The 55,773-nt window shown below is 64.3% G+C and carries 58 protein-coding genes, 2 tRNA genes and 1 other RNA gene (2 of these 61 only partly in view); 26 read left to right on the top strand and 35 right to left on the bottom strand.

Annotation, left to right across the window (positions count from 1 at the left end; all coding sequences use genetic code 11):
• The 3 genes from panB to pip all read left to right on the top strand — a co-directional run.
• Positions 1-614, top strand: the 3' portion of a protein-coding gene (gene panB / locus ACSYG9_RS25615) for a 3-methyl-2-oxobutanoate hydroxymethyltransferase (protein WP_440125092.1). 238 nt of this gene lie to the left of the window's left edge; the window shows 614 of its 852 coding nt (coding positions 239-852); its start codon lies beyond the left edge, outside the window; its stop codon occupies positions 612-614.
• 227 nt (positions 615-841) lie between these two features.
• The gene (locus tag ACSYG9_RS25620; RefSeq protein ID WP_440125093.1) at positions 842-1,261 is read left to right on the top strand and encodes a hypothetical protein; all 420 of its coding nucleotides are present in this window, start codon (positions 842-844) and stop codon (positions 1,259-1,261) included.
• A 3-nt stretch (positions 1,262-1,264) separates the two neighbouring features.
• Complete coding sequence (gene pip / locus ACSYG9_RS25625) at positions 1,265-2,227, top strand: prolyl aminopeptidase (RefSeq protein ID WP_440125094.1); 963 nt, start codon at positions 1,265-1,267, stop codon at positions 2,225-2,227.
• 7 nt (positions 2,228-2,234) lie between these two features.
• Here pip and ACSYG9_RS25630 read toward each other — a convergent pair whose 3' ends face one another.
• The 4 genes from ACSYG9_RS25630 to rnpB all read right to left on the bottom strand — a co-directional run bounded on the left by ACSYG9_RS25630 (position 2,235) and on the right by rnpB (position 5,130).
• A complete protein-coding gene (locus ACSYG9_RS25630; RefSeq protein ID WP_440125095.1) occupies positions 2,235-2,840 on the bottom strand; it encodes a CHAP domain-containing protein in 606 nt (201 codons plus the stop codon).
• Complete coding sequence (locus ACSYG9_RS25635) at positions 2,837-4,255, bottom strand: RNB domain-containing ribonuclease (protein WP_440125096.1); 1,419 nt, start codon at positions 4,253-4,255, stop codon at positions 2,837-2,839. The genes ACSYG9_RS25630 and ACSYG9_RS25635 overlap by 4 nt, the downstream gene beginning before the upstream one ends.
• Before the next feature lie 46 nt (positions 4,256-4,301).
• Entirely contained in the window at positions 4,302-4,481 is a 180-nt protein-coding gene (locus ACSYG9_RS25640; RefSeq protein ID WP_054807486.1) for a hypothetical protein, read from the bottom strand.
• 228 nt (positions 4,482-4,709) lie between these two features.
• Positions 4,710-5,130, bottom strand: an RNA gene (rnpB, locus tag ACSYG9_RS25645) — RNase P RNA component class A.
• A 57-nt stretch (positions 5,131-5,187) separates the two neighbouring features.
• Between rnpB and ACSYG9_RS25650 the strand changes: the two genes are divergently transcribed.
• On the top strand, positions 5,188-5,709 hold the full coding sequence (locus ACSYG9_RS25650) for a DUF1697 domain-containing protein (protein ID WP_440125097.1): 522 nt from the start codon (positions 5,188-5,190) through the stop codon (positions 5,707-5,709).
• A 7-nt stretch (positions 5,710-5,716) separates the two neighbouring features.
• Here the strand turns inward: ACSYG9_RS25650 and ACSYG9_RS25655 are convergent, their stop codons facing one another.
• The 4 genes from ACSYG9_RS25655 to ACSYG9_RS25670 all read right to left on the bottom strand — a co-directional run bounded on the left by ACSYG9_RS25655 (position 5,717) and on the right by ACSYG9_RS25670 (position 9,535).
• A complete protein-coding gene (locus ACSYG9_RS25655; protein ID WP_440125098.1) occupies positions 5,717-6,232 on the bottom strand; it encodes a hypothetical protein in 516 nt (171 codons plus the stop codon).
• Between the two features lie 257 nt (positions 6,233-6,489).
• A complete protein-coding gene (locus ACSYG9_RS25660; RefSeq protein ID WP_454840422.1) occupies positions 6,490-7,608 on the bottom strand; it encodes a bifunctional RNase H/acid phosphatase in 1,119 nt (372 codons plus the stop codon).
• Positions 7,566-8,303 (bottom strand): zinc ribbon domain-containing protein, encoded by a 738-nt coding sequence (locus ACSYG9_RS25665; protein WP_440125100.1) that lies wholly within the window; start codon positions 8,301-8,303, stop codon positions 7,566-7,568. Before ACSYG9_RS25665 ends, ACSYG9_RS25660 begins: the two co-directional genes overlap by 43 nt.
• Before the next feature lie 92 nt (positions 8,304-8,395).
• Positions 8,396-9,535, bottom strand: a complete 1,140-nt coding sequence (locus ACSYG9_RS25670) for a Nif3-like dinuclear metal center hexameric protein (RefSeq protein ID WP_440125101.1) — start codon at positions 9,533-9,535, stop codon at positions 8,396-8,398.
• A gap of 93 nt (positions 9,536-9,628) precedes the next feature.
• Here ACSYG9_RS25670 and ACSYG9_RS25675 point away from each other — a divergent pair, with 93 nt between their 5' ends.
• The 3 genes from ACSYG9_RS25675 (at position 9,629) to ACSYG9_RS25685 (ending at position 11,808) form a co-directional block, all read left to right on the top strand.
• Positions 9,629-10,327: an HAD hydrolase-like protein gene (locus tag ACSYG9_RS25675; protein WP_440125102.1), complete on the top strand. Its 699-nt coding sequence runs from the start codon at positions 9,629-9,631 to the stop codon at positions 10,325-10,327.
• Positions 10,328-10,495: 168 nt separating this feature from the next.
• The gene (locus tag ACSYG9_RS25680) at positions 10,496-11,380 is read left to right on the top strand and encodes an SURF1 family cytochrome oxidase biogenesis protein (protein ID WP_454840424.1); all 885 of its coding nucleotides are present in this window, start codon (positions 10,496-10,498) and stop codon (positions 11,378-11,380) included.
• Positions 11,381-11,433: 53 nt separating this feature from the next.
• Positions 11,434-11,808 (top strand): DUF5655 domain-containing protein, encoded by a 375-nt coding sequence (locus tag ACSYG9_RS25685; protein ID WP_440127813.1) that lies wholly within the window; start codon positions 11,434-11,436, stop codon positions 11,806-11,808.
• A 37-nt stretch (positions 11,809-11,845) separates the two neighbouring features.
• On the opposite strand, the gene ACSYG9_RS25690 is transcribed toward ACSYG9_RS25685, so the two are convergent.
• Positions 11,846-12,580: a TetR/AcrR family transcriptional regulator C-terminal domain-containing protein gene (locus ACSYG9_RS25690; RefSeq protein WP_440125104.1), complete on the bottom strand. Its 735-nt coding sequence runs from the start codon at positions 12,578-12,580 to the stop codon at positions 11,846-11,848.
• Positions 12,581-12,687: 107 nt separating this feature from the next.
• Between ACSYG9_RS25690 and ACSYG9_RS25695 the strand changes: the two genes are divergently transcribed.
• Positions 12,688-13,653: an ATP-binding cassette domain-containing protein gene (locus ACSYG9_RS25695; protein ID WP_454840426.1), complete on the top strand. Its 966-nt coding sequence runs from the start codon at positions 12,688-12,690 to the stop codon at positions 13,651-13,653.
• Positions 13,650-14,510: an ABC transporter permease gene (locus tag ACSYG9_RS25700; protein WP_440125106.1), complete on the top strand. Its 861-nt coding sequence runs from the start codon at positions 13,650-13,652 to the stop codon at positions 14,508-14,510. The genes ACSYG9_RS25695 and ACSYG9_RS25700 overlap by 4 nt, the downstream gene beginning before the upstream one ends.
• A gap of 544 nt (positions 14,511-15,054) precedes the next feature.
• Here ACSYG9_RS25700 and ACSYG9_RS25705 read toward each other — a convergent pair.
• From ACSYG9_RS25705 to ACSYG9_RS25755, 11 genes are all read right to left on the bottom strand, one after another.
• Positions 15,055-15,462, bottom strand: a complete 408-nt coding sequence (locus tag ACSYG9_RS25705) for a hypothetical protein (protein WP_454840428.1) — start codon at positions 15,460-15,462, stop codon at positions 15,055-15,057.
• A 10-nt stretch (positions 15,463-15,472) separates the two neighbouring features.
• Positions 15,473-16,321: a phage major capsid protein gene (locus ACSYG9_RS25710; RefSeq protein ID WP_454840429.1), complete on the bottom strand. Its 849-nt coding sequence runs from the start codon at positions 16,319-16,321 to the stop codon at positions 15,473-15,475.
• A 153-nt stretch (positions 16,322-16,474) separates the two neighbouring features.
• The gene (locus tag ACSYG9_RS25715) at positions 16,475-16,924 is read right to left on the bottom strand and encodes a hypothetical protein (protein WP_454840430.1); all 450 of its coding nucleotides are present in this window, start codon (positions 16,922-16,924) and stop codon (positions 16,475-16,477) included.
• Complete coding sequence (locus tag ACSYG9_RS25720; RefSeq protein WP_454840432.1) at positions 16,921-17,259, bottom strand: hypothetical protein; 339 nt, start codon at positions 17,257-17,259, stop codon at positions 16,921-16,923. The genes ACSYG9_RS25715 and ACSYG9_RS25720 overlap by 4 nt, the downstream gene beginning before the upstream one ends.
• The gene (locus tag ACSYG9_RS25725) at positions 17,252-17,431 is read right to left on the bottom strand and encodes a hypothetical protein (protein WP_454840434.1); all 180 of its coding nucleotides are present in this window, start codon (positions 17,429-17,431) and stop codon (positions 17,252-17,254) included. Before ACSYG9_RS25725 ends, ACSYG9_RS25720 begins: the two co-directional genes overlap by 8 nt.
• Positions 17,428-17,715, bottom strand: coding sequence for a WhiB family transcriptional regulator (locus tag ACSYG9_RS25730; RefSeq protein ID WP_454840436.1), 288 nt, complete (start codon positions 17,713-17,715; stop codon positions 17,428-17,430). The genes ACSYG9_RS25725 and ACSYG9_RS25730 overlap by 4 nt, the downstream gene beginning before the upstream one ends.
• A complete protein-coding gene (locus ACSYG9_RS25735) occupies positions 17,712-19,787 on the bottom strand; it encodes an AAA family ATPase (protein WP_454840437.1) in 2,076 nt (691 codons plus the stop codon). Before ACSYG9_RS25735 ends, ACSYG9_RS25730 begins: the two co-directional genes overlap by 4 nt.
• On the bottom strand, positions 19,784-20,107 hold the full coding sequence (locus tag ACSYG9_RS25740; protein ID WP_454840439.1) for a hypothetical protein: 324 nt from the start codon (positions 20,105-20,107) through the stop codon (positions 19,784-19,786). Before ACSYG9_RS25740 ends, ACSYG9_RS25735 begins: the two co-directional genes overlap by 4 nt.
• Positions 20,108-20,228: 121 nt before the next feature.
• The gene (locus tag ACSYG9_RS25745; protein ID WP_454840440.1) at positions 20,229-20,369 is read right to left on the bottom strand and encodes a hypothetical protein; all 141 of its coding nucleotides are present in this window, start codon (positions 20,367-20,369) and stop codon (positions 20,229-20,231) included.
• Positions 20,366-21,220, bottom strand: a complete 855-nt coding sequence (locus ACSYG9_RS25750) for a hypothetical protein (RefSeq protein ID WP_454840442.1) — start codon at positions 21,218-21,220, stop codon at positions 20,366-20,368. Before ACSYG9_RS25750 ends, ACSYG9_RS25745 begins: the two co-directional genes overlap by 4 nt.
• Positions 21,217-21,426 (bottom strand): helix-turn-helix transcriptional regulator, encoded by a 210-nt coding sequence (locus ACSYG9_RS25755; RefSeq protein ID WP_454840443.1) that lies wholly within the window; start codon positions 21,424-21,426, stop codon positions 21,217-21,219. Before ACSYG9_RS25755 ends, ACSYG9_RS25750 begins: the two co-directional genes overlap by 4 nt.
• A 125-nt stretch (positions 21,427-21,551) precedes the next feature.
• Here ACSYG9_RS25755 and ACSYG9_RS25760 point away from each other — a divergent pair, with 125 nt between their 5' ends.
• Positions 21,552-22,079 (top strand): helix-turn-helix domain-containing protein, encoded by a 528-nt coding sequence (locus tag ACSYG9_RS25760; protein WP_454840445.1) that lies wholly within the window; start codon positions 21,552-21,554, stop codon positions 22,077-22,079.
• Positions 22,063-23,142: a tyrosine-type recombinase/integrase gene (locus ACSYG9_RS25765; RefSeq protein WP_454840447.1), complete on the top strand. Its 1,080-nt coding sequence runs from the start codon at positions 22,063-22,065 to the stop codon at positions 23,140-23,142. Before ACSYG9_RS25760 ends, ACSYG9_RS25765 begins: the two co-directional genes overlap by 17 nt.
• Positions 23,143-23,238: 96 nt before the next feature.
• On the opposite strand, the gene ACSYG9_RS25770 is transcribed toward ACSYG9_RS25765, so the two are convergent.
• The 3 genes from ACSYG9_RS25770 to ACSYG9_RS25780 form a co-directional block, all read right to left on the bottom strand.
• Positions 23,239-23,313: transfer RNA gene (locus ACSYG9_RS25770), tRNA-Val, on the bottom strand.
• Positions 23,314-23,346: 33 nt separating this feature from the next.
• Positions 23,347-23,811: a redoxin domain-containing protein gene (locus tag ACSYG9_RS25775; RefSeq protein WP_440127814.1), complete on the bottom strand. Its 465-nt coding sequence runs from the start codon at positions 23,809-23,811 to the stop codon at positions 23,347-23,349.
• Between the two features lie 35 nt (positions 23,812-23,846).
• A complete protein-coding gene (locus ACSYG9_RS25780; RefSeq protein ID WP_169686273.1) occupies positions 23,847-24,269 on the bottom strand; it encodes a DUF3052 family protein in 423 nt (140 codons plus the stop codon).
• 335 nt (positions 24,270-24,604) lie between these two features.
• On the opposite strand from ACSYG9_RS25780, the gene aceE reads away from it, so the two are divergent.
• From aceE to ACSYG9_RS25810, 6 genes are all read left to right on the top strand, one after another.
• Complete coding sequence (aceE, locus tag ACSYG9_RS25785; protein WP_454840449.1) at positions 24,605-27,457, top strand: pyruvate dehydrogenase (acetyl-transferring), homodimeric type; 2,853 nt, start codon at positions 24,605-24,607, stop codon at positions 27,455-27,457.
• Between the two features lie 103 nt (positions 27,458-27,560).
• Complete coding sequence (locus tag ACSYG9_RS25790; protein ID WP_440127815.1) at positions 27,561-28,844, top strand: helix-turn-helix domain-containing protein; 1,284 nt, start codon at positions 27,561-27,563, stop codon at positions 28,842-28,844.
• Between the two features lie 128 nt (positions 28,845-28,972).
• Positions 28,973-29,890 (top strand): acyltransferase domain-containing protein, encoded by a 918-nt coding sequence (locus ACSYG9_RS25795; protein ID WP_169686269.1) that lies wholly within the window; start codon positions 28,973-28,975, stop codon positions 29,888-29,890.
• A gap of 153 nt (positions 29,891-30,043) precedes the next feature.
• Positions 30,044-30,322: a meromycolate extension acyl carrier protein AcpM gene (gene acpM, locus ACSYG9_RS25800; RefSeq protein WP_169686267.1), complete on the top strand. Its 279-nt coding sequence runs from the start codon at positions 30,044-30,046 to the stop codon at positions 30,320-30,322.
• Positions 30,319-31,572 (top strand): KasA/KasB family beta-ketoacyl-ACP synthase, encoded by a 1,254-nt coding sequence (locus tag ACSYG9_RS25805; RefSeq protein WP_440125119.1) that lies wholly within the window; start codon positions 30,319-30,321, stop codon positions 31,570-31,572. Before acpM ends, ACSYG9_RS25805 begins: the two co-directional genes overlap by 4 nt.
• Positions 31,573-31,665: 93 nt before the next feature.
• Complete coding sequence (locus ACSYG9_RS25810) at positions 31,666-33,099, top strand: carboxyl transferase domain-containing protein (RefSeq protein ID WP_440125120.1); 1,434 nt, start codon at positions 31,666-31,668, stop codon at positions 33,097-33,099.
• A gap of 76 nt (positions 33,100-33,175) precedes the next feature.
• Here ACSYG9_RS25810 and ACSYG9_RS25815 read toward each other — a convergent pair whose 3' ends face one another.
• The 4 genes from ACSYG9_RS25815 to ACSYG9_RS25830 all read right to left on the bottom strand — a co-directional run bounded on the left by ACSYG9_RS25815 (position 33,176) and on the right by ACSYG9_RS25830 (position 36,406).
• On the bottom strand, positions 33,176-33,682 hold the full coding sequence (locus tag ACSYG9_RS25815) for a DUF3145 domain-containing protein (protein ID WP_440125121.1): 507 nt from the start codon (positions 33,680-33,682) through the stop codon (positions 33,176-33,178).
• A 101-nt stretch (positions 33,683-33,783) separates the two neighbouring features.
• Positions 33,784-34,614, bottom strand: coding sequence for a serine hydrolase (locus tag ACSYG9_RS25820; protein WP_440125122.1), 831 nt, complete (start codon positions 34,612-34,614; stop codon positions 33,784-33,786).
• 58 nt (positions 34,615-34,672) lie between these two features.
• The gene (locus tag ACSYG9_RS25825; RefSeq protein WP_440125123.1) at positions 34,673-35,800 is read right to left on the bottom strand and encodes an NDMA-dependent alcohol dehydrogenase; all 1,128 of its coding nucleotides are present in this window, start codon (positions 35,798-35,800) and stop codon (positions 34,673-34,675) included.
• A 90-nt stretch (positions 35,801-35,890) separates the two neighbouring features.
• Complete coding sequence (locus tag ACSYG9_RS25830; protein WP_454840452.1) at positions 35,891-36,406, bottom strand: DinB family protein; 516 nt, start codon at positions 36,404-36,406, stop codon at positions 35,891-35,893.
• Positions 36,407-36,536: 130 nt separating this feature from the next.
• Here ACSYG9_RS25830 and ACSYG9_RS25835 point away from each other — a divergent pair, with 130 nt between their 5' ends.
• Positions 36,537-36,956, top strand: a complete 420-nt coding sequence (locus ACSYG9_RS25835) for an OB-fold domain-containing protein (protein WP_440125124.1) — start codon at positions 36,537-36,539, stop codon at positions 36,954-36,956.
• A 34-nt stretch (positions 36,957-36,990) separates the two neighbouring features.
• Positions 36,991-38,139, top strand: a complete 1,149-nt coding sequence (locus tag ACSYG9_RS25840; RefSeq protein ID WP_440125125.1) for a thiolase C-terminal domain-containing protein — start codon at positions 36,991-36,993, stop codon at positions 38,137-38,139.
• 127 nt (positions 38,140-38,266) lie between these two features.
• On the opposite strand, the gene ACSYG9_RS25845 is transcribed toward ACSYG9_RS25840, so the two are convergent.
• From ACSYG9_RS25845 to ACSYG9_RS25855, 3 genes are all read right to left on the bottom strand, one after another.
• Positions 38,267-39,202, bottom strand: coding sequence for a cyclase family protein (locus tag ACSYG9_RS25845; protein WP_440125126.1), 936 nt, complete (start codon positions 39,200-39,202; stop codon positions 38,267-38,269).
• Between the two features lie 82 nt (positions 39,203-39,284).
• The gene (locus ACSYG9_RS25850; protein ID WP_440125127.1) at positions 39,285-40,100 is read right to left on the bottom strand and encodes an alpha/beta hydrolase fold domain-containing protein; all 816 of its coding nucleotides are present in this window, start codon (positions 40,098-40,100) and stop codon (positions 39,285-39,287) included.
• A gap of 22 nt (positions 40,101-40,122) precedes the next feature.
• The gene (locus tag ACSYG9_RS25855; protein WP_440125128.1) at positions 40,123-41,019 is read right to left on the bottom strand and encodes a helix-turn-helix domain-containing protein; all 897 of its coding nucleotides are present in this window, start codon (positions 41,017-41,019) and stop codon (positions 40,123-40,125) included.
• Positions 41,020-41,120: 101 nt separating this feature from the next.
• Here ACSYG9_RS25855 and ACSYG9_RS25860 point away from each other — a divergent pair, with 101 nt between their 5' ends.
• The 5 genes from ACSYG9_RS25860 to ACSYG9_RS25880 all read left to right on the top strand — a co-directional run bounded on the left by ACSYG9_RS25860 (position 41,121) and on the right by ACSYG9_RS25880 (position 47,232).
• Positions 41,121-43,091, top strand: a complete 1,971-nt coding sequence (locus tag ACSYG9_RS25860; RefSeq protein ID WP_440125129.1) for an NAD(P)-binding domain-containing protein — start codon at positions 41,121-41,123, stop codon at positions 43,089-43,091.
• A 40-nt stretch (positions 43,092-43,131) separates the two neighbouring features.
• A complete protein-coding gene (locus tag ACSYG9_RS25865) occupies positions 43,132-43,959 on the top strand; it encodes an SDR family oxidoreductase (RefSeq protein ID WP_440125130.1) in 828 nt (275 codons plus the stop codon).
• Positions 43,960-43,966: 7 nt separating this feature from the next.
• Positions 43,967-44,761 (top strand): SDR family NAD(P)-dependent oxidoreductase, encoded by a 795-nt coding sequence (locus tag ACSYG9_RS25870; RefSeq protein WP_454840457.1) that lies wholly within the window; start codon positions 43,967-43,969, stop codon positions 44,759-44,761.
• A 52-nt stretch (positions 44,762-44,813) separates the two neighbouring features.
• Positions 44,814-45,584 (top strand): SDR family NAD(P)-dependent oxidoreductase, encoded by a 771-nt coding sequence (locus ACSYG9_RS25875; RefSeq protein ID WP_454840458.1) that lies wholly within the window; start codon positions 44,814-44,816, stop codon positions 45,582-45,584.
• 67 nt (positions 45,585-45,651) lie between these two features.
• A complete protein-coding gene (locus tag ACSYG9_RS25880; RefSeq protein WP_454840460.1) occupies positions 45,652-47,232 on the top strand; it encodes an ABC transporter substrate-binding protein in 1,581 nt (526 codons plus the stop codon).
• Positions 47,233-47,242: 10 nt separating this feature from the next.
• On the opposite strand, the gene ACSYG9_RS25885 is transcribed toward ACSYG9_RS25880, so the two are convergent.
• From ACSYG9_RS25885 to ACSYG9_RS25900, 4 genes are all read right to left on the bottom strand, one after another.
• Entirely contained in the window at positions 47,243-48,199 is a 957-nt protein-coding gene (locus tag ACSYG9_RS25885) for an endonuclease/exonuclease/phosphatase family protein (protein ID WP_440125134.1), read from the bottom strand.
• A gap of 440 nt (positions 48,200-48,639) precedes the next feature.
• A complete protein-coding gene (locus ACSYG9_RS25890; protein WP_454840462.1) occupies positions 48,640-51,360 on the bottom strand; it encodes an HD domain-containing protein in 2,721 nt (906 codons plus the stop codon).
• 224 nt (positions 51,361-51,584) lie between these two features.
• Complete coding sequence (locus tag ACSYG9_RS25895; protein ID WP_454840463.1) at positions 51,585-53,186, bottom strand: AAA family ATPase; 1,602 nt, start codon at positions 53,184-53,186, stop codon at positions 51,585-51,587.
• Between the two features lie 436 nt (positions 53,187-53,622).
• Positions 53,623-53,793: a helix-turn-helix transcriptional regulator gene (locus ACSYG9_RS25900; RefSeq protein WP_454840465.1), complete on the bottom strand. Its 171-nt coding sequence runs from the start codon at positions 53,791-53,793 to the stop codon at positions 53,623-53,625.
• 138 nt (positions 53,794-53,931) lie between these two features.
• On the opposite strand from ACSYG9_RS25900, the gene ACSYG9_RS25905 reads away from it, so the two are divergent.
• Together ACSYG9_RS25905 and ACSYG9_RS25910 are read left to right on the top strand one after the other, a co-directional pair.
• Complete coding sequence (locus tag ACSYG9_RS25905) at positions 53,932-54,507, top strand: hypothetical protein (RefSeq protein ID WP_454840467.1); 576 nt, start codon at positions 53,932-53,934, stop codon at positions 54,505-54,507.
• Positions 54,494-55,669 (top strand): site-specific integrase, encoded by a 1,176-nt coding sequence (locus ACSYG9_RS25910; RefSeq protein WP_454840468.1) that lies wholly within the window; start codon positions 54,494-54,496, stop codon positions 55,667-55,669. Before ACSYG9_RS25905 ends, ACSYG9_RS25910 begins: the two co-directional genes overlap by 14 nt.
• Before the next feature lie 44 nt (positions 55,670-55,713).
• On the opposite strand, the gene ACSYG9_RS25915 is transcribed toward ACSYG9_RS25910, so the two are convergent.
• Positions 55,714-55,773: transfer RNA gene (locus ACSYG9_RS25915), tRNA-Ile, on the bottom strand; it runs 14 nt beyond the window's last position.

Raw genomic sequence — 55,773 nt, forward strand, 5'->3', positions numbered from 1 at the left:
CCGTCGACGAGTTGCTTCCGCTGGTCCGCGGCGTCGTTCGCGGGGCCCCGCACGCACTCGTGATCGCGGACCTCCCGTTCGGTACCTATGAAGCATCTCCCGAGCAGGCTCTCGCCACCGCCATCCGGTTCATGAAAGAGGGGGGCGCGCACGCAGTCAAACTCGAAGGCGGCGAACGCATCGCACCCCAGATCGCCGCGCTCACTGCGGCAGGCATTCCCGTGCAGGCCCACATCGGCTTCACCCCGCAATCCGTCAACACCCTCGGCGGATTCCGAGTGCAGGGACGCGGCGACGGCGCCGAGCAACTCATCGCCGATGCCATCGCCGTCCAGGAAGCCGGCGCATTCTCCGTCGTGATGGAGATGGTTCCCGCAGAACTCGCCGGCCAGGTCACCCGGAAGCTGACCATTCCCACCGTCGGCATCGGCGCCGGAAACGAATGCGATGCGCAAGTTCTCGTCTGGCAGGACATGGCCGGATACACGAGCGGCAAGACCGCGAAGTTCGTGAAGAAGTTCGGGGCTGTCGGCGACGAATTGCGCAATGCTGCAGCACAATACGCCTCCGAGGTAGCCGGCGGGAGCTTCCCCGGACCCGAGCATTCTTTCTGAGGTTCTTCGTTCTTCCGCTGCCGCCCAGGCATCGAAGGCTCTCCGAGCGAATGTAGTTGCTGAACAGGGCCGTGGCACACCCTCGAGTCGGGTGAGGTTTTCACCCGACTCGAGGCCTCCACCGCGCACACGTCGAGCCCAGGAAGTAGGGCGCCCATCGGCGTTTCAGGATTCGATGGCACACTCGACGGCGACCACGACCACCGAACCGCGAGGTGCGCTCCCCCATGACCCGATTCCGACGCATTCCCGTCGCTGCTACCGCAGCTGCAGCCATGATCGGCCTGCTCGGCGCGTGCGCCTCCGGAACCACCTCGGATCCGACGCCGTCGAATACCCCGGCGCCCTCCGCAGCGGAATCCACACAGGCACCGGGGGGCGTCACCGAAGCCCAGGCCGCCGACCTGTGCACCCGCATCGAGGGTCAGTTGCAGAGCTGGCGCACCTACACGCCCTCGGTCGGGAAGGGCGGCCTGAACATCCTCGTCGGCGAATGGGGCGCGGCAAACGGAATCGACTTGATTGCGCTTGCAGGCGATCGCGCACGCGTCGACATCATCACCACCGAGCAGTGCTCATCCGTGCGTGACGAGACGTTGACGGCCCTGCAGATTCCCGATCTCGCATCGGCCCTCGTCGGGTTCTAGGTGATGACCGACCGTCGCGAGCTCTACCCTCCGATCGCACCGTACGACCACGGCTTTCTCGCCGTCGGCGACGATCAGGAGGTGTACTGGGAGGTCAGCGGAAATCCGGACGGTAAACCCGTCGTGTTCCTGCACGGCGGGCCCGGTGGCGGCACATCACCACGGCAACGTCGATTCTTCGACCCCTCCGCCTACCGGATCGTGATGTTCGACCAGCGGGGCTGCGGCCGGTCGCGGCCGCACGTCGCCGACGGGGCCGACCTGTCTGTCAACACGATCGACCACCTGCTCGCCGACGTCGAACATCTACGCACATTCCTGAACATCGAACGATGGATGGTGTTCGGCGGATCGTGGGGGTCGACGCTCGCCCTGGCCTACGCGCAGCGCCACCGCGACCGCGTGACCGAATTGGTGTTGCGCGGGATCTTCCTACTGCGCCGCAGCGAGATCGACTGGTATTACAACGGTGGCGCCGGGGCACTGTTCCCCGACCTGTGGGAAGCCTTCCTCTCGCCTCTGGCAGGCACCGAACCCGGGGCGCACCCGGTCGACACCTACCACCGGTTGCTGCATTCCCCCGACCCGGACATCGCGTTGCGCGCAGCGGTCGCGTGGTCGACATGGGAGGGTGGAACGAGTTCACTGCTACCGCAGCCCGACCACGTCGCAGACACCGCGGAACCCCGCTTCGCGCTCGCCTTCGCACGGATCGAGAATCACTACTTCTACCATCGCGGATTCCTCACCGAAGGACAGCTGCTGCGGGACGCGCATCTCCTGCACGGCATCCCGGGCGTGATCGTGCAGGGTCGCTACGACGTGGTGTGCCCCGCGACGAGCGCATGGGACCTCCATCGTTCCTGGCCCGACTCGACGTTGCACATTGTCGACGACGCCGGACACTCCGCGCACGAACCCGGCATCACTCATCGCCTTGTGGAAGCGACCGATTTGTTCCGATGACATCCCGTCATTTCGGGAGCCGGCCGAATCCGACCACTGCCGAGTCGTCCGACCACTCGAGCGTGTGGACACGGATTCGGCCGAACTCGTTTCCGCCCACGGTGATCGCCTCGTCACCATCGACCGCTACGACGATGTTGGTGTGCTGCCCGAAACCGGCGGTGTTCTCATACAGGACGACGTCGCCCACCTCGGGTTGATAGCCCGACTCCACCGGTTCGAAGCGATCGTGCTGTTCGTAGTACTCCTGCAGCGTGTACACGCCGGGGATCCGCCAGTGTCCCGAGTGCGGATTCGACAGAGGCATACCGGCTTCCCGCATGATCCAGCTGACGAAGTCTGCACACCACTGCTCTTCGACCCCTTCCGAGTAGAAGGTGCCGGGCCGCTGTGTCCGGTGCTCGTCTTCGAGCAGGTCCACGACCGCCACCTGTTCCGTCGACAACGAGGCGGTGTCGGCTGCGGGGAACGACGCGGTGTCCCAGGGCAGATACCTGCTCGGTGCCCACCACCACACAACTGCCACGAACAACAGCACGACCGCGGCCACCGCGGCGGCGATCACCGTCGTCGCTCGCCTGCCCCGACCCGCACTCCGGGTCTCGGTACTCATATTCGGCCGGACTCGTAGGCGAACTTCACCTTGCGAGCGGCAGTGTCTGCCCGGATGAGGCGCACCGTGATGCGTTCCCCTTCGCGCGGCCGCCCCTCACACGGCGCAATGACGGTTTCGGAAGCCACGAATACCTCGGCGTCGCGCCGGTCGGTGGCGCCTTCGAGCACGGTCGCCTCGAAATGCTCGCCCACCCGGGGGGAGAGCACGACAGCCTCGGTCAGGTCGATGCAGGCGCGCCCGATCTTTCCCGCCAGCGAGTCCGACGCCGACATGATCTTCGGCAGTGCAGGCAGGGTGCCGCGGACGTGCGACGGCACCGCGGTGCCTGCCGACACCGCTAGGCACACCTCGGTCGTGTACCTGTCGGAGAGACGACGCAGCGGAGCGGTCACATGCGCATACGGCGCACCGATCGCACCGTGCAGACCCGACTCGGGAGGCGCACCGTCGAACGCGGCATACGACGCACCGCGCAACAGGGTCGGAGCCTCGCTCATGAGCACGAGCGTCGAGGGTTCGTTCGCGTCGAGGCCTGCGAGGAATGCGCCGACCGGCACATCGTCTGGCCACGGCACCCCCAACGCGGATGCTTTTCTTCGAAGCGCCTCGACAATCTCCGCGTCGGCAGGCGGCAGCGTACGGAGCAGGCCCACCTTCGCGTCGAGCATGAGATCGGCCGCGCACATTCCGGTCAGCAGCGACACCTGAGAGTTCCAGTCGTCGGCATCTGTCCGAGGTTGCACCGTCAGCGTCCACCCGTCGCCACGGGGAGCCACGTCCTGTTCGGGCAGGCGCAGTTCGATAGCCCCCCTGCCGAGTGCCGCCGCCGCACGCAGACGCCCGAACTCGGGTAGCGCTGCGATGGACGGATGCAGTGTCCCGGCATCGAAGTCGCGTTGCACGCCTGCGTAGTCGAGTCGCGCGACGGAACGGACCGATGCACGGCGCACCGTGACTGCCACGGGCTCAGCGCGTTCGTCCGTCTCGATCCGCCACAGCACGGCGGGACGAATGGTCTCGGGGAGGAGACTGGCCGTGCCCTCCGATAGCTCCCGCGGATGCAGCGGAACGGACCTGTCCGGTAGGTAGAACGTCTGGCCTCGGCGATGGGTTTCTGCTTCGAGCGCACCGCCGAGCTCGACGACGGCGTACACGTCGGCGATCGCATAGTGCAGGATGAAGCCCTCGGTCGTGCGTTCGAGGTGGAGCGCCTGATCCAAGTCCATCGACCCCGGAGGGTCGATGGTCACCAGAGGCAAATCGGTGCGGTCCTCACGATCGCCCCCGTACCGGTCCGTGCCGGCGCGGGCCTCCGCGAGCGCATCCGCCGGATATCCGTCGTCGAGTCCGAACTCGGAACGTACTGATGCGAAGTCGATCGCGGGTGCAACGACGAAGGGTGCTCTCACCACTGTTGTAGTTCTCCTGCGCGCCGTAGCCGTCGTGCGTGCCGCTGAGTCAGTTGTTCCACTCGTCGTCGGCCTTGTCGGCCGCTTTGGTCCGCTCGGCGGCAATCTGCAGGGCGCGCTCGGCAGTGTCCTTGTCCGGGTACGGACCCATTCGGTTGAGGGCGCCCGGATCCTTGCCCTGGCTGACCTTGCCTGTGCTCACGTCGTAGTACCAGCCCTCATCGCTCATGGTTCAAGTGTGCCCGAACAAGGTCGACTTTTTGCCGCTACACGCGGTCCGGCGTGGCTGGTACCGTCGGCCCGGCATCACAGACCGTCATCCATGAGGAGCCACATATGTCGTACATTCTCTTCGACGCCCTTCTTCCGTATATCGGGCCGGAAGCTGCCTCGTACTGGGCACATCTGCTGGTCGTCGGCCCCCTGTGAGCGACAAATCGCGATACTTCGGGCTGTGCGGACGAGTCGGCCTGTAAGCCGGATCCTGTCCCCCGTCGAAACAGGGTGACGACCATCCATCTGGACACACCGTTGCCGGGTGCCTCGAGCGGTCCACCCGCAGGCTCGGGCGAGCAGCCCTCGAACACCTACGCAGCCGCACCGGTTCCCCGAGGGGAGCGGTGCGGCCTTCGACCTTGCTCCGGGCGGGGTTTACCTAGCCACCCCGGTCACCCGGGGTGCTGGTGCGCTCTTACCGCACCGTTTCACCCTCACCTGCCCCGGAGGGCAGGCAGTCTGTTCTCTGTGGCACTGTCCCGCGAGTCACCTCGGGTTGCCGTTAGCAACCGCCCTGCTCTGTGGAGTCCGGACTTTCCTCGATTCAAGGCCTGGCACCGTTCGGTGCCGGTTCCCTGCTCCGCGGTCGCCCGGCCGACTCATCCGCTCGAACAGAGTAGCCCGCCGAACACCGCCGACGCGAACTACGGTCGGAAGACATGACTCGATTTGTGGCGCTGCTGCGCGGAATCAATGTCGGTGGGGTCAGGATCAAGATGGCCGACCTGGGCGCGCTGTTCACCGACCTCGGTTTCGGCAATGTCCGGACAGTCCTCGCTTCGGGAAATGTGCTGTTCGACGCGGACGGCACTGCTCCCGACCTGAAAGCGCGTCTCGAACGTGCGCTCTCCGACACCTTCGTGTACGACGCGTACGTGTTCGTCCATCCTCAGTCGTACCTGTCTGCTGTTGTCGATGCGTACCCGTTCGACGAGGAGGTCGATGGCCGACACGCGTATGCCGTGTTCGTCGCCGACAACTCGGTGCTCGACGAACTGGCGGGCATCGGCGCCACCTTGGATCCCGCGGTCGAGCAGATCGCCGTCGGTGACGGCGTCGTCTATTGGGAAGTCGTGAAGGGCGAGACGATCGGTAGCGCCTTCGGGAAGAAGATCGGCGCGTCACGATTCAAGACGGTGACCACCAACCGCAACCTTCGGACCGTGCGCAAACTACTGTGACGTCGAGTCACCGTGAGTTGTTGCTCCAGCGGTGGTATCGACGGTACTGCCCGTGATGTGCATGAGCGGGCCAGGGTTGCATACGCGGTGCGTACGGCTGCTGCTGAGGGTAGGGCACAGCCCAAGGCTGCTGTGCGGCAGGACGGTAATACGGAATCGGCTCTGGGAGAGGTGCCGGTTCGGCGGGGAATCCGTAGATGCCCCGAGGATCACCGCTGAGGTACGCCTGATGCTGCGCATCAGCGCGAGCGACAATGGCCGCTTCCTCCCTGCGACGCTCATCTCGGGAACGGCGACGGGCTCCCGCGCCGACCACGGCCAGTACGAGAACGAGCAGCACCGTAGCCACCGCGGGTTCCTCCTGCGCGAACCCGACGAGCCACAGCACCCCCAAAGTGGTGAGAATCGGGTGGCGCCTCCACCAGGGCCGCCGATCCACGACGAATTCCGGCGCGGGCGCGACAGCGAACGACGCCGCAGCAGCAGGATGCGGCGCATGTGCGTGAATCCGGTATCCGCTCATCGCTGTTCCTCCCGGGGCTCGCGTGATGAACACATTTTTGCAGAATTCGTCCGCTTCCTGCCACAACGACGTCGGCACACGCTGGGCCCGAGAACCGCCGACAAAGATTCTCGGAAAGTGTGTAACAAGTCGAGCAGGTTCCCGATAGACCTCATGAGTGGCCGCGCAGGCACACCCCCGACATGCCTGCGCGGCCACTTTTCGACTCTCGGGTGGGCTGGTGCTGAAGAACCCCGGCTTTCAGGGCCGGGACGACGTCACAGATACGACGTGTCGTTGACCAAGCGCACCGACGATCCACCGTCCGGATAGAACTCCGCGATGCTCAACGACGCCAGATCCAGATGCAGGCGGTACAGCAGGGACGGACCGGAATCCAGCGCGAACTGCAGCAGCGTCTTGATCGGTGTCACGTGCGAGACCACGAGCACGGTCGAGCCCGGATGCTCTGCCGTCAGGTCTGCCCGGACGCCCGCGATGCGGATGCGCACGTCATCGAAGCTCTCACCCCCTGGCGGCCGCACCGAGGTGTCGGTGAGCCACTTCTTGTGCACATCGACGTCGCGCTCGGCAGCTTCCGCGAAGGTAAGCCCCTCCCACTCGCCGAAGTCCGTCTCGATCAGACCGTCGTGCACGGTCACCGGGAGATTCAACGCGGCGGCGGCAGCAGCAGCGGTCTCACGTGCCCGCCCGAGCGGCGACGACACCACGGCGGAAATGTCACCGCGACCCGCGAGCATGTGCGCGGCCGCCGACGCCTGGCCGCGACCCAGTTCGGTGAGCTCAGGATTTCCGCGCCCCGAGTAGCGGCGTTCCACCGACAGCGGGGTCTGGCCGTGACGCAGGAGCAGCATTCGTGTCGGAGCGCCGGTCGCACCGGTCCATCCGGGCGCCTTCGGCGCCTCGACCATCTCCGTACCCGCGGCCGGGACCACGGCGGCGTCCATGGCTTCGTTCGCGAGCCGGTCGGCGTATCCGTTCTCCGCGCGCGGTATCCAGGTGTAGTTCACGCGCGAGAACTTCGACGCCAACGCCTGCACCTGCGCCGCGAGCGGGATCATGTCGGGATGCTTGACCTTCCAGCGACCCGACATCTGTTCGACGACCAGCTTCGAATCCATCCGCACATCGACTTCGTCGGCACCGAGCTCGGCCGCTGCGGTCAGCCCTGCGATCAATCCTCGGTACTCCGCGACGTTGTTGGTGGCACGGCCGATGCTCGCCTTGCGTTCGGCCAGCACTGCCCGGTGCCCGGCGTCGAAGACGACGGCACCGTAGCCCGCAGGTCCAGGATTTCCGCGCGAACCGCCGTCGGCCTCGACGACGACCCGACTCACAGACCCGATTCCTTGGTACGCACCATGATCGCGTTGCATTCCGGGCAGTGCACGACCGCGTCGGCAGGTGCGGCAGTGATGCGGGCGATCTCGCCGCGGTCCAGTTCGATTCGGCACGCGCCGCACCGGCGGGCCTGCAGCAGTGCCGCGCCGATTCCCGATCGCTCACGCTGCTTCTCGTAAACGGCCACCAGCTCCGCAGGCAACGAGCCGACCAGCGTTTCGCGATCATTTCGGCACCGGTCTTCGGCCACCTCGATGTCGGCGAGAGCCTCGTCCCGAGCGCGTGTCGCGTCGCCGAGCTGCTCGTCGATCTGCGACACTTGCGCGCCGGCGTGATCATGATCGGCCTTCGACGCCTCGCGCCGTTCCATGATCTCGAGCTGGTCGTCCTCTAGCGCGGCCTGGCGGCGTTCGAGGCTGCCGAGCTCGTGCTGCAGCTCGGTCAGCTGCTTCGAGCCGATGGTGCCGCCTTCGAGCAGGTTGCGGTCGCGCTGCGCGCGCTGGCGTACGGCCTCGATCTCGCCTTCGACCTTGCGGATGTCACGGTCGAGGTCGTCGATCACGATCTCGACGGCAACGGCCGCGTCCTTCCGGGACGCCCGCTCGGCCTGGAGCCGATCCACTTCCTGCTGTTCCGGCAGGGTGCGGCGACGGTGCGCGAGACGGTTGAGCTCGTTGTCCACTGAGGCGATGGAAAGGAGCCTTGCCTGCACTGCGGGTTCGACGTTCACTCGGGTGGTTCCTGCTTTCGGGTTCTCGACTCGGAAGTGGCCGTACGACGGCACTGGTCGCGGCCGGACCGCGACGACGGTCTCGTAGCTGATTACCGTACCGCGCGGGCTGCTGTCGTCCAGGGGTCGGTGCGCAGGTCGGTGACGCGGGAGCACCACCCGTCGTGATCACCGAATGCTTCGTCGAGGATCGCACTCGCTTGCGCGCACCACGGCTGCTCACTGGCCCAGTGTGCGACGTCGACAAGAGCGGGACCACCGGTTCGCAAGTGCTCGTCTACGGGGTGATGTCTCAGGTCGGCCGTCACATATGCATCGACACCAAGGGCAGAAACACGTGCGAGGAACGAGTCGCCGGATCCGCCGCACACTGCCACCGTCCGGATCGGACGTTCGGGATCGCCCGCGCCGCGTACACCCCACTCGGTGGGTGGAAGCACCGCAGCGACCGCCTCGGTGAACTCGCGCAGTGTCTGAGTCCGAGGCAACTCCCCCACCCGACCGAGACCCCGGTTGCTCGGCAGTTCGGCGAGCTCGAACACGTCGAACGCGGGCTCCTCATACGGGTGGGCGCTGCGCAGCGCCGCCAGCACCGCGGGGCGGGCTCGACGAGGGGCGATCACCTCGATGCGGTCCTCGGCGACCTGCTCGAGTTCACCGACCGCCCCGATCGCCGGATCGGCGCCGTCGACAGGACGGAACTGGCCGGTCCCCGACGTCGTCCAGCAGCACTGCCGGTAGTTGCCCAGGGCGCCGGCACCGGCCTCGAACAACGCGTCACGCACGGTGGCGGATGCCTCGGCGGGTACCATCACCACCCACTTGTCGGTGGCCGGTTCCGGCTTCGGCTCGATCGGCCTCAAATCGGTCAGTCCGAGCGCGTTCGCCAACGCGTCGGATACGCCCGGGTCGGCGCGGTCAGCGTTGGTGTGTGCGGTGAACAGTGCGCAGCCGCCCCGTATCAACCGGTGGATGAGCGCTCCTTTGGGTGTGTGCGCGCCGACGGTGTCGACGCCGCGGAGCAACAGCGGATGGTGCACGAGCAGAAGGTCGGCGCCCCATTCGAGAGCTTGATCGACGACGGCGGCGGTAGCGTCGACGGCGAGTAGCACCTTGCTTACCGGGTCGTCGGGATCGCCCGCGACCAGACCCACCGAGTCCCACGATTCCGCCAACGACGGCGGATACGCCGTGTCGAGCACCTTGATCACCTCACGAAGCGTGGCCGTCACGAATCCTCCTGCACTCGGTCGTGCTCCTCACAGTTCCGATCTCCGCCGACGACCCTACGCTGAGGTTCTCCGACGACCGGGGACAATGTCCGGGTGACTCTTCTCGTCGATCCGCACCCGCTGACACTGCCTGCCCCGGTCGTCCTGTTCGATCTCGACGGCACCCTGACCGATTCCGCGAGGGGCGTGATCAACGGTTTCCTCCATGCAGCCGCAGCCGTCGGTTTCGGCGTGCCCGACGGCAACCTCGAGTGGCTCCTCGGCCCTCCGATGCGCGACACGTTGCGCTCTTTCGGCCTCGGCGACGACGAGGTCGAGCGTGGGTTGACGGCATACCGTGAGTACTACATGGATACAGGTTGGTCCGAAAATGCCCTGTTCGACGGCGTCGGCACGATGCTCGCCGCCGTCCGCGATACCGGCAGTCGCCTCGCCGTGGCGACATCGAAGAACGAGTCCGCCGCTGTGCGGATTCTCGAGCATTTCGGGATCGCGGATCATTTCGAGTTCATCGGAGGAGCGAGCGAGGACGGCGTCCGGCGCGCGAAGGCCGACGTCGTCGCGCACAGCCTCGCCGCGCTCGGCATCGAGGTCGTCGACGCCGCGCACGGCGGTACGTCCGATGTCGTGATGGTCGGCGACCGCGAACACGACATCCACGGAGCCGGCCGGTTCGGTATTCCCACCCTCTTCGTCGAGTGGGGCTACGGCACCGGGGCCGAGGGTGCCGTCGCAGCGAGGACAGTCACCGCCGTGGTTGAACTCCAGCGTCTCCTGACCGGCGGGCGATGACCCAGCGGAAGCAAGCGACGGCTCCGACGGCGACTCGGCTCCCGACCCGTATTACGGGCGGACGGGACGCATTCGAGCAGGTACGGGATGGGATCGAAGTCTGCGCACCGGGCCTGCTCGACCGGGTGCGACAGCAGTGAGATACGCATCACGGTCTACCGTGGACGTGTGCGCCGACTGTCATTTCTCCTCCGCCCGAGCTGGCTGGTCCTCGCTCTGGTAGTGGTGGGCTTCGCCTACGCATGCTTCACCGTGCTGGCGCCGTGGCAGCTCGGCAAGAACACGAGCACCGAAGAGCGCAACGACCGCATCGCGGAGTCCGTGTCGCAGGACCCGCTCCCCGTGGACGACCTGTTCGGCGATGGTGGCGCGACGACCGACACAGAATGGCGGCGAGTGATCGCCGACGGCAGCTATCTTCCGGATTCGGATGTCCTGGTGCGGCTACGGAGCACCGAGTCGAAGCCCGCCTACGAGGTGCTCACTCCGTTCGTACTCGACAACGGAAACACCATCCTCGTCGACCGCGGCTATGTGCGTCCGGTCGAGGGCACTGCGGTGCCCGAGATTCTCGCTGCTCCGACCGGGCCGGTCACTCTCGAAGCCAGAATCCGCATGTCGGAGGGCACGGTCGAAGGTAAGGAGCCGTTCACCGACGCCGGGTATCTGCAGGTTTACTTCATCGACTCCGGCCAGATCGCCGAGGCTTCCGGACTCGATCTCGCGGACGGCTACCTTCAGCTCGATCCGGAGCAGCCCGGTGTCCTCGAGGCGAAGGCACTGCCTCAGCTCGATGCCGGCCCATACCTGTCCTACGGATTGCAGTGGCTCGCATTCGGCATCATGGCACCACTCGGGCTCGCATACTTCGTCTGGGCCGAGATTCGGGAACGCCGCAAAGCCAAGGCGCGCAACTCCGATGAGGTCATCCCGTCCGAGCCGAAGCCCACCTCGAACGAGGCTACGATCGTGCGTTCCGGTTCAGTACGTTCCACCTCGACATCTCGTACCACCAGCGACAAGCTGGCCGACCGCTATGGCGGACACAGGTGACCACGCACTACGACACGTCTCTGCCCGGTGTTTCACCGAACGAGGAGTTCCCGATGTATTCGACCGTCGACGACTACCTGGCCGACAAGGACCCCGCGGCCGTCGACGCGTTCCGGAAGTTCCGCGCCCTCGTCCTCGCACTCGGCGACGACGTCGAGGAGACGGTGCACACCTCGGAGATCTCGTGGGCTCGGGCGTCCTCGACGAAGCCGAGAGGATTCGCTGCGGCATTCCTGTACGCCACACGCCTCGAAGTGGCGCTGGATCTCTCGCGGCGCGTCCACCACCCGACGTTGCGCGAGGCGTACCCCACGACGGGCCCTGTCACCACCCATCGCTTGAGTCTCTCGTCGGCAGACGACTTGGACGACGGGTTCTGCGCACTGCTGGCAGAGGCGTACCACACTGCCTCGACAATCTCCGGGTAGGTCGGGAGATCTGCGTGCCTGGCGACATCCTCCGCTGTTACGGGTGCCCCAGCCGCCTCTCGAGTCCGTCCAGGATCAATGCGAGCCCGAATTCGAAGTTCTCCTCCCAGGTGGAATCGAACGCGTTCTCGGAGAGCTCTGCCATTGCCGGGAATCGTCCCGAACTCATCACTCGGTTCAAAGTGGGGAGCTGGTAGGTCCAGAACTCGTCGTCCGACATTCCCGACTCCGACGAGGCGTTGAGCCATAGGAGTTCCTGCCGCACGGTGCCAGTGACGTAGGAGTCGATCGCCGTCGCAAGATTCATCTTCTCCTGGTCACTCGAGGACAAGTCCTTCACTCCGGCCAAGAACAGGTTCAGGTCCGCGACACTGTTGGGTCCCAATACCGGCCGGCTCCAGTTCGCTTGGAGCGCCCACGGGTGAGTGATGTAGAGCTTTCGTGCCTCGCGGGCGGTTGTGGCCAAGAACTTCCGCCACCCCTGCTCAGCGGCAGCCCTCCTCGCTTGCGAAGGACCGACCACTGCATCGAGCATGAGGTCCAGCAGTTCCGCCTTCGCGGGCACGTAGCGATACAGCGACATGGTGCCCACGCCGAGCTTCTGTGCCAGGTTCCGCATCGACAGCGCGTCGATCCCGTCGGTATCCGCGAGTTCGATGCCTGCGGTGACGATCTGCCGCAGCGTGAGCTTGGACTTCGGACCCTTCGTCCGCTCAGGAAGGCCTTGCCACAACAGTTGGAGGCTCCTGGCCAGTGGATTCCTATCGGTCATGAACGCTCCTAGCGTTGAATACCTTGCCTACTGCGCACACCGTACGCTATCGTGCTGCGTGCATCGCACGGCGTACTCCGTACGCAACAACGAGGGGAGATGCGGAGATGAGTTCAGGACCGGCCGTCGAGGCCACCGGCCTGATCAAGCGATACAAAGACAAGGTCGCGCTCGATGGAGTCGACCTCCTCGTACCCCGTGGAACCGTCCACGGTCTACTCGGACCCAATGGCGCGGGCAAGACCACGGCGGTGCGAATCCTGGCCACTCTGACCGACCCCGACGGCGGTGCCGCCAGCGTGGCAGGGTTCGACGTAGCGAACCAGCCCCGTGAAGTCCGCCGCAGAATCGGGTTGACAGGCCAGCAGACCGCCGTGGACGACCTGATGACGGCGCGCCAGAACCTCACCATGTTCGGCAGACTTTTCCGGCTCGGCAAGACGGACGCTCAGCGCCGCGCCGACGAACTGCTGGAGATCTTCGGGCTCACAGACGCCGCCGGCCGATCCCCCAAGAAGTTCTCCGGTGGCATGCGCCGCCGACTCGACCTCGCAGCCTCGATGATCCTGGCACCCCAGGTCCTGTTCCTCGACGAACCGACCACCGGCCTCGACCCCGCGGGACGCCGGGAGGTGTGGGAGGCAGTGCGGAACCTGGCGGACGCGGGCACGACCGTGCTGCTGACCACCCACTATCTGGATGAGGCCGACAAGCTGTGCGACCGGATCAGCGTGATCGATCGGGGCCGGAACTTCATCGAGGACACACCCGCCGCGCTGAAACGGCGGATCGGGGACGAAAGGCTGGAGCTGGTCGCCCACGACCCGATCGAACTGGCCAGAGCCGCCACGGTCGTCGTCCGTGTCCTCGACGCCGAGCCGGACGTGGAGGAGGCCGAGGCGCGCCTGAGCATCCCCGTGCCGGACGGCGTAGCAGCGCTGACATCAGTGGCTGCCGCCATCCAGGTCGAAGACATCGACATCGCCGACATCGGACTGCGCCGCCCGACTCTCGACGAGGCATTTCTGTACCTGACCTCCGCTACGAACAGCACCCTCGAGGAGACGCGATGACCACTTCGACACCCGCGCTCACCGAAACCGCAGCTCCGGAAACCTCCGGTTCACGTCTGATCTGGGCCGCACGCGACTGCTGGACCATCGTGCTCCAAGAATTCACTCACCTGGTCCGCCAGCCCAGCACGTTCGCCTGGCAGATCGGCTTCCCCGTGGTGATGGTGCTGATGTTCGTCTACGTCTTCGGGTCGGCGATGGACGTCACCGGCCAAGGCGCCGGCGAAGGCTACGTGGATTTCGCCATGCCCGGAATGTTCGCCATGACGATGGCACTGGGGTTCATGGACACCGCCTATGCAGTCACCCACAACAAAGAGAAGGGATTCATGGATCGATTCCGATCGATGCCGATGTCCCCTTCCGCCCCGGTGACCGGGCGTGCACTATCCGATGTCATCCGAGCGGCGCTGGACCTGGTGGTCATCGCCGGAGTCGCTTTGCTGATCGGCTGGCGATCGGGCGGCGGTCTCGGCGCAACGTTGCTGGCCTTCGCTCTGCTCCTCTGGCTGAGGCTGGCTCTGATACTCGTGGGCATCTTCCTGGGGCTCTGCATCACCAATACCGAAACCGCCGGAATGCTCTTCGCAGTGGCATTCCCCCTGGGTTTCATCTCATCGGTCTTCACCCCGCCGGAAATGATGCCCGGCTGGCTGGGCGCGATCGCGGCGTGGAATCCGGTTTCGTCGACGGCGACGGCGATCCGCGAGCTGTTCCAGACCCCGGGTATCGACTACAGGGAGCCGGCCTATTGGATCGACGGCCACGCTCTGCCTGCGGCCATCATCTGGCCTGTGGTGATCATGTTGATCTTCGGGCCGTTGGCGGTCCGCCAGTTCAAGGCGCTGAGCAGGTAGGCCACCGACGAGCGTGGCCTTTGCGAAGAGTGCATCCGAAATGTGTCCACGAATGCAGGGAGGGCACCTCCCGGTTTCCCGGATGGTGCCCTTCCCCTGTATTGACACTGGTGGGCGCGGAGGGTTTCGAACCCCCGACCGCTGGTGTGTAAACGCGTTGCATGCTGCAGGTCAGAGGGTCGATATCGCCTTGACCTGCAGATACATACATCCGGACGTCACCCGAAATCACACCGTTTTTCGTCAAGGTGTGTCCAAACGGTGTCCACGGTAGAGAGGTCCAAGGTGAACCGCCCTACCCAACCACCCACCGACCCGACGAACGGCCGTCAGCGTCGATCCTGTGGCGCCCTCAGAACGATTCTCCGGCCCGACCCAGGGGCGGGTGAACCAAGACCACGACATTTGCTTCCTCCGGCCTACACGGCGATCTCTCTGCGGACCCCCCCACCCCCTCAGGGCGGTGGTGGAAAAACGGAAGGGGGAGCGGCTGCGAAGGCCGGAGGAAGCGACTTGGCCTGTGGCTGGTTCCCCTCCCCCTGGGTCACCAGCTCTCGGTGTCGGTGAGGAATGGGTGCACGGTAGGTCGATTCCATTCAGGCAGGGTGTCGATCGCGAACGCACCCGACTTGCCGTTGCTGCAGAGTTCCTGCAGTTGTTTGATCTCGGAGGGCCAGAAGAGGCCGCGTCGGGGTTGGGAGGTGTCGACGGTTTGGGAGAACGGGCCTGCAGCCTGGGAGACGATTGCTCCGTTGCCGGCGTCGTTCCAGCGGAGGATGGCGCCGCGGAGGATGGCTTTCGCTGCTCCTGGGTGTTCGAAGGTGTCGTCGAGGATGCAGGGTGCGACCACGACCGCCAGCGCCAGAGCGTCGTCGATCATCGCGAGCGCTTTGGCCTCGTCAATGGTCGGGGTGAACGGTCGGAGGTCGTCGAGGGTGATGCTGACGGTCATGGTCGTGTCCTTACGCTGCCGGTGCGGTGACGGTGAAGCTGCCGATGCGGTCGGGCCTTACGACGTTGGCTCCGAATCGGAAGGTTGCGCGTACACCGACACTGTCGGACGAGAAGTACACGTCGTCACTGGTGGCGATGTTAACGGGCCCGACTGCCGAGACGATGGCGCTCTTGTCGACGACGAGTCCTGTCCCTGCGGTGAGCGCCGAGGTCGTGATCACCGGGAGGTCCAGCAGGGAGCGCACTGCATCGGTACTGCCCGCGCCGAGCAGGGACTGTGCTGAGCCGGTGCCGGTCTTGAACTTCCTCAGGCTGGCCCACGCGTCGGGGGCCAGGAGGATATGGGAGGGGGTGGCCCCGTTGCCTTCGAGTGTGGCGATGAGGTCGACGAGTCCGTCGAGGTCGTCGGCTACTGCACCACCGGATTCGATGCCGGTCACGTTGAGCAGGCCAGCGGGTGGTGTGACCGCGGGGCTGACGGGTGCAGCCTGGACGAGGAACGCCTCGTTGGCCTTCTTCGTGACGGCGCGGGCGACGGAGGAGGCGAGCTGCTGGGCGACGTTGTCCTGCCCGTACTGCTCACGGGAGAGGCGCACGAGCTGGGCGACCTTGCCGGTGAAGACGAGGACTTCGTTCAGTTCGGGGTTGCCCTCGGGGATCTCATTGCCTTCTGGAACGAAGGCGGCTTCGTCGTCGTCGATGTAGGCGACGCGGACGGCGGGTGCGTCTCCTTCGACGACACCGGCGACTGTGGAGGCGGTGAGGACGAGAGCGTCGGGGATGACGTCGGCGGCTGCGAACGCGGTGACGTCCGGGCTCCATGCCTTCGCGGAGGTGGATGTGGTTTCGGTAGCCATGATGGGGGCTCCTTCTGTGGATCGGCAGCACAACGGCCGCCAGGCGAATGATGTTCGCTCCGGCGGCCGCTGGCCGTTCCGTGAGGGCCCCACAGGGGCAACGTGACCGCTGGTCGGAGCACCTGGCTCCGGTTCCTGCGTTCGATTCACATGTTACTTGAAAGCCCCGACCCAGTTGCTGGTCTCTTTCGGGTGGGGGTTTGCACCTTCGCCGCGGACGTAGCCGCGGCGGGTCTGAGTAAGGCCGAGACGGGTCACAGCGTCTTTGACTGCCGCGCGGATCTTCTCGGTGTCGATGTTGCCGTCGTCGTCGAGGAGCTGGTCGACGGTGATGCCGGATGCCCAGAAACCTTCGGGGGCAACTCGGTGTGTGCCTTTCACTTCCTTGTCGATGGCGGCGCGGCGGAGAGCATCGACCTGTCCGATCAGGGCGTCGCGTTCCTTCTCGGTGTCCCGCAGCCGGCGCCTGTACTTGGCGGCTTCTTTGCCTTCGTCGAGTTCGGTGTCGTCGGTCTCGACTTCGGGGGTCACGTCCGCGATGGGCGTGTCCTCGGTGGTGTCGTCGGGAACGTCGGTGGTCTGGTCGGTCTGCTGTTCGGTCATTTCTGGTCCTTCCTTCGGGGTGGGTCGACGACGTTCAGGTTGGGTACGTCGTCGGGGGTGAGGCCTACTGCCTCGAGTTGAGCGGGGGTGACGGTGGCACCGCCGAAGTAGACGGTGTTGGTCTCCCCTGCGGTCATGCCGATCGGGACACCGTCGGCGTCGAGGATGATCTCGCCGGGTGTGCGGACTTCCGTCCATGTGCCGACGGCGTCGTTCATCTTCAGCCACGATTCGCGGGTGGGTCCGGCTGCGGGGACGATGTCGGGTGGTGGGTTAGGGGCGCGGTCGAGAGCGTCTCGTAGCCACGCAAGTTCGTCGCGGTCGTCGTCATGCATCGGTGGTCTCCTGTCGTGCGGTGAGTTGTTCTGCGGCGTCGACGAGGATGTTCGCGACTCGGTATGCCTCGGTGGCGGTCATGACGTAGTTGTCGCGGCCGAGGTACAGCGAGAGGCGCGAGTCGTAGATCTCGGTGCGGACGTCGACGGTGTTGATCGCTGCGCGTTTCATGTGGCACCTACCTTCGATCGGCCGTCGACGCCGTATGCGACGGCGGCCCAGACTCCGCGGGGGTGGTCTTGTTCGACGGCGGCGACTCTGCAGGCCGCTTGCACGGGACATTGGCGGCATTGGTTCGCGGCCCAGGCGAGGCGTGACGATCGGTGCTCGGGATGCTCGTCGTCGAGTTCGGCATCCCATAGAGGGCTGTGGCCGGCGCAGCGTGCACCCTCGAGTCGTGGGTCAACAAGACCGGCGAACAAGTCGGGGATCACGGGCAACTTGCGGCGGGTCATGCGGACTCCTGTAGGCAGCTGTGGTGGAGGGCGAAACCGAACTTCGGTGGCAGTGGACCACCGCACTTTCGGCACTCCTTCGGGTATCCCTGATCGGTGATGCATGCCGCACAGATCCGGTGCGGCTGGGCTGTCTTGTCGCCGTGTGGGGTGCCGCAGACGGGGCACGCCGGCGGACCGGAGTCGACGATCGTGAGGTGCCGTTCTGCAGTCGGATCAGCAGTGGGCTCATTCACGGGAGCGTGAGCCGACTGTGTTTCTGCCCCAGTCGGCTCACAGCGTTTCCCCTGGTCAGCCCCAGTTGGCTCAGTCGGCTCAGTCGGCTCACGTGTAAGGCCCGACTGATCCCACTGATCCGACTGCATCGGCAGCGACCAGAGCGACGTCCGCGGGAAGCCTGCCATCTCGTAAACGACACCGAGCGACTTCGCGGCTCGTTTGATCGTGGGCTCCGAGAGGCCGGCTTTTCGTGCGTCCGCCTTCACGTCCTTGGCGGCGGTGCGCCCGTTTTCGGTGAGGTAGTCCTCAAGCCACGCGGCGGCCTCGCTGCGATCCTCGCGGTCGGTACCGTCCGGCTCCGCGAGAAGCTCCCGAGCATCCCTATCGGTCTCCCCTAGCCACTTCAGTACACCGACTTCTGCGGGCCCGTCCTCGGTCGTAATGCTCGTCGAGACGATCTCGGCCTTCATCGACCGGGTGCGAGGTGCGAGGTTGCCCTTCGTGTTCGTGACGACGAGATTGTCGTCCTCTTCGTCCTTGGCAACCGAGAGCACCGACCGGGCGACCTGAGACCACGCAATCGACCCGAGGATGAGCTTTCCGGTGTCGGCCCCGTCCCGCTTCCCGAAGTGGCACAGACCGAACACGACGCACCCTTGCCGTGAGGCGAGCTGAGACAGTGGTTCGAGGTACTGCCGCACCGCGCGGTCGTCCTTACCGGACAGCTCGGATGACATCGACGACGTTGCTGCATCGAGGACGACGAACGCGACGTTGTGCTGTGCGATGACCTTCTCGAGTGCCAGCGTGTCGAGCGGAAGGATCAGCGTTCCGGTGTCGGTGTGGGAGGTCTCCACGTCAACGAACAGGACGCGGTCCATGTCGGCCCCTGCCGCCTTTAATCGTGGCGCGACTGTGAACTCCCGCGAGTCCTCGGAGTGGACGTACAGAACGTTCTGAGGGGTGCCGTGCAACTCCCCTTCGAGCTTGCCCCGGGTGACCTGGGCGCAGATCTCCGCGGCGATCGTCGACTTACCGAGACCTTCTCGGCCGGCCAACAGGGTGAGTGATCCGGCCGGGATCCAGTCCTCCATGACCCAGCGGACCCGCTGCATCTTCACGTCCGCGCCACGGGTGACCTTCAGTCGTCGGCCTGCCTGCCCACCGAGGTCGACGAGCTCGAGTTCATCGAGTCCGTGCCCTGCGGCGATATGGTCAGCGGCGTCCTTTCCCACAGTCGCGGTCGCAATGACCGCACCTGCAGCGATCGGATCGACCAGTTCGTGCACCTGCAGCGCGTGCTTACGTCCGGGCTCGTCGTTGTCGGCGACGATCACCACCGTGTGGCCAGCCAGAGGGGACCAGTCGAAGAGGCTGGCCTTTCCTGCGCCCATTGCGGAGCAGACCGCGACACCACCGATGGACTCGATGGCGTGCACGTCCTTCTCACCCTCGACGATGTAGACCGGGGCGCCGGTCGCGACCTGGTCCAGCTTCTCGACGCGGTACAGGTCGCGGCCCTTCGTGTTGCCGGACTGGCGGAACTTCTTCTTGCCATCATCTGTGTAGGTACGGAAGACGGTGCGGCCGTCGCGGTAGGTGTAACTCGTCCCGGACGGGTCGTCGAATACATCGCGGTGATGCAGGCCGAGTGAATCCATCACACTCGCCGTGTCGCATCCAGCGTGGCAGTTGACCAGCACACTGCCTTCGATGCGTGTCAGCGACAGCGAAGGGTTGTTGTCATCGTGGGCGGGGCATTGAGCGACAGCCTGCCCGTCACCGCGGGGGCGAACGAGCTTGCCTGCATCGGCGAGGCGGTCGAGAAGACGTTCATAAGCGGTTTGGGTCATGCTGCTCCCCGCTCGTCGACCTGGGCATTTGTACGTCGCCATATGCGCGCTGGTGCATCCCAATCGTCGTCTGCGGCACGTGGCCCATACCCGGCGAACTCGATGTAGCCGCGACGCTGCAGTTCCCGCACGAGCGCGCCACGGCGGCAAGGCTTGTCGTCCGCGTATGGCGGCAGGTACAGCGACATCTGCGCTGCGGTGAATGTCGCTCCGACGGGCAGGTGGGAGACCCACTGTTGCGCGAGGGTGAGGAGGTCGGAGTGGGCGCCGGCGAGTGCCTTGTCGGTGCCTGTCGGGATACTCTTGTTGTTGCGACGCATTGCTGCTGCGTCCTTTCTCTGGGTGGGCCGGGAGCTTTTGGTCGAGCTCCCGGCCCTGCGGTTCAACGGGGGTTCCGTGCGGGTTCCTTGGTTGAGCGCGGGTGGAGCTGGTTCGGTCAGGTCACGTCGGCCTCCGCATTGCTCGCGTGGCGTCCTCACCGAACCTGTCTCGGCAGATCTGCCGGTCGTGTGCGTGCGCGAGAAGCAGGCCGATGTTCTGTGCTGCGACGATCGAGATCAGCAGGATTTCGAGGAGGCTCACAGACCCTCCCGAACCTCTGCGGCGGTGCGGATGGTGTCCTCGTCGCGACGCAACGGCTTCGCCTCCTGGCCGACGATGGCGCGGTACTCCACAGCGATCGCATTGACGACGTAGACGAAGTCGTCGAACTGGCCGTCGAGAATCGTGAGGTCCGAGAACATCTGACCGCCCGCCTGATCGCGGGAGTCGATCGTGAGCTCGAGTTCGTCGAAGACGATGGCGCCGTTCTCTGCGCGGCGCGCGTATTTGGTGATTTCAGCGGTGAACGGGCCACGTTTGACCTGGGCGAGTACCACGAGGTTGCCGTCGAGCTGCTCCTCCTCGGTCAGTGCACCAAGGGCGTCGGTGGCGGCTTCGACCTGGTCGACGGTGGGTTCGTGCTCGGGTACCGGCTGGTCGTGCGGGAGGATGCGGTACTCGACTTCGAGTCCGACCGTGGTGGTCATGCGGACGTAGTCGCCGGTGGTGACCGTATGTTCGATCTCGTCCCAACCGAACCGTTGGGCGGCGTCGGCTTCGATCAGGTCGATCGCACCGCGGAATGTGGTGGCGTGCGCGATGGCCTTCTGTAGGCCTGCCACGATGAGAAGGACGATGTGGCTGACGGGGTCTGCGATACTGGACATGGATTCGTTCTCCTGCTGAGTGATGGATTCCTCGCCCTCGGTAGCGGTGGCAGCCGCTCCGGGGGCATCTCTTTGTTCACGGACGAGCACATGACGGTTCTGGACCATCGAGAGCGTCATGTCCTCGTCGACGAAGTGCACGACCGACCAGCCGGGAGCGCCGGGGCGCGACGAGCTGATCTGGTACTCGGTGCCGTCCTCGTCGATCCAGAACGCGGCGGTCACGCTGCGCCCGGGGTGTCGTCGGTGCGCTGCATGGTGTTCGCGTCGATCCAGGCGTAGACGTCGGACCACTTGTAGAAGACGCGACGGCCGAGCTTGGCGAACTTCGGTCCGGTGCCGAGGTAGCGCTTCTGCGCGAGCGCGGGTTCTGTGGTGTGCAGTACGGCCGCGACCTGCTGCGGTGTCGCGAGGATGCTGTCGTATTCCACGATGCACCTTCCTTGATCGTTTGGTCTTCATGTTTGATCGGTTGCACTTCATGTTTTATCACTTGGCGTTCCGGGGCGCAAGGATGGAGGTTGACCTTCATCTTTGATCTGCCACAATTGACGACATGGCAGGGAAGAAGAGCGAGCTCGGCCCCATCGGTGAGGCCTCGTCCGACAACGTGAAACGACTACGCGAAGAGATGCGCCTCTCATATGCGGAGATGAGTCGAACACTCGAAGAAATCGGCCGGCCGATCCCACCACTCGGATTGCGGCGGATCGAAGAGGGCGAGCGGCGGATCGACGTCGACGACCTTGTCGCATTAGCGATCGTCCTGCAGGTCAGCCCGCTGGCAATCCTTCTGCCGAATTCCGATACAGCAGTCGTCAGCGGCGGCCCTCGCTACCCGCGCGGCCGCGTCTGGCAGTGGGCCCAGGGGACGACACCTCTCGGCACCTCGGATCCAGCGGCGCGGATGAGGTTTGCGAAGTACTCCAACCCGGTCGAGTACGAGGTTGCAGAGCGTCGGCAGGAAGCCGGTGAGATCAACCAGAACCCCGTAGCAGTCGGATGGGTCGCCGAGAAGCGTGTTCGCGAACGTCGCACTCAGGCGATCACCGAAGCTGTAGGCGACAGTGGCGACGGTCAGTAGCTACGACACCGCGGGCGGGAAACGCTGGGAAGTCCGCTACCGCACCCCGGAGCGGACCACCACCCGCAAGCGTGGCTTCACATCCAAGAGGCAGGCGCAGGACTTCGCCGCGACCGTCGAAGTCGAGAAGATGACCGGCTCGTACGTCGCGCCATCGGCCGGCCGAATCCTCTTGGGTGGCGTCGCCGAAAAGTGGATGGCGAGCAAGGTCAACCTGTCAGCGTCGACCGCAGCTCGCTATCGGTCAGCCCTCGATGTGCACGTACTCCCCCGCTTCGAGAAGACACCGATCGTCGACGTCACCCGTGAGCGTCTGCGGAGTTGGGTCGCGGACATGGCGTCCACGAGATCAGCATCGACGACACGCACCAACGTGCTCGTCATGTCCCAGATCCTCGACCAGGCCGTCGAGGACTCTCGGCTCGTATCGAACCCTTGCGACGGACTCGACCTCCCCAAGCTCGAGCACAAGGATCGGCGGTACCTGAACTTCGAGCAGGTCGATCTACTCGCCAAGGCTGCGGGCGACAACGGCGTGCTGGTGTACACGCTCGCCTACACCGGCGTCCGGTTCGGTGAGGCCGCGGCGCTCACGACCTCCGACGTGAACTTCGATCGCGCGCGGTTGCGCATCCACCGATCGGCCACGGTGGTGAACTCGAAGATCGTCGTGTCGAGCACCAAGGCGAACAAGGGTCGCGATGTGCCGGTGCCCCGGTTCCTGATCGGCATGCTCACCGAGCACATCGAAGACAAGTCGCCGGCCGATCTGCTGTTCCCGGACAGTCGCGGCGGATACATGCGCGCCGGAAACGTACGTCGCCGATGGTGGGACGCCGCGGTGAAGGAGTCCGGTGTCCTCGAAGGGCTCACGCTCCACGAGCTGCGCCACACTGCGGCATCGCTGGCGATCACTGCGGGGGCGAACATCAAGACGCTGCAGAGGATGCTGGGGCACGCGAGCGCAGCACTGACGCTCGACCGGTACGGGCACCTGTTCGACGACGACCTCGGGATGGTCGCCGATCAGCTGGACAGGCTCGCTCGACCACACAGTTCGTGACACCACTCGAGGCGGTCGTGTGTCCAAAGTGTGTCCAGAAACAAGGAAAGGGCACCTCCCGGTTTCCCGGAAAGTGCCCTTCACCTGCACTGATACTGGTGGGCGCGGAGGGTTTCGAACCCCCGACCGCTGGTGTGTAAAACCAGAGCTCTACCACTGAGCTACACGCCCGAAAATCGGCAACCGGAGGCTGCCGATTTCACATCAGGACTTTAGCGCGGCGAGCGCCCGGACCCAAGCCTGCTGGTCACGGGGCTCTCCGGGGCCGTTCTCCTCCGCGAATCGCACGATCCCGGCCTTGTCGATCACGAACGTTCCACGGTTCGCGAAGCCGAGCTTGTCGTTGAACACGCCGTACGCCTGGGCCACCTCACCGTGCGGCCAGAAATCCGACAGCAACGGGAAGGTGTAACCCTGCTCCGCCGACCAGATCTTGTGGGTCGGGGACGCACCCACCGACACAGCAAGGATCGCGGTGTCGTCGTTCTCGAACGTCGGCAGGTCGTCGCGCACCGCGCACAGTTCGCCCTGGCAGACGCCGGTGAACGCGAGCGGGTAGAACACCAGCAGTACATTCTTGACGCCCCGGAAGCTCGACAGCGTCACTTCCTGGTTGTTCTGGTCCTTGAGCGTGAAATCGGGCGCCTCGGCGCCCACGGCGATCGCCATGGAGGTGGTGTCCTTCATTCGGAGGAAGTGGCGGCTCAGCGACGCGGACGGCCGGTCTTCGGCTGCACCAGCCGGCTACCGATCCAATCGCCGAGATTGGTCGCCGAGGTCTGAGTCAGGCCGGCCGTAGTCGCCGACTCGGCAATCTCACTGGGCTCGACATGATCGGGGCGACCCGTCTTCGGGGTCAGCACCCACACGACACCGTCCTCGGCGAGGGGGCTCACGACATCCATGAGGGCGTCCACGAGATCACCGTCGCTTTCCCGCCACCACAACAGCACGGTATCGACGACCTCGTCGGAGTCCTCGTCGAGTAGCTCCGTGCCGGTGACCTCCTCGATCGCTGCACGCAACTCGTCGTCGGTATCCTCGTCCCAGCCAAGTTCTTGCACCACGTGGTCGTGCTTGATACCGAGCTTCGAAACGTAGTTCTTGGCATCCGCCGCGGCGACCACGGTGGTTCCTCCTCAAGGTTGTGGTCGCGGAGGTTTCCGCGGACCGGTGTGACGTGCGATTGATCAAAGCGAACATGGTCGGGCGCCTGAACGCAACCCGAAACGCTGCGATTTCCAAGAGAATCTTCGAGAACGACGCTACGCGCACTCTTCCGAAGAGATGCATCCAGCCGCAACCCTGGCCCGATTTGCCGGGCCGCATCGTGCCCGACCCGGCACGATGGGGGAAGATGAGGGGTGCATCATGTTCAGATGTCGATGAGTCGGCCCCCACAAGGGCCGGCCTACGGAGTGGGCGCTACACCTGCGCGCCCCACCACGATGAGGAGCTGACGTTGACAGACCTGATCCACGGACCCGATTCCCGTGCGAACGCCACACCGGGCGTTTCGGGTACGGGCCCCTCGACCGACACCCCCGCCCCCACCACAGGCAACCGGGTTCGGGTCATCCGCGAGGGCGTGGCTTCCTACCTGCCGGATATCGATCCGGCGGAAACCGCCGAGTGGCTCGAGTCGTTCGACGGCATGCTCGAAGCGGCCGGACCTTCCCGAGCTCGCTACCTGATGTTGCGTATGCTCGAGCGCGCCGGTGAGCGCCACGTGTCGATTCCTGCCTTGACCTCGACCGACTACGTCAACACCATTCCCACCGAGAGCGAACCGTGGTTCCCCGGTGACGAAGAGGTCGAGCGCCGATTCCGCGCCTACATCCGCTGGAACGCCGCGATCATGGTGACCCGCGCGCAGCGGCCCGGAATCGGGGTCGGTGGCCATATCTCCACCTACGCCTCGTCCGCCGCCCTGTACGAGGTCGGCTTCAACCACTTCTTCCGCGGCAAGGATCACCCCGGTGGTGGCGACCAGATCTTCATCCAGGGCCACGCCTCTCCCGGCATCTACGCTCGCGCCTTCCTCGAGGGCCGCATACCCGCGGAGCAGATGGACGGATTCCGTCAGGAACACAGCCACCTGGCAAAGGGCGGAGCCCTGCCGTCGTATCCGCACCCGCGACTTCTCCCCGACTTCTGGGAGTTCCCGACGGTGTCGATGGGCCTCGGCCCGATGAACGCCATCTACCAGGCACGTTTCAACCATTACCTGGAAGATCGCGGCATCAAGGACACCTCGCAGCAACACGTGTGGGCGTTCCTCGGCGACGGCGAGATGGACGAACCCGAATCTCGCGGCCTCGCACACGTCGCCGCCACCGAGGGCCTGGACAACCTGACCTTCGTCATCAACTGCAACCTGCAGCGTCTCGACGGTCCGGTCCGCGGCAACGGCAAGATCATCCAGGAACTGGAATCGTTCTTCCGCGGCGCCGGCTGGAATGTCATCAAGGTGGTGTGGGGGCGCGAGTGGGACGCGTTGCTGCACGCCGACAAGGACGGCGCGCTCGTCAATCTGATGAACGTCACCCCGGATGGCGACTACCAGACCTACAAGGCCAACGACGGCGCGTTCGTCCGCGAGCACTTCTTCGGGCGCGACCCGCGCACCAAGGAACTGGTCAAGCATCTCACCGACCAGCAGATCTGGAACCTCAAGCGCGGCGGGCACGATTACCGCAAGATCCACGCTGCGTACAAGGCCGCGATGGAGCACAAGGGCCAGCCGACGGTCATCCTTGCCCACACGATCAAGGGGTACACGCTCGGTAAGCACTTCGAGGGTCGTAATGCGACCCACCAGATGAAGAAGCTCACTCTCGAAGACCTCAAGTACTTCCGCGACGTCCAACGGATTCCGATCTCCGACGCAGAGCTCGAGAAGGATCCGAAGGCGCCGCCGTACTACCACCCCGGTTTCGACGCGCCCGAGATCCAGTACATGCTCGAGCGTCGCCGGAATCTCGGCGGCTTCCTTCCCGAGCGCCGCACGAAGGCAGCGCCGCTGAAGCTGCCCGAAGAGAAGACGTACGACGTGGTCCGGAAGGGCTCGGGTAAGCAAGAGGTCGCCACCACCATGGCGGTCGTGCGTGTGCTCAAGGAGCTGCTCCGCGACAAGGAGATCGGCAAGCGCATCGTGCCGATCATCCCGGACGAGGCCCGTACCTTCGGCATGGATTCGTGGTTCCCGTCGCTGAAGATCTACAACCGCAACGGTCAGCTGTACACCTCGGTGGACGCAGAACTCATGCTCGCCTACAAGGAGAGCGAGGTCGGTCAGATCCTGCACGAGGGCATCAACGAGGCCGGTTCGACGGCGTCGTTCACCGCGGTCGGCACGTCCTACGCGACCCACGGCGAGCCGATGATCCCGGTGTACATCTTCTACTCGATGTTCGGCTTCCAGCGCACCGGCGACGGCCTGTGGGCCGCCGCAGACCAGATGGCGCGCGGTTTCGTGCTCGGCGCCACCGCCGGACGCACCACCTTGACCGGTGAAGGCCTGCAGCACGCGGACGGGCACTCACTGCTGCTCGCCTCCACCAACCCGGCGGCTGTCACGTACGACCCGGCGTTCTCGTACGAGATAGCCCACATCGTGCGCGACGGACTTCGCCGCATGTATGGCGGCACCGAGGGTGTTGAAGGCTTCGGCGGCGAGAACATCTTCTACTACATCACCATCTACAACGAGCCGTACACGCAGCCGGCAGAGCCGGAGAGCCTCGACGTCGAGGGCTTGCTCAAGGGTATCTATCTGTACCAGCAGGGTGCGGGCTCGGGCCCGAAGGCGCAGATCCTCGCCTCCGGCGTGATCATGCCCGAGGCGTTGCGCGCCCAGCAGATGCTTGCCGACGAGTGGGGCGTCTCGGCCGACGTGTGGTCGGTCACCTCCTGGGGTGAGCTCCGCCGTGAGGGCATCGAGTGCGACCGTCAGGCCCTGCTCAACCCAGGCCAGGATCCCGTCGCGCCGTACATCCAGCGGGTGCTCGACGACGCTGCCGGACCGTTCGTGGCGGTGTCCGACTGGATGCGCGCGGTGCCCGATCAGATCCGCCAGTGGGTGCCGGGCGACTACACGGTGCTCGGGGCCGACGGGTTCGGATTCTCCGATACCCGGCCCGCAGCGCGCCGCGTGTTCAACATCGACGCGGAGTCGACGGTCGTGGCCGTGCTCGCTGCGCTCGGCCGCGAAGGTGCGATCGACGCCGCTCGCGCAGTCGAGGCAGCGGCGAAGTACCGGATCGACGATGTCGCTGCCGCTGCCGCGCCGACCTCGGATCCGGGTGTCGCCTGACGTCCGTCCACTCGTTTCCCGCGACTCGAGCATCGGTGAACCTGCCCGGGCCCTGTCCGGGTAGGTTCTTCGCATGGTCGACGAGCGGGAACCGCGCCGAACGATGCGCGCATCGGGTGTCCCCGCGGGACGCCCGATGCCGCCGGAGCGCCCCGAGCGCGCACCGCTGCCCGATGCTCTGTTGCGGCGCGTCAAGCAGTTCTCGGGGCGTATGTCCACCGAGGCCGTGCACGTCATGCAGGAGCAGTTGCCGTTCTTCGCGGACCTCGATGCGTCGCAGCGTTCGAACGTTCAGCTGATCATCCAGACGTCGGTCGTGGATTTCCTCGAATGGGTGCGCGACCCCGAGAGCGACATCTCGTTCAGCCTCGACGCATTCCAGGCAATTCCGCAGGATCTCGCGCGCAGACTCACCTTCCGTCAGACCGTCGACATGGTTCGCGCTGCGATGGAGTTCTTCGAGCAGTGGCTGCCTGCCTTGGCCCGGAACGAAGAACAGCTGATCGCGTTGACCGAGGCGATCCTCCGATACGGCCGTGAACTCGGCTTCGCGGCCGCGTCGGTATACGCGAGCGCTGCAGAGTCGCGGGGAGCCTGGGACACACGCCTAGAGGCGCTCGTGGTGGACGCGGTCGTACGTGGCGACACGGGGTCCGACATGCAGTCCCGTGCCGCGACGCTCAACTGGGACGCAACCGCGCCCGCGACCGTGCTCATCGGTTCGCCCCCGCCCGAAGAGGGGGTGTCCGCTGTAACCACGGTGCACACGATCGCGCGCGCACACGACCGCGCGGCATTGGCGGTCGTGCAGGGCGAACATCTGGTGATGGTCGTCAGCGGGGAGCTACTCGGCAGCCCCGAGGCCGTCGCATTCCGGGACGAGCTCATGTACAGCTTCTCGAGTGATCCCGTCGTCATCGGCCCGACGACTCCGTCGCTCGCGTCGGCGCACGCGTCGGCGGTCGAGGCGATGGCGGGGATGGAGGCAGTCGTCGGCTGGCCGGGTGCTCCACGTCCGGTGCACGCAACCGAGTTGCTACCCGAACGCGCGCTCTTGGGCGATCCAGGAGCAATCACGGCGCTCGAGGACGAAGTCGTGGCCCCGCTCGCGGCCGCCGGTTCGGCCCTTTCCGACACCTTGGACGCATACCTCGACAGTGGTGGTGCTGTCGAGTCCTGCTCGCGAAAGCTGTTTGTTCATCCAAATACCGTCCGGTACAGGTTGAGGCGAATCACCGAAGTAACGGGTCGGGACCCGACAAATCCGCGTGATGCATACGTGCTCCGAATCGCCGCAACCGTAGGTCGTCTGGCACAAAGTCATAACGAACTCCGATCCCCCACACCACCAGTCACTCGATTCACAATTCGCGAACAGGACACGTAACGGTTACGGGCGAGCTACCGATGGAGAACGCCGACGTGGGAATTTGTAGGAACCCTACAAATCCTGCTTCCACCTTTCATTCCCACCGACATCTCGGAGGAGCACCTTCAGGGTGTTCTCTGATCATCGTGATTTCGCTGCTTTCCCCCGGTCAGGGGTCTCAGACACCAGGAATGCTTGCTCCGTGGTTGGAGCAGGCCGGTGCTCGCGATCGAATCGAGCTCTGGTCCAAGGCGTCGGGGCTCGACCTCGAGCGTCTCGGCACCACCGCTACCGCTGAGGAGATCACCGACACCGCCGTCACCCAGCCGCTGGTCGTCGCGACAGCGCTGCTCGCGTTCGAGGCCTTGGAGGCACGCGGCGCGATCGCTGCGGACACCATCTCTGCCGGCCACTCGGTCGGTGAGCTCGCAGCAGCCGCGGTCGCCGGCGTCATCACAGCCGACGAAGCCGTCTCCCTCGCCGCGATCCGCGGCGCGGAAATGGCCAAGGCGTGCGCTCTCGAGCCGACGGGGATGTCTGCTGTCCTCGGCGGCGCCGAGGACGAAGTGCTCGCCCGGCTCGAAGAACTCGACCTGACACCCGCCAACATGAATGCGGCAGGACAGATCGTCGCTGCAGGACGCCTCGACGCGCTCGAGGAACTCGCAGCGAACCCGCCCGCGAAGGCACGTATTCGGTCACTCCCCGTGGCCGGTGCCTTCCACACCCGTTTCATGGCTCCCGCGCAGGACGCCGTCACCGCGGCAGCAGCGAAGATCACACCGAGCGATCCGGTACGTCCGCTGTTGTCGAACTTCGACGGAGCACTCGCTACCTCAGGATCCGATGCCCTCGAGCGAATTGCAGCGCAGGTCACCCGGCCTGTCCGCTGGGACCTGTGCACCGCGTACTTGAAGTCCGCTCAGGTCTCCGCGGTGGTGGAATTGCCGCCGGCCGGAACGCTGGTGGGAATCGCAAAACGCGAGATGCGTGGCACCCCCAACACCGCACTGAAGACACCGGCCGACATCGACACATTGGCCGAAACGCTGGTTCTCGGTTAGGTTGCTGCGCGCGCTGTGCACGCAACAACGCAGCGCGCGCAATACCGCAGTACCAGCACTCGAAGACTCCCGGAACAACCCGGGCACCGGGGCGGACGCCGTTCCCCCGGTTTCACACGACACAGTCGACAAACCCAAGAAGGGAGCCACGAAGTGGCCGCCACCCAGGAAGAAATCATCACCGGTCTCGCGGAGATCATCGAAGAGGTCACCGGTATTGAGCCCTCCGAGGTGACCATCGAGAAGTCCTTCGTCGACGATCTCGACATCGATTCGCTCTCCATGGTCGAGATCGCCGTCCAGACCGAAGACAAGTACGGCGTGAAGATCCCCGACGAGGACCTCGCAAGCCTGCGCACCGTCGGTGACGCTGTCTCGTACATCCAGAAGCTCGAGGCCGAGGGCGTTCAGGCCACCAACGACGGCGAATGAGCACAGCCGTGACCTCCCCTTCTCCTCGGACGCTACGAAACGTCGTCGTCACGGCTCTCGCGACCACGACGTCGATCGCAGGTGATGTGGATGCCACATGGAAGGGCCTCCTCGCCGGCGAGAGCGGGATCGGCACGCTCAGCGGGTTCGTCGACGACTTCGACCTTCCCGTCCGCATCGGCGGCACGCTGAAGGTCGACCCCGACGATTCATTGTCGCGGGTCGAGATCCGGCGGATGAGTTTCGTCGAACGGCTCGCGCTGACTCTGTCACGCACAGTGTGGTCGAACGCCGGTAGCCCGGAGGTCGATCAGGACCGTCTCGGTGTCGTCATCGGCACCGGCCTCGGTGGCGGCGACGCTCTCATCGACGCCGTCGACAAGCTCCGCGACGGCGGATACCGCAAGGTGTCCCCGTTCGTGGTGCAGATGGTCATGCCCAATGGTCCTTCGGCCACCGTGGGTCTCGAGCTCGGTGCGCGTGCGGGAGTCCTGACTCCCGTCTCGGCATGCTCCTCGGGATCCGAGGCCATCGCGAACGCCCACCGGATGATCGCCATGGGCGACGCCGATGTCGTCGTCACCGGCGGTGTCGAGGGACGACTCGATGCGGTTGCCACCGCCAGTTTCGCCATGATGCGCGCGCTGAGCACCCGCAACGACGACCCCCAGGGCGCCTCGCGCCCCTTCGACAAGGACCGCGACGGATTCGTGTTCGGCGAAGCCGGCGCACTGATGGTCCTCGAGTCGGAGGAGCACGCCAAGGCACGTGGCGCGACCGTTCACGCTCGCGTCCTCGGCTCCGGAATCACCTCGGACGGGTTCCACATCGTGGCACCCGATCCGGAAGGTACGGGCGCAGCTCGTGCGATGACCCGTGCAATCGAGACCGCCGGGTTGTCCAAGTCCGACATCGGGCACGTCAATGCTCATGCGACGTCCACCCCGATCGGAGACATCGCCGAGGCCAAGGCCATCGGCGCTGCGGTGGGAAATCATGCCGCAATCTACGCACCGAAGTCCGCGCTCGGTCACTCGATCGGCGCTGTCGGTGCACTCGAGGCAGTACTCACGGTCCTGGCTCTGCGTGACGGAGTCATTCCTCCCACGCTCAATCTCGAAAACCAGGATCCAGATATCGACCTGGATGTAGTGCACGGTGAACCGCGCTACGGGCAGATCGATTTCGCGCTGAACAACTCGTTCGGTTTCGGTGGGCACAACGTCGCTATCGCGTTCGGTCGGGCCTGATCCGACCGGCACAACGCCGCGCATGCGGTGGAGGTCCCGTTTAGGAGCCTCCACCGCACCCACCCCCACCGCGTTTCGCCCGAGGAGCACCCGATGACAATTCTGGATCCAGTCACCCAGCGCGACAGCGCAGTGGACCCCCGCGATCCGCTGGCCCGCCTCGAGAAGCTGTTCGATCCGGGATCGGTGGAACTGCTCCACCCGCGCGACAACTCCGGCGTCCTCGCTGCGATCGGTCGTATCGACGGTGTGCGCACCGTCGCCTACTGTTCGGACGCGACCGTGATGGGCGGCGCGATGGGTGTCGAAGGATGCCGGCACATCGTCCACGCGATCGACACTGCGATCGACAACGAACATCCCGTCGTCGGACTGTTCCATTCTGGCGGTGCTCGTCTCGCCGAGGGCGTCGAGGCCCTCCATGCAGTCGGCCTCGTCTTCGAAGCAATGGTCCGCGCCTCGGGCCACATCCCCCAGATTTCTGTCGTCCTCGGTTTCGCCGCAGGCGGCGCTGCCTACGGTCCGGCCCTCACCGACATCGTCATCATGGCCCCGGAGGGCCGCGTCTTCGTCACCGGACCGGACGTGGTGCGGAGCGTCACCGGGGAGCAGGTCGACATGGAGGCACTCGGCGGACCCGACACTCACACCAAGAAATCCGGTGTCGCACACATCGCAGCCCACGACCAGGAAGACGCGCTTCATCGCGCCCGCCGCCTCGTGTCGATGCTCGCAGAGCAAGGTCAATTCGATGTTGCAACCGCCGAACGTGGCGACACCGATCTCCGCGCGTTGATGCCCGAGTCCGCGCGTCGCGCATACGACGTGCGGCCGATCGTCCACGAACTGCTCGACAACGTCGATGGGGAATCGAGCTTCGAAGAACTTCAGGGCAATTGGGCTCGCAGCATCGTCACGGGGTTCGGGCGCCTCGGCGGTCGTACCGTCGGAGTCATCGCCAACAATCCCCTGCGCCTCGGCGGCTGCCTCAACTCCGAGAGTGCCGAGAAATCTGCCCGTTTCGTACGCATGTGCAATGCCTTCGGCGTGCCCCTCGTCGTCGTGGTCGATGTTCCCGGCTATCTGCCCGGCGTGAGCCAGGAGTGGGAGGGCGTCGTGCGGCGCGGAGCCAAGCTTCTGCATGCCTTCGCTGAAGCCACCGTGCCGCGCGTGACGCTCGTGACCCGCAAAATCTACGGCGGTGCCTACATCGCCATGAATTCGCGCGCACTCGGCGCCACCGCGGTGTTCGCATGGCCGGAGTCGGAGGTCGCCGTCATGGGAGCGAAGGCCGCGGTAGGAATTCTGCACAAGAAGGCGCTCGCCGCCGCGCCCGACGACGAGCGTGAGGCATTGCACGACCGTCTCGCAGCCGAGCACGAGGCGCTGGCAGGTGGGGTCGGCCGAGCGATGTCGATCGGTGTGGTCGACGAGATGATCGAACCGTCGAAGACCCGCAGCACACTTGCAGCAGCGCTCGCCGCAGCACCGGCGCGCCGTGGCAGGCACAAGAACATTCCGCTGTAGTTCCGCGTAGGGGTCAGGGCCTGTCATCCGTAGATGACAGGCCCTGACCCCTACGCGTGTCGTCGGTGGATCTCGATCAGCCGACGTCGCGGCGAAGCCACGTGACTTCGGCGCCGTCGTCGCCGCTTCGGTAGGGCTCGAGTTCATCGTCCCATGCGGTGCCCAGGCAGCGGTGGATCTCACCCTCGACATCCGAGGAGGCCAGCATCGCCCGCAGGCGCATCTCCCCGATCACGACATCGCCGTTCGCACTGGTATTGCCGCGCCACAGTCCGAGATGCGGTACGTGGCTGTACCGCTCACCGTCGACTCCCTCGCTCGGGTTCTCGGTGATCTCGAACCTGAGCATGGGCCATACCCTCAATGCTTCGACCAACCTGGCTGCGGTGCCGACCGGCCCGGTCCAATCCACTGATGTGCGCAGCAGTCCTTCCCCCGCGGGCTGGCCTGTCCACGTCAAATCGGGGCGGCTGTCCAACGTGGACGCCAATGCCCATTCGATGTGTGGACACACCGCAGCCGGCGACGAATGGACGTAGACCACCCCGGTCGTCGCATCCGCGAACTGGTTCGATGCGCGCATACATTCACCTCCGATCAGACGAGGACGTCTTCCCCAACGACCTCTTCTTGAAGGCGACGCAATGCGGCTATCGACAGTGTGCCGGTGTTGCGCCTGTTTCGCTAGCGAACGGCAGAGGTTTTTGTGATCTCGCCCAGAACGGCGTCGTTGAACTCGGCCCACAGCGGCTTCGCCCACTCACCGAATGCCCGGTTTGTGAGTATTATGCACGCTGTGTCGATTTCGGGGTCGACCCAGAGAAAGGTTCCCGACTGACCGAAATGACCGAAAGTGCGCGGCGAATTCGCTGTGCCGGTCCAATGCGGAGTCTTCTCCCCTCGCAATTCGAAACCGAGACCCCAATCGTTCGGCTTGAACATTCCGTATCCCGGCACGAGTCCGTTCAGTCCAGGAAATTGCACCCGAGTCGCCTCGCCGAGGGTCCAGGGGGACACGAGAACCGGATTCAACAGCTCCGCGGCGAATCGAACCAGGTCATCCACCGACGAACTGGCACCGTGCCCCGCCGACCCCGACAACGTCGACGACCGCATGCCGAGTGGCTCGAACACGGCCTGGTGAAGATAGTCGGCGAACCGGATTTCGGTCTCACTCTCGACGAGATCCGCAAGGACCTCGAATCCGGCACTCGAGTAGATGCGTTTGCGTTCCGGCTCGGCCTGGACGGTCCGGTCACCGAATGCGAGCCCGGAGGCATGCGAGAGCAGGTGCCGCACCGTGGAACCCGGCGGGCCCGCAGGCTGGTCGAGGTCGACTGCCCCCTCTTCGACGGCGACGAGAAGCGCGTAGGCAACCAGCGGTTTGGTCACGGACGCGAGGGGATAGACCTCGGCTGCATCACCCACGGAGCCGACAACGCCGCCGTCGCGAGTGAGAACCGCGCCGGCGGCGTGATCGACGGGCCAACCGGAGATCAGAGAGAGGCTGTGCACCAGAACAGCCTACGGGGGCACCCGGTCAGACCAGGAGATCACCCGCACACTCGCCTGGTCACCAATCGGCTTCGGTGTACCGGATGACGCCGCGGATGTTCTTTCCGTCGAGCATGTCCTTGTAGCCTTCGTTGATCTGCTCGAGGTTGTACGTACGCGTGACCATGTCGGCCAGGTTGAGCTGACCGGAGCGGTACAGATCCAAAAGATTCGGGATGTCGACCCGCGCGTTGCAGCCGCCGAAAATGTTGCCCTTGAGGTCCTTCTGCAGCATCGAGAACAAGAACGAGTTCAACTTGACGTCCATGTCTGCCATGTAGCCCATCGCGGTGACGACACACTTGCCGCCTTTCGCTGTAAGGGTCAGCGAGGGATCGACGAGATCGCCGGTCATTTCACCGACGGTGATGATGGTCTTGTGGCACATCCTGCCCCACGTGATCTCCATGATCGGCACGATCGCTTCTTCGATGGAAGCGTATGCGTGAGTGGCGCCGAACTTCAGGGCCTGTTCGCGCTTCCACGGCACCGGATCGATCGCGAACACGTGGCGCGCACCGGAGGCCACCGCCCCCTGCAGGGCGCTCATACCCACACCACCGATGCCGATCACTGCGACGGAGTCCCCCGCCTTCACGTCGGCGATGTGCGTCGCCGAGCCCCAGCCGGTGGGAACGCCGCAACCCACGAGTGCGGCAAGTTCGAAGGGGATGTCCTCGCCGATCTTCACGACCTGGGTCTGATTGACCGTCATGTACGGCGAGAATGTGCCGAGGAGGCACATCGGGATGACGTTCTCGCCGCGCGCCTGCATGCGGTAGCTGCCGTCGGAGATCGCCTGGCCACTGAGGAGTCCCGCTCCCAGATCGCAGAGGTTCGATTGCCCGACCGCACACGACGGACACTGTCCGCACGCCGGGATGAAGGACAGGACGACATGGTCTCCCACCGCGAGCCCGACGACGCCGTCACCGACCTTGGTGATGACACCCGACCCCTCATGGCCACCCATCACCGGGTAGGACGGCATCGGTGTCGCGCCGGTGACGATGTGGTGATCCGAGTGGCACATGCCTGCAGCTTCCATGCGGATCTGCACTTCCCCCGCAACCGGATCACCGAGCTCGATCTCCTCGACCGACCACGGCTCGTTGAGTCCCCACAGCAGTGCACCCTTGGTCTTCATCTGGCTACGCCCTCCATCACATTGCAGCTTGTGCACGTGACACTAACCACAAAATGCCAGAATTGGAACAGGTTCTACCGGAATTCTTCGTTACCGCACATCCCACAGATGATGGACGTGCTCGTGAGCGAAATACAGCGCAAGTGTGCCGACGGTGAACGTGGCTCCGTCACCTCGTCGCCCGCTCCGCGAACGTAGTGCCACCGGCACTCCCGCGAAGGCCTCGGCAGCTCTGCCGTTCGATTCCGTCAACTCGCGAGCGACGGTCGCGGGGTCCTGATCTCCGTACACGTCGTCGACCGCGGCGGCATCCTGATCCCAGTCCTCGAATGGCGGATCGTCCTGGGCGAGCATCGATTCGAGTCGGCCTTGAAACACCCGGGCAACATCGCGCAGGTGCGCTGCATACTCGAGCGCCGACCAGGAGTCGTCGTTCGGCCGCAGTGCGGCATCGTCGCGCGACAAGACCGCAAGCCACCGCTCCGAGTTGCTGCGCACGAGGTCGAGGATGCGGTCGTAGACCATCGCTCCCGGGTCGAACCCACAGTCGGCGCACGCGCGCTCGACCACCCAGGTCCAGTCCTCGCCGTCCGGCCGGATCACCATGCTCCGACCTCAGTAGCCGACACGAACAGCACACTCTCATTGTAGAGAATGGCATTTCCGTCTAACGTGAACACCATGCCGGTATGCGGCAAGAAGCGACGCGACGGCATCGGACAACGGAGGACGACATATGACGACGAAGGCGCTCGCGCCCGACGTATCCACATGGCCGGCAGAGGACCCGCAGCTGATCGGCAGCCGCTGCGACGACTGCGCGGCGACGATGTGGCCGGCACAGCCCCGGTGCGCCCGCTGCAGCGGCGCCAACATCTCCGAGCTGCTGCTCCCCCGCCGCGGAACTCTCGTGGCGTGGACAACTCAGGGATTCGTCCCCAAACAGCCCTATGCCGGCAGTGAGACCGCTGAGAATTTCGAACCGTTCGCGTTCGGCCTCATCGAGCTCGGCGACGTGGTCCGCGTCGAGGCACGTCTCACCGAGAACGATCCATCGAAACTGAAGCCCGGCATGGAACTCGAACTCACCTTCGTGCCCTTCTACACGGACGCCGAGGGAACCGACATCGTCACCTGGGCGTTCGCGCCGATCTGATCTACCTACACCCGATCGAGGAGTCCAAAGAACTATGAACGACGTTGCCATCATCGGTGTGGGCCTTCACCCGTTCGGCAGATTCGGCGCCAAGTCGGCCATCGAGATGGCCGCTGACGCAATCCAACTCGCGCTCGAAGACTCGGGCGTGGCGTGGAAAGACATCCAGTTCGGTATCGGCGGCAGCTACGAAGTGGACAACACCGATGCCGTCACCCGACTGGTCGGCCTGACCGGAATCCCCTTCACCAACGTGTTCAACGCATGCGCCACATCGGCCAGCGCGATCGAGCAGACCGCCGACGGCATCCGCTCCGGCAAGTACGACATCGGTATCGCCGTCGGCACGGACAAGCACCCTCGCGGCGCTTTCACCGCCGACCCCGCGATGCTGGGTCTTCCGGCCTGGTATGCCGAGAACGGACAGTTCGTCACCACCAAGTTCTTCGGCATGAAGGCCAACCGGTACGTCATCGACCACGACATCTCGCACGAGACCTTGGCCCGTGTAGCCGCGAAGAACTACCGCAACGGTGGCAAGAATCCGAAGGCGTTCCGTCGCACCGAGTTCAGCCTGGACGAGATCCTCTCGTCGCCGATGCTCAACTACCCGCTGACCGCCAAGATGTTCTGCGCCCCCGACGAGGGCGCTGCCGCGGTCATCATGTGCCGCGGGGATCTCGCGGCGAAGTTCTCGTCGAACAAGCCCGTATACCTGCGGTCGACGGCGATCCGCACCCGTACATACGGTGCCTACGAAGTACACGCGACGTGGGCCGCCACCGAAGAGGATGTCTCCCCCACCGTGTACGCAGCGAAGGCCGCGTACGAGGCCGCGGGAATCGGTCCCGAGGACGTCGACGTCGCACAACTGCAGGACACCGACGCGGGTGCCGAGGTCATCCACATGGCCGAGACGGGCCTGTGCGCCGATGGCGACCAGGAGAAGCTCATCGCCGAGGGCGCCACCGAGATCGGTGGATCGCTACCTGTGAACACCGATGGCGGTCTCATCGCCAACGGCGAGCCCATCGGCGCCTCGGGCATCCGCCAGGTACATGAGCTCGTCCACCAACTCCGCGGCACCGCAGGCGAACGTCAGGTTCCCGGTAACCCGCGAGTCGGACTCGCGCAGGTCTACGGCGCGCCCGGTACCGCGGCTGCGTCGATCCTGTCGCTCTGAACACCAGCACCGACCGGTAGCGGGAGGGCCGCCCACGAGTGTTCCGTGGGCGGCCCTCCCGCCCAGCTCGCTTCGGAGTCGGCCGATCGGGCACCTCACGGCGGGCCCGGCCATGAGTAGCGCGCTGCTACTTGACTGCGATCGGGTTGAGCGGGGAGCCCACACCGCCCGGGATGTTGAGCGGGCAGGCAACGAACATGCACTCGTACACGCCGTCGGCGGCACAGTCCTCGGCAAGGGCTTCGAAGTCGAACATCTCACCCAAGAGCAGGCCCATGTCGCGGAGCGCGACCATGTGGAACGGAATCATCGGCCCACCCGAATTCACGCCGAGCGCCTCCACTGCGAGGTTGTCCGCACACACGGCCGCAATGCCACGGTCACGAGCCCACCGGGCGCATTCCCACGTGAGGCCCGGCGATCCGCTCAGTCCGACGTCGGCTCCGCGCCGATGCTGCGGATACGTGCCGGTACGCAACAACAGGATGTCGCCCTCGGACACGGTGATTCGTGCGTCGCCCAGTACGGCGTCGAGGATCTCCGGCGTGACCCGGGTTCCCGGCTCTAGATAATCGACACCGAGGTGGCGCGGTACGTCGGCGAGGATCCCGCGGGACACGACCCCTGCCACCAGATTCTGAATGGAGAGACGCTCTGCACCCCATGCAGTGACGGTGTCGTGATGGAAGCCGTTGTAGAGCAGGTCGTCGTACCAGACATGCGCCAGAGCATCGAAATGCGTCGTCGAATGGGTTCCGAGAATCAGCATGTCCTCGGACGAACACACCTCGAGGACTTGACCTTTCGGCATGTCACCGCGATATCGGGTCATGGTGTGGATCGGATTGAAGCGCCCACTGGTCCGGATGTCGTGGGGACCGTGCTCGTCGGCGGGCATCGACAACGAGAACGACGCCCCGCGCCGGACCGTCGCGGCGGCCTCCCGGACCTTCGCCGGCGTGAGCAGGTTGAGTGTGCCGCGCTGGTCCTCGGTACCCCAACGACCCCAGTTGCTCAGCTCGCGCCCGAGCTCGCGGACCCCGTCCATGTCGATCGTCGCCAATCCGGCCTCCCCGTCGTCGCCTACCAGAATTCAGATCCGGCACAACGAGAACATAATTCTCTCGGTGGCCATGGGCAACCCTTCAGCGTCGAATATTCGATCCGAACAACTCGTCCAGCTGTTCCGCCATGTACGAAATCGCAGTCTCCGAAGCAGTCGTCGCGGGGTAGGACAGATTCCAGATGTGCGGAACACCCTCGTGCACCTTGACGCGTACATCGACTCCGGCGTCCTCCGCCGTGCGCGCCAGCAACAATGCGTCATCCCTCAGAACCTCGGAATCACTGCACTGCACGATGAGTCGCGGCTGACCTTGCCAGTCACCGAGCACCGGCGAGACCATCGGATCCACCGCAGGATGACCACCCAGGTACGCTGCCGCCGCCTCCGTTGCCTGCTCCAGTGAGAACCGCTCATCAGTGTGCTCGTTCTCCAGGAAGCTATTCGCGGTGTTGCGCAGATCAGCCCACGGCGAGAAGAGGAACGCGCAGGCAGGTAGTGGGATCTCGAGCTGCCGAAGTCGCAGTGTCAGTGCCGCCGCGAGTCCACCTCCCGCAGAATCGCCCCACAACGCGAGGCGATCGCCCGGTACCGATCCAGCCACCCACCGGTACGCCGTGACCGCGTCGTCCAGGGCTGCCGGGAACGCGCACTCGCCGGAGAGCCGGTAGCCGACCGCGAACACCTGGGTCTCGCACCTCGCCGCAATCCGGGCGATACTGTCGGCAAAGATCTGCGGCGAGCCCTTCCGGTAGCCGCCGCCGTGGAAATGCAGCAGCGCCGCATCCGGTCGAGCGCCTGCGGGCCGCACCCGCAGCATCGGCACCGGCGCGGAATCGAGCGCCTCGATCTCGACGCCCATGCGCCCACTCGTCGAAGCGGGTTCTGTGTCGGTCATAACCATCCTCATTGTCACATCGTCAGAGCGGCTCGCCCCAATCATGATTCGGCGCACGGCCGCCGATCTGACGAGTCAGAAGCTGAGCCGACGCAATCACCGGTTGCGCGGCAGCGGGAATCGACCTGCCGTCCATCTCACCGAGGTGAAGAAGCGTGAGGCAGAACGCAACGCGCCCATCGGGATCGAACACGGGGACCGCAATGTTTCCTATGTTGTACACGGCGTCCGGCTCGAATTCCAGCACCGCATAGTCGGGTAGTTGCTCGAAGAACTGCTCCAGCAGGGATTCTCGCAGATCGCGATCGTTCGGACGCTCCGCGAGCTTCTGCGACACCGAGGGCCGACCAGGGCGCAGGTCGTCGAGTCCGATCGAATAACCCCGCTGCCGCACCACCGAACCGTACGCTCGGAGATATTCGGCGACGCGTTCCTGTAGTTCCTCGGGTAGTTCGGCGATCCATTCACGCCCCTCCGAAGGCGGCATCCACGCCAGGAACGGCTGTCCGATCGGTGGCTGAAGCGGAATGCGCTGCCCCGGCGCAAGCTCGACCGATCGACCTGTCGGCTTTCCCTCCACCGCAATGCAGAGCACGTCGCGGCCCACTTGGACCGTGCCGGAGCATTCGAGACCCGTGGCTTCGGCCAGGTTGACCATCTCGATACGCGCGAGGTCGATGACGGGGAGGGCGTCGGCTGCCGCATGGCCGACCGCCGCCGCGGCAGGACCGAGTGTGTACGTCTTGTGACGCGGATGCCGCGAGACGTATCCCTCATCGTTCATCACCTTGAGCACAGCAAACATCGATCCGGGACTCACATCCAGCGCCCGGGAGAGCTCGCTCAGCGTGAACGTGCCCCGCTGATTCGCGGTCAGGAAGTCGAGCACTTGGAGTGCGCGCCGCGCCGAGAGAGCCATCCACATCCTTTTCTTGAAGATCGTTGACGTCGATACCAGCTGACGCTAGCGTATTCCACCAAGTCCTGAAACACTTTTCGAAATACTGAAAAGAGACTCCGGTGGAAGAAAACACATTCATTCGACGCGCTCTGGCCAGTTCGAATCTCCATGCCTTGCGGTTGGCGCTGCTCCACGCCACCGGCGACCCGGCCCTCGCCGCGATGAAACTCGAACTCGTCCCGATTCGCAGCGGCGCCGCCTTCGAGATGACCATCGCCGAGGAACACCGCGAAGAACTGCTTCGAAGAGCCGAGAAGTTCGTGGCAACGGAAGCTGCCGACTATGTCCCCGAGCGGCTGGACGAGAACCGGGTACGCACGATGATGGAGCTCGCACTCGGGCAGGAACTCACCGACGAGGAATTCTTCGTCGCACGGACGATGCCTGCCCTGGAGGAATTTCCGGTCTTCTCGCAGTGGAGCCGCGAGCGTCCCCGGCGCGCGGACGACTTCAGCGTCGTCATCGTCGGCGCCGGACTCTGCGGCGTTGCGATGGGCGTACAACTCGAACAACTCGGGATCTCGTACGTGATCTACGAGCGACGTCCGGATGTCGGAGGAACCTGGGCGATCAACACCTACCCGGATGCGCGCGTCGACACTGCCAGTACCACCTACGAATACAGCTTCGTGAAGAACTATCCCTGGTCGGAGCAGTACGCGCGACAACCGGAAGTGCGCCGCTACATCGAGACGGTCGCAAAGACCTACGGCGTATACGACCGCATTCGATTCGAACATGAAGTTCTGTCGGCCGATTTCGACCAGGAGACCGCCACGTGGTCTCTACGCGTGACGGACGCGACCGGCGAGCCCGAAACCGTGACCTGCAATTTCACCGTCACGGCCACCGGACTGTTCTCCACCCCGAAAAGGCTGGACACGGACGGTATCGACGACTTCAGGGGCGAGATTCTCCATACGACCGCGTGGACCGAAGGGCACACCGTCGAGGGCAAGACCGCCGCGATCATCGGCAACGGCTCCACCGGCGTCCAACTACTGGCTCGGATCGCCGAGGACGCCGACCAGGTCTATGTGTTCCAGCGAACTCCACAGTGGATCGCACCGCGCGAAGGCTACGGCGAACCGGTGACCGAGGAGATGCGCTGGGTGCTCGACAATATTCCGCACTACTGGAACTGGGCCCGCACCACCGCCCTCAAGCCCGCCGACCCCCGCGGCACAATCACGCCCGATCCCGAATGGCGCGCCGCCGGCGGTCAGTTCAGCGAGAGCAACGACAAGCTCCGGGAGAACCTGACCCAGTACATCCGCACTCAGGTCGACGATCGACCGGATCTCGTCGAGCGCCTCATCCCCGACTACACCCCCGCAGCACGTCGTCCGGTCGTGGACAACAAGTGGTACCGGTCCCTGACCCGCGACAACGTCGAACTGGTGACGGACGGGATCGTGAAGTTCACCGACACCGGTATCGTCACCTCCGACGGCACCGTCCGCGAGGTCGACCTCGTTCTGACGGCCGTCGGATTCGAAGTCACGAAGTGGCTCTGGCCCATCGACTTCCGCGGCCGCGACGGTGTTCACATCGAGGATCGGTGGAACCTGGACGGGGGCCCCCGCGCCTTCCAGGGGCTGGCCATACCGGAATTCCCGAACATGTTCGTGCTCTACGGTCCCAACGCGCAACCGGCGACGGGTGGTGGAATAGGACTCGGCGGCCTTCCCGCCTGGATGGAGTCGTGGGTCGGGTACATCGCCCGGGTCATGATTGCCGTCATCGAGGACGGCCATCATTGTGCCGAAGTCACCGATGCCGCGTTCTGGGAGTACAACGACGCGGTCGACGACGAAGCGAGCAGGCTCATCTGGCTCGATCCCGCCGCGAACCCGGAGAAGAACTACTACGTCAACGAGCACGGCAGGCTCAGCACGAGCACCCCCCTGCCGGGCCTCGACCTCGCGACACGCTTCCTCGGCTTCACTCGTGACGACTTCGTGTTCACCCGAATCGGTTCCGGCACGAACACCGCAGAAGAACAGACATCGTTCGTCACGGCGTCCTGATCCTGCACATCCCCTCCACCGACAAGAGAGTTGCACCCACATGATCGATCTAGGTTTGGACGGCGCCCGGGCCATCGTCATCGGCGCCGGGTTCGTGCCGATGCGTGCCGGACACGGCCGCGGCTCGGCACTGCAACTGGCCCGCGCCGGCGCCACTGTGGCGTGTGTCGACAAGAACGCCGAACGGGCCGAGCAAATCGTCCGTGAGATCGACGAGGAAGGCGGCAAGGCATTCGCGATCGTCGCCGACGTGCTCGACTCCGAACGAGCTCGTCGCGCGGTCGACGAGGCTGCCTCCCGGATGGGCGGCCTCGATGTGTGCGTCGACATCGTCGGTCAGGCCATGTGGAGCAAGGCCGCCGAGTTCTCCGACGACGAGTGGAACGCGCAACTTCTGGTCAACCTCACGCAGGTCTTCTACGTCTTCAAAGCAGCCGTCCCGCACCTCGCAGCCAACGAACGAGGCGGGTCGCTCATAGCGCTGACCTCGGTCGACGGGATCGGTTCGTCGCGGTTCCACGCTGCATACGGCGCCGCCAAGGCCGGCGTCATGTCGCTCGTGAAGACATTCGCGGATGAGTACGGCAAGGACGGCGTGCGGGTCAACTCGGTCGCACCGGGCAACGTCGGAGGCGGAAACTGGGATCTCCCCGAGGTCCCCTTCGGCGAGGACGTCGTCAATGCTCTCGCGCCGCCACGTGGCCGCGACATCGCCGACGCCGTGCTGTTCCTTGCGTCACGCCTGTCCGCGAAGATCACCGGCCAAACCCTCGTCGTCGACGGAGGTGCGCTGGCACTGAGCCCATGGGGCATGAAGGAAGAACACATCGGCCGGAACGTCGCCTTCTCCAATGCCACGCAGGACTGAGGACGGCATGCCTTCGATCACCGACGCATTCCTCGTAACCAGGAAGGTCGCACTCGTCACCGGCGGCGGTAGTGGCATAGGCCAGGAGACTGCGCTCGTCCTTGCGGCGGCGGGCGCACACGTCGTCGCCACCGACGTGAACGAGGCCGGCCTTGCGGAGACGCGCGCACACAGCGAGGAACAGCAGACCCCGGTCGCCACACACCGGCTGGACGTGTCCGACCCCGTAGCGGTGTCGCGCGTGGTCGACGAGACCGTCGCGGAATACGGGCAACTCGACATCCTCGTCAACGCCGCGGGGGTCATGGTCATGCGAAATGCGCTCGACGTCACTCCCGACGAACTCGAGCGCGTCCTCCGGATCAATGTGGGCGGCACTTTCTACGCATGCCAGGCCGCGGGCCGGGTCATGAAGTCCGGTGGGAGCATCATCAACCTCACCTCGAGCATCATCGACCGCACGAGCCCCGGGCGGATCACCTATGCGATGTCCAAGGGCGCGGTCCTCCAAGCCACCCGCACCTTCGCGCTGGAACTCGCGCCCGCAGGCATCCGGGTCAACTCCATCGCACCGGGGTGGGTCGAAACGGGTATGACCAACCAGCACTGGACCGACACCGACGGCACCGTCGACGACGAGAAGCGGGCTGCATATGTGCAGATGATGGCCTCGGCGTCACCGCTGGGGGTCGTCGGCACTACCCGCGACATAGCGTTGTCCGTTCTTCAACTCGCTTCGGGGGCAGGCTCGTTCGTCACCGGTCAGGTCGTGCGGATCAACGGCGGGTCGTTCATGGCATGAGCATCGAGCAGATCCCGGCATCCGTAGGGCCCACAGACGAGGAGAATTTCACATGAGCGGAAGGCTTCACGGCAAGGTTGCAGTGGTCACGGGCGGCGCCAGCGGCATCGGCGAGGCCTCCGTGCGGCGGTTCATCGGTGAGGGAGCGCGTGTCGTCATCGCCGATGTCGACGATCAACGGGGGAAGACCGTCGCCGACGAATTGGGCTCGGCTGCCCTGTTCGTCCACGCGGACGTCACCGACCAAGGCGACTGGGAGCATCTACTGGCGACGACGAGCGCGCATTTCGCGCCGCTCGATGTGCTCGTCAACAATGCAGGAGGCGGACGCGGTGTCGGCAAGATCGTCGACGAGGTCTACGAGGGGCATCGCGCGATCCTCGATCTCAATCTCTCGTCGGTGTGGATGGGCATTCGCGCCGCACTGCCGGTCATGGGAGCGCATGGTGGCGGGTCCATCGTCAACATCTCTTCGATCGACGGACTCGTCGGTGTCGAAGGGATGACGTCGTATGCCGCATCGAAGTTCGCGGTCACAGGCCTGACCAGAACCGTGGCCTTCGAAGGCGGCCCCCACAACGTGCGCATCAACTCGGTCCACCCCGGATTCATCCGGACACCGATGACGGCCAAACACACCGGCGCGGTGAAGGCACGGCTCGAATCGGCGATCCAGAAACAGCCGATCACCCGCTTCGGCACGCCGGAGGACATCGCAAACGCAGTCCTGTTCTTCGCGTCGGACGAGAGCTCGTACTGCACAGGCACGTCCCTCGTCGTCGACGGCGGCCAACTCGCCGGTCCGCACCGGGATCCGATGTGATCCGGACATCGCCGGCAGCACCCACAGCAACCAGGTCCGTCGCGGCCCGCCCCCTGAGAGGTAACCGATGATCAGACACAGGCGTCTCATCTTCGCGGCAGTCGCCGCGTTGTGTTCAGCAACGTTGATTCTCACCTCCTGCGGTGCTCCCGAAAACGGAAACAGCTCCGGTGGTAGCGATGCTCCGGTAGGCGATCCGGTCGCCGGCGGCACACTGCAGGCGATCCAGGGCAGGGAGCCGATCAGCCTCGATCCGTCGGATATCTCCAACGTCTGGACGCACTCCCCGCTGCTGGGTAATGCCCTGTACGGCACGTTGATCACCAACAATGTCGAGACGCAGGAAATCGAGTATTCGATGGCCACCGATTTCTCGACCGCCGACGGTGGGCAGACGTTCACCCTGAAACTGCGCCCTGGACTGATGTTCACCGACGGAACCCCGCTCGATGCTGCCGCAGTCGAGTACAACTGGGATCGGCTACGCGACCCGAGCAGAGGCTCGGCGTCGCTCCGTCAGGCCGAACAGATCGCCGACGTGAAAACCCTCGACGCAGAGACGTTGACCGTGACGCTGGTGTCGCCGAACCCGAACTTCCCGAATTCCCTTCTCGTGTCCGCCCTCAACTGGATCGCATCGCCGACAGCCCTCGAACAGGGCAGGGAGGCGTTCGACAAGAATCCGGTGGGAGCAGGTCCGTTCACCCTCACCGAATGGGCCCGCCAAGACGTGATCCAGCTGGTCAAGAACCCCGGATACTGGGACGCACCCCGACCCTATCTGGACGGCATCACCCTGCGCACGGTTCCTGCCGCCGATCAACGCCTCAACACACTGTCCACCGGGAGCACGGATCTCGCGTCGGAATCGAATTGGCTGAACCTTTCCAGAGCGGAAGACATGGGCCTCGACACGGAGATCGTTCCGATGGGCGGCGGCCAGTACTTCGCCATGAACACCCGCCGCGCTCCGTTCGACGACGAACGCGCCCGGCGAGCCGTGAACCTGGCCGCCGACATGGAGGGCGTCAACCTTGTTGCTTTCGAAGGCGCCGGCGTTGTCCCGCAAACCCTCTTCCCCGAGGGGGCCCCCTTCTACGAGGACATCTCACTTCAGCAGAGCGATGCCGAAGAGGCGCAGCGCTTGTTCGACGAGCTGGCCGCAGAGGGCAAACCGCTGTCCTTCACCTTCACGACCTACTCCCTGGTCGAGTCCAGAGCGGCGGCAGAAGCACTGCAAGCGCAGCTGCGCGCGTTCGACAACGTCGAGGTCGAGGTGGAAACCCTCGACTTCGCTGCGGCGCAGACACGAGTCAACTCGCGAGATTTCGACATGACCATCTCATCCGCGAACATCCAGGATCCGGATGGCCCGCTGTGGTCCGCTTTCCACAGCAGTTCCCAGGGAAACACCACGGGTATCGACGACGATCAGCTCGACGCCGCCCTGGAGGCCGGTCGAGTGGGCACCACGATCGAGGAGCGCAAGGCCGCGTACGACGACTTCCAGAAGCGGCTGACCGAACTCGTCCCCGGAGTCTGGTTCATCCAGTCCCCTCCCGCCACCATCGCGAGCGCCGGGACACACGGTGTCCGTCTTTATGGGATGGGATCACCGCTACCCGACGGCGTGTGGATCTCGGAGTGATCCGACGGAATCACCGCGGCGGCCGGTCGAGTTCGATTTGCGCGACCACCGCGCGGTGATCCGATCCGGGTAGGGTGACGGTCTCCACGGAGGTCGCACGTCCCCCGGCAACAAGAATGTGGTCGATGCCCACCAGCGGCGGAATACGCTTGTCGGTCGGGTAGGTGTACAGGAGGCCTGCGCCCACCTGTTCTGCGGTGTCTCGCAGGCGGCCCGTGAGCATCGCGCGGTACTGCGCATGATCATAGGTTGCGTTGAAGTCCGCTCCTACGACCACCGGAACCGGCGGCGCGGATTCGAGTATCGCTTGCAGACGTGACAATTCGTCGGCCCACACGTGCGTGTCGTAGACCGGCGGCACCGGATGGAACGCGTAGACGGCGACGGGGCCGGTCCCGGGCACGTCTGCCGTCGCCGACACCTGGTTCATGACGAAGCCGTCGTACTCGGCTTCGTCGGACAACGGGAACCGGCTCCAGATGCCGGTCCCGCCAGCACCGGGCTCCGGAACAACGAAGTGATACGGCAACATCCGATGGAGACCCGCGCGCTCGAATGCATCGACCGCTTCGGGTGTCAGCTCACTGACCGTCAGCAGATCGACGCGGCGCTCCTCGACTTCGTAGGTCACCGTTGCCGGGTCGGCTTCGCCGAAGAGGACGTTCGCCTGCATCACGGTGAGCACCTCTCCCCCGCCACCGGCCGATTCCCCCACGTACCGGGGCGCCTGGATCCACACTGCGGCGACGACGATCAGCAGCGCGACGGCAGTAGCGACGCGGTACCGCAGTAGCGCGAACACCACCGCGCCGACTACAGCACCCACCATGAGATACGACGCCGCGGATGCCGCCAAGACCGGGAGCCGCGACGAGGAGGTGCTGTAGTGCAGTGCAACCCCTACCGCGCCGACCAGGGTCGCGAGACCCGCCAGAACTGCCGCAGCCCACCGAAACGCCGTCACCATCACATCCGACAGCAAAGCACGCGAAGATGTGGAGAAGATGTGGGGCGGGCGGGGCTCGAACCCGCGACCAATGGATTACCAACCCGCTGGTCGCGTCGAATCCTCCTACATCTCGAACGATCGGCCAGGCGAGACTGATTCCTTCTCGTCAAGTTCTGTAGGACCCCGACCCGTTCCAAGATTTTCTCGTGCATAAACGATGGGTATTCGATGAGTAACGTCAACACCGCCGGATGAAGCCATGTCGGAATCGCGATGATCGGAGGGGTAAGCCCAGCCAAGGACGAGACTCTCAAACTACCGCGTCAGGGAGCTTGCAACCGAAGGCGAGATGTCGACGGTACGTCGATATCTCGCCTATTTGCACGACACACGCCGCGGAGGCATAACCAGAGACCTGATCTGGAATATCGCGCACTGAGGGGCTCACACCTAGAGTCCTACGAAGGCCGCCTGAAGGTCACCCCAGATCGCCGAATTTTTCGACCGTCAATAGTGTCTATTTCGAAACCTCCGGATCCGTTTTCATCACGCGAGCTCCACTCCGCGAGAAGGAGTATTTCTTCAACAGACGAATCCCACGCTTCCGCAGCCAAACGGACTATCTCACCTTGAACGTTGCCATAATTGTGGTACCACCACGTCGCCGTGTCCCCATATGGCATCGGCTTAGGCGTCGGCAGATCATTCAACATCCATCCATCCATATCGTAAACAAAATATGACATGCCGAACTCCGTATAGCCAGGATCAGCGAGCACACCTTCTGGAATTTCATGCAATGAGTGAGATGGGCGATGGAGATAAACTCGACGACCATCTCCAATATCGATCGGATCGTTTACGGTGTCGAGCACAACAAACTCAGAACGGTCTCCCACCCACCTTACATATTGCTCAGGGGATAGGAGTTCATCTCGACCCACGACAAACGGAAATTCGTCGAGTCTTTCCCCGATACTAATCGACCAGGCAGCAAGCTTCAGTTTATCCAACTCTCGAAGATCTTCCCCAGAGAGCAACTCGACTTGTTCCCGGAACCACCGACAAATCTCTTCGTCCTCTACAGCCGGGAAAGCTAAATCCCTTGCAGCCGTTGTGGGCTCCCCCGCCAGCACTCCAACGACATCGATAATCTCGCCCGAGTAAAATCCGCCACAATATATACCCCCAGGAACATCTTGCAAATAATGCCCGAGCACACGAAACTCGCTACCTAGGTCTAAACAGAGCCGCCCCTGGACCGAGCCGTCGGCACCATAAAGCGGGCGAACGCGACTTATAAATAATTCCTTCTCTTTCGCAATAGCTGCGCCCGACGGCGCCGAGGCGACGCCCACAAGATGGTCGAACAGCTCATTCGCGGACATTTCAGACCAGGAATGACCATCAACGCATAAACGATGAAATCCGTCCGGCGTTACAAGCTCAATCGATTCGTCACACATTAACGCAAGATGCTGTATCCCGTCAGCCATATCCGCTGGACGCAAGTACCTTCGCCTTACGCCATCGGAATCTTGCGCGTCCCAGTTCTCATGGAGACGGAGCGTGACCTTTGTTCCCGGTTGCATGAGCCGCTCCTTACGTTCAGCAGCTCGCATAATTGGTCGCGATTGGAGGCCGTTTGTAAAATGCAACACCATCGTGTCATTTGGACCAAGATTCGCGGCGCGGGTCGTGACCATTACATCGTCGGAGATCATGAAGGCGCTATAGAATCCGATGCCAAACTGGCCGGTCGATTTAAACCCGGCAGCTAACGCGCCGGGGTGATTCTGCCTCGTCAATTGCCCACGCCAACCCGACCGTCCGAAGTCACAGAGATATGCAACCATTTCGTCCGATGTCATCCCGATGCCGAAATCGCGAATTTCAACTGTGTCTCCCCTCTCGTCTTTGTCGAGAAATACACGAATTGGCGGGAAGTACTCGTCGGAATACGCCAATCGCTTTAGACGCGTTGCATCCACTGCATTTGCGAGAAGCTCTCGAATTACGACGTCCGCGCGATTCATTCCGTATAGGGCGCTTCCGCCTAGATTTCTGATCACGGCCTGTGTGTCGGAAATCGTCGGTCTGGCATCGATCGGCATCCAGTTGTCAGTCGGTACATACTTTGCAAACCGCGTCGGCGCATGTGCGCCAGCCACAGACTTCGCAGCAAGACGCGGTCGATTCAGATCAGCGAACAACGCGTCCACCTTGGCAAGTTCACCGTCGATCATTTGGATCGTGTCGAATGCCAGCCACCACGCAGTGACCTGGTCTGCGGCGAATCGAGTGCTACTTGTATAGGCCAATCGATCACCTTGGAGCTGCGGGTACAACATACGCTCTTGAAACAGCCAATGGTGGCGTGATTCTCCTTGCGGACGTCGAAATGGTGTATGCAAAGGATCAGCACGTCGCGCGTCCACCTGAGCCGCATCTGCACAGCGTAAGATTCCCGCGACTTTGAGAGGATCGACAGTCCATTCTGGCGGAAGCTTGGGTGGTGCGCCTATGGGCAACGAAAACGCATCAGGTAGTGATTCAACATCTTGCCAATGACTTCTCCCCAGCCTCCCGATTAACTGTCCATACCAATGACGCAGTTCACTGTCCTCCAGCAGGTAGAAGGTCTCTTCACTACTCAAAGACCACTGTTGGGTAACAATGCGCTCCGCTTGTTCGGCATGATGATCACGCAAGAACACTGTTAGCGCATGCTTAATTTCCTGACTTGTAAGTCCATCCCAGTTAGGGTTGTTTCTGATATCACGACGCGCCTGAGCCTGAAGAGCTTCAAAATTATTCGGATACAAGGATGCTAAGAGATCGATCCACTCTTCGTCCTCTAGAATTCCCGCTATCCCTTGCTCGTGCGCTGCAAGTCCCATTCCGAGGTCGTGGATAAGGAAGGAACCACCTAAAACAAACGCCTCTGCGGGCGTCAAAGGGTACTCGACTCCTGCAACGACATCCGTAATATCCCATAAGCTATCGCAGTGGAGAATTGAGTGATCGGTGTACCCGGGGACACTTAGCGAAATTTCGCTAGCCAATGGCTCCACTCGGCGCCTGAATTGCTCGTACCCGTGTCGAAGCTGCGCACGTGCATCCGTGTGCGGGTCATCAGCCTGTTCTGCCAACGTCCGTGTCCACGTGCTGCTATCCATGTACGTCACGGTCACTCCCACCTGTACCCGAATGCGAACTTGGCTGAGCGTAGTCGATCGACTTGCTGCGATTGCCCCTGGTCAGGGTTTCCTCCCGCCGGTACGACGACATCCTCCGATGCCCACTTGAGCGAGGCCGGTCGACGCGTTGATATGCAGTTTCGCTTTCCTTGTGATCCTTCGCCCCACCGGTCGACCTACTGGTGCGATTCCCCATAGATACCTTAAGATTCCCGCTTTCCTGTGTCGGAATCATTGGTACCTATGGCAGCTTCTATGGTCCACACCCACGACCCGCCCTTCCCGTATCCTCGTCGCTCGGTACGAACTCCCGCGCGCTTCCGCGCCTTCTTCACCGCGTTGTCCACCAGTCCGGCCGAGCGGGTCACCTTCAGCACATCAGCGGCCGGCGCCGATCCCCCGCGCTCGATCAGGTAACCGCGGATCACCGTCGTGATCTCGTCACGTTCCTCCGCGTCCTCGTCGGGACCATTAAGTAGTTCGCGAGCGTCGAGGCTCGTCTCCCCCAGCCACCGCAGTGCGCCCACTTCGGTTTCTCCGTCATCCGTCGGGACGGTGGTCGAAACGATCTCCGCTTCCATCGACCGGACCCGCGGTGCGAGGTTTGCTTTGGTGTTGGTGACGAAGAGATGCCCCGAATCGTCGTCCTTGGCGACCGAAAGTACCGACCGCGCCACCTGCGACCACGCGATCGAACCGAGGATCAACTTGCCCGTATCCGCTCCGTCCCGTTTGCCGAAGTGACAGAGCCCGAACACGACACACCCCTGTCGGGCAGCGAGTTGAGCGAGCGGCTCGAGGTACTGCCGCACCGCCCGATCGTCCCGACCTGACAGATCCGACGACATCGACGACGTCGCCGCATCGAGCACCACGAACGCCACGTGCTGTTTCGCAACGATCTGCTCCAGCGCCAGATTGTCGAGCGGAAGGACGAGAGTGCCGGCATCCGTGTGCGCGGTCTCCACATCGACGAACAACACTCTGTCCATATCAGCGTCGGCAGCCTTCAGCCTCGGTGCGACAGTGAACTCCCGAGAATCCTCAGAGTGCACGTACAGCACGTTCCGTGGCGTGCCATGCAGTTCACCTTCGAGCGTCCCGCGGGTGATCTGCGCGCAAAGGGCAGCGGCGACCGTCGACTTGCCGAGACCTTCCCTACCGGCAAGAAGCGTCAGCGACCCGGCGGGAATCCAATCCTCCATCACCCAGCGCACACGCTGGAGCTTCACGTCCGAACCACGCGTGACCTTCAATCGTCGACCTGCTTTGCCGCCGACGTCGACCGGCACCAGCTCTTCGATGCCGTGACCGGCCGCGATGTGGTCTGCCGCATCTTTGCCGGTCGCCGCGTGCACGATCGCCACACCTGCAGCGACCCGATCGACGATCTCGTACACCTGCAAAGCGTGTTTACGGCCGGGCCCGTCGTCGTCGGCGACGATCACCACGGTGTGGCCGGCCAGTGGGGACCAATCGAACAAGCCGGCCTTGCCCGCACCCATCGCGGGCGAAACCGCGACAGCACCCACGGATTCGATTGCCAGCACGTCTTTCTCCCCCTCGACGACGTACACCGGCACACCGGTCCTATGGTCGTCGAGGCACTCGACGCGGAAGAGATCCCGGCCCTTCGTATTTCCTGATTGACTGAATCGCTTTCGCCCACGGTCGTCGTAGCTCCGGAACACCGTGCGGCCGTCGCGGTACTTGTAGGTCGTACCGGCCGGGTTGTCGAAGAGATCGGACAGGGTGAGGCCGAGGGCGTCGAGGACAGCCGACTTATCGTCAGCATGCGAGTTCATCAGCACCTGGCCCGCGATCTGCCGAAAGGTCACAGACCTGTCGGCGGTCGAATGCCCAGGGGCCTGCGCCGACGCAGTGCCACCGGCACCGCCTCGCCACACAAGGCCGTGTTCGACCCAACGCTCCCGAAGCCGATCGAGGGCAGTCGCGTGTGAAGCAGGAGACCTGCGATTGTCTGGCATACCCATGTCTTTCTGACAGCCCCGAGAAGCCGGACTCCAACGGATCCCGACTCCTCGGGGTGACGGTCAATAGCGCTGTAGAGAAACAGCTTTCGTCAGCGCACGAACACTGGTTCGGTCTGGCGCAGCGCGCCCGTCAGAGGTACGGTCACAGGCGAACTGCCATTCTGGTGATTGGTTCGGTTCGACGCGCCGTCGGTGGGATTCTGAGCTCCAACTCCCCCACCGGCGACGATGTTCGTAGCGGCGGCCATCATCGAGACCCGTCTGCGAACTGCTCCTCCTCCCACGCCATGCAATCGCTGAGCTTGTAGCGCGCGTGCCGGCCGATGCGTGCAAAGCGTGGCCCTCTCCCCTGGCTCGCCCACTGCGCAAGCGTCTTCGCCGGCACCTTCAACCGGTCGGCAACTTCCTGCCTCGTCATCCAACGATCGTCACTCGTCTGCATTACAAGCCCTCCAGTGAGACTAGTCGCGAACTGTCCCGACAAGAAGTAGCACGTTGAGAATCAGGATTCAAGACTCCCTGTCGGGACTGTTCGCAATGTGTCAAACTGGTCGGCATGCCGAGCTTCACGACGACAAACGGTCCGCTTCCCGAGAACTCCGGTTGGTCACTGTATGGCGGCCGCCTGTTCGCTCAGGTACCCGCCCGAGTCACCGCGACCGCAACCAACGACGACATTGAGCCGATCGAGCACCACGTCGAACTCGAAATTGATGTGGTCGAGGGCCGGCTCGCGTGCACCGAACTGCGCGCCGTCAGAACCGAAGGCGGTCCGCCGATCACCTCGGATCATCTGCGCCGCATCCCCGTAGGAAGCTGGGTCGAACTGGCCGCAGAGAAACTCAACGTCGTGCAAGCCATCGAACCGACTCCGGATGGCGAGTCGTTCCGATCAATCGATTTTTCCTGGCCTTCAACTGAATTCGTCGACGACGGGCCTACAGAAGAAGCTCTCGAGTCGATTTCGCAGATCTTCGCATTCTGCATGGCCACGGGACAGAAGCCGATCGCTGTCCTAGCCCGCGAGTACGGGCTCACGAAGCAGACGGCTTCCCGGTGGATCGCGACGGCCAAGCGACGCGGGATCCTCGTCGAGGAACATCGGAAGGTCGACGGCGATGCCGAGGGGTAGACCCCCGCTGCGTATCGGGCAGCACGGGAAAATCACGCGCAAGGATCTCGGCAAGGGAGTATGGCTCGCTCGGTGCAGGTTCCGTGACGACGACGGCATGGTGCGCATCGTCGAGCGCCGGACGCCGCCCGGTCGACGCGACCAGTACGGCAAGCTCGCCGAAGACGAGTTGCTCGAGCACCTCGACTCTCGACGCACACCCAGCGAAGACGAGGTGACGAGCTCAACGACGATTGCGGCGCTGGTTCGGACCTACCTGGCTCGCCTCGAAGAAGAAGGCCGAGCGGCCGCGACCATCGACACCTACAAGTTCGCGGCAGGGAAGCTCGAGGGCAAACTCGGCGGCGTCCGGGTAGGCGAAGCCACCGCCCGCCGCGTCGACACCGCGATACGGGCGATGAGCAAGGCGCACGGGGCGACGATGGCGCGGCAGGCCAAGACGATCCTCCGCGGCGCGCTCGGCCTTGCGGTCCTCGCGGGCGCCCTCGATAGCAACCCGGTCCGCGATGTCTCCCCGATCAAGTCCAAGAGACCACCGAAGGGTGCTCGCGCCCTCACCGCTGACGAGCTGCGAACGCTTCTGATCGCCCTCGATGAATCCGAGTACTGCAAGGCGAACGATCTCGTCGACCCGATCACGCTTCTCATCGCGACCGGACTCCGACGCTCGGAGCTGCTCGCTCTCCGATGGGTAGACGTCGACGGCGACGCAGGGACGGTCACGGTGACAGGCAAGGTGGTGCGAGCCAAGGGCGTCGGGCTCCGGCGTGTGGAGGAGACGAAGACCGCCGCCGGACTACGAACCATCCCGCTGCCGCTCTTCGCGCTGGACGTGCTCAAACGGCGCGCGGATCAACCACAGCACGGAGCCCTGGGAGTGATCTTCCCGTCGACGGCCGGCACCCTGCGCGACCCGAACAACTTCGGCAAGCAGTGGCGCAAGGTCCGCGACGACCTCGGAGTCGAGGACACCACGACCCACAGCTTCCGGAAGTCCGTTGCCACGCTGATCGACGAGGAGGGCCTGTCGCCTCGCGTCGGAGCCGATCACCTCGGGCACCGACACGTCTCGATGACCATGGATCGGTACATGTCTCGTGGCCGGACACACGCCGCAGTGGCCCAGTTGTTGGACCGCGTCGTGGCCGAAAAAGATGAATAAACGATGGATCGGTCCACCGAGGTGGACCGAAACATCCTCTGACGTGGGGCGGGCGGGGCTCGAACCCGCGACCAATGGATTATGAGTCCACGGCTCTAACCGAC

This window comes from Rhodococcus sp. SJ-2, from assembly GCF_053750035.1.

What these genes read in the sequence shown, in the direction of transcription:
- ACSYG9_RS25735 (WP_454840437.1), bottom strand. Translation starts at nt 19,787, where the DNA reads ATGACCCAAACCGCTTATGAACGTCTTCTCGACCGCCTCGCCGATGCA.
- ACSYG9_RS25650 (WP_440125097.1), top strand. Translation starts at nt 5,188, where the DNA reads ATGACTCGATTTGTGGCGCTGCTGCGCGGAATCAATGTCGGTGGGGTC.
- ACSYG9_RS25905 (WP_454840467.1), top strand. Translation starts at nt 53,932, where the DNA reads ATGCCGAGCTTCACGACGACAAACGGTCCGCTTCCCGAGAACTCCGGT.
- ACSYG9_RS25715 (WP_454840430.1), bottom strand. Translation starts at nt 16,924, where the DNA reads ATGACCGAACAGCAGACCGACCAGACCACCGACGTTCCCGACGACACC.
- ACSYG9_RS25910 (WP_454840468.1), top strand. Translation starts at nt 54,494, where the DNA reads ATGCCGAGGGGTAGACCCCCGCTGCGTATCGGGCAGCACGGGAAAATC.
- ACSYG9_RS25895 (WP_454840463.1), bottom strand. Translation starts at nt 53,186, where the DNA reads ATGAACTCGCATGCTGACGATAAGTCGGCTGTCCTCGACGCCCTCGGC.
- ACSYG9_RS25700 (WP_440125106.1), top strand. Translation starts at nt 13,650, where the DNA reads ATGACCACTTCGACACCCGCGCTCACCGAAACCGCAGCTCCGGAAACC.
- ACSYG9_RS25705 (WP_454840428.1), bottom strand. Translation starts at nt 15,462, where the DNA reads ATGACCGTCAGCATCACCCTCGACGACCTCCGACCGTTCACCCCGACC.
- ACSYG9_RS25835 (WP_440125124.1), top strand. Translation starts at nt 36,537, where the DNA reads ATGACGACGAAGGCGCTCGCGCCCGACGTATCCACATGGCCGGCAGAG.
- ACSYG9_RS25775 (WP_440127814.1), bottom strand. Translation starts at nt 23,811, where the DNA reads ATGGCGATCGCCGTGGGCGCCGAGGCGCCCGATTTCACGCTCAAGGAC.
- ACSYG9_RS25660 (WP_454840422.1), bottom strand. Translation starts at nt 7,608, where the DNA reads ATGCAACGCGATCATGGTGCGTACCAAGGAATCGGGTCTGTGAGTCGG.
- ACSYG9_RS25815 (WP_440125121.1), bottom strand. Translation starts at nt 33,682, where the DNA reads ATGCGCGCATCGAACCAGTTCGCGGATGCGACGACCGGGGTGGTCTAC.
- ACSYG9_RS25880 (WP_454840460.1), top strand. Translation starts at nt 45,652, where the DNA reads ATGATCAGACACAGGCGTCTCATCTTCGCGGCAGTCGCCGCGTTGTGT.
- ACSYG9_RS25840 (WP_440125125.1), top strand. Translation starts at nt 36,991, where the DNA reads ATGAACGACGTTGCCATCATCGGTGTGGGCCTTCACCCGTTCGGCAGA.
- ACSYG9_RS25740 (WP_454840439.1), bottom strand. Translation starts at nt 20,107, where the DNA reads ATGCGTCGCAACAACAAGAGTATCCCGACAGGCACCGACAAGGCACTC.
- ACSYG9_RS25890 (WP_454840462.1), bottom strand. Translation starts at nt 51,360, where the DNA reads ATGGATAGCAGCACGTGGACACGGACGTTGGCAGAACAGGCTGATGAC.
- ACSYG9_RS25685 (WP_440127813.1), top strand. Translation starts at nt 11,434, where the DNA reads ATGTATTCGACCGTCGACGACTACCTGGCCGACAAGGACCCCGCGGCC.
- pip (WP_440125094.1), top strand. Translation starts at nt 1,265, where the DNA reads ATGACCGACCGTCGCGAGCTCTACCCTCCGATCGCACCGTACGACCAC.
- ACSYG9_RS25710 (WP_454840429.1), bottom strand. Translation starts at nt 16,321, where the DNA reads ATGGCTACCGAAACCACATCCACCTCCGCGAAGGCATGGAGCCCGGAC.
- ACSYG9_RS25870 (WP_454840457.1), top strand. Translation starts at nt 43,967, where the DNA reads ATGCCTTCGATCACCGACGCATTCCTCGTAACCAGGAAGGTCGCACTC.
- ACSYG9_RS25630 (WP_440125095.1), bottom strand. Translation starts at nt 2,840, where the DNA reads ATGAGTACCGAGACCCGGAGTGCGGGTCGGGGCAGGCGAGCGACGACG.
- ACSYG9_RS25730 (WP_454840436.1), bottom strand. Translation starts at nt 17,715, where the DNA reads ATGACCCGCCGCAAGTTGCCCGTGATCCCCGACTTGTTCGCCGGTCTT.
- ACSYG9_RS25900 (WP_454840465.1), bottom strand. Translation starts at nt 53,793, where the DNA reads ATGACGAGGCAGGAAGTTGCCGACCGGTTGAAGGTGCCGGCGAAGACG.
- ACSYG9_RS25695 (WP_454840426.1), top strand. Translation starts at nt 12,688, where the DNA reads ATGAGTTCAGGACCGGCCGTCGAGGCCACCGGCCTGATCAAGCGATAC.
- ACSYG9_RS25725 (WP_454840434.1), bottom strand. Translation starts at nt 17,431, where the DNA reads ATGAAACGCGCAGCGATCAACACCGTCGACGTCCGCACCGAGATCTAC.
- ACSYG9_RS25810 (WP_440125120.1), top strand. Translation starts at nt 31,666, where the DNA reads ATGACAATTCTGGATCCAGTCACCCAGCGCGACAGCGCAGTGGACCCC.
- ACSYG9_RS25620 (WP_440125093.1), top strand. Translation starts at nt 842, where the DNA reads ATGACCCGATTCCGACGCATTCCCGTCGCTGCTACCGCAGCTGCAGCC.
- ACSYG9_RS25640 (WP_054807486.1), bottom strand. Translation starts at nt 4,481, where the DNA reads ATGAGCGATGAGGGCTGGTACTACGACGTGAGCACAGGCAAGGTCAGC.
- ACSYG9_RS25805 (WP_440125119.1), top strand. Translation starts at nt 30,319, where the DNA reads ATGAGCACAGCCGTGACCTCCCCTTCTCCTCGGACGCTACGAAACGTC.
- ACSYG9_RS25790 (WP_440127815.1), top strand. Translation starts at nt 27,561, where the DNA reads ATGCGCGCATCGGGTGTCCCCGCGGGACGCCCGATGCCGCCGGAGCGC.
- ACSYG9_RS25720 (WP_454840432.1), bottom strand. Translation starts at nt 17,259, where the DNA reads ATGCATGACGACGACCGCGACGAACTTGCGTGGCTACGAGACGCTCTC.
- ACSYG9_RS25830 (WP_454840452.1), bottom strand. Translation starts at nt 36,406, where the DNA reads ATGGTGATCCGGCCGGACGGCGAGGACTGGACCTGGGTGGTCGAGCGC.
- ACSYG9_RS25855 (WP_440125128.1), bottom strand. Translation starts at nt 41,019, where the DNA reads ATGGCTCTCTCGGCGCGGCGCGCACTCCAAGTGCTCGACTTCCTGACC.
- ACSYG9_RS25655 (WP_440125098.1), bottom strand. Translation starts at nt 6,232, where the DNA reads ATGAGCGGATACCGGATTCACGCACATGCGCCGCATCCTGCTGCTGCG.
- ACSYG9_RS25850 (WP_440125127.1), bottom strand. Translation starts at nt 40,100, where the DNA reads ATGACCGACACAGAACCCGCTTCGACGAGTGGGCGCATGGGCGTCGAG.
- ACSYG9_RS25825 (WP_440125123.1), bottom strand. Translation starts at nt 35,800, where the DNA reads ATGAAGACCAAGGGTGCACTGCTGTGGGGACTCAACGAGCCGTGGTCG.
- ACSYG9_RS25865 (WP_440125130.1), top strand. Translation starts at nt 43,132, where the DNA reads ATGATCGATCTAGGTTTGGACGGCGCCCGGGCCATCGTCATCGGCGCC.
- ACSYG9_RS25885 (WP_440125134.1), bottom strand. Translation starts at nt 48,199, where the DNA reads ATGGTGACGGCGTTTCGGTGGGCTGCGGCAGTTCTGGCGGGTCTCGCG.
- ACSYG9_RS25760 (WP_454840445.1), top strand. Translation starts at nt 21,552, where the DNA reads ATGGCAGGGAAGAAGAGCGAGCTCGGCCCCATCGGTGAGGCCTCGTCC.
- ACSYG9_RS25875 (WP_454840458.1), top strand. Translation starts at nt 44,814, where the DNA reads ATGAGCGGAAGGCTTCACGGCAAGGTTGCAGTGGTCACGGGCGGCGCC.
- ACSYG9_RS25690 (WP_440125104.1), bottom strand. Translation starts at nt 12,580, where the DNA reads ATGACCGATAGGAATCCACTGGCCAGGAGCCTCCAACTGTTGTGGCAA.